The organism is Nocardia sp. NPDC058658, assembly GCF_042716665.1.
GTDB lineage: Bacteria > Actinomycetota > Actinomycetes > Mycobacteriales > Mycobacteriaceae > Nocardia.
This window is the reverse complement of sequence record NZ_JBHXRR010000009.1, coordinates 56,425-114,095: the sequence shown is the minus strand read 5'-3', so window position 1 is coordinate 114,095 and position 57,671 is coordinate 56,425. Positions and strand designations below refer to the sequence as shown.

Sequence of the window (57,671 nt, the reverse complement as noted above, 5' to 3'; positions counted from 1 at the left end):
GTCCATGTCGGGCAGTTCGGCGGAGGCGTACGCCGAGGCGGAGTACACCGAGGCGCCCGCCTCCGACACCACGATCTTGGTCGGCTTGTTCTCCGGGATCCGCGAGATCAGCTCCACCGCAAGGGCATCGGTCTCACGCGAGGCGGTGCCGTTGCCGATGGCGATGAGCTCCACGTTGAAGCGGGCGACGAGTGCGGCCAGCACGGCGAGAGACTTCTCGGTCTGCCCCTGTGGCTTGTGCGGGTAGATGACCTCGGTCGCGACGGCCTTACCGGTGGCATCGACGACGGCCACCTTCACGCCGGTGCGGTAGCCGGGGTCAAGGCCCATGGTGGTGCGGGTGCCCGCGGGCGCGGCGAGCAGCAGGTCGCGCAGGTTGGCGGCGAACACGTCGACCGCGTCCTTCTCCGCGGCCTGACGCAACCGCATCCTGGTGTCGATCCCCAGGCTCACCGCCAGCTTGGTGCGCCAGGCCCAGCGGACGGTGTCGAGCAGCCAGGAGTCAGCCTTACGGCCCTTGTCGGCGATGCCGAACGCGACCGCGATCCGGCCCTCGTAGATCGTGCGCTCGCCGGGCGCGGGCTCCTCGGTGTCGGCCTCGAGATGCAGCGTGAGCACCTCTTCCTTCTCCCCGCGCAGCAGCGCCAGGATCCGGTGCGAGGGCAGTTTGTGGAAGGGCTCGCTGAACTCGAAGTAGTCGGAGAACTTGGCCCCGGCCTCCTCCTTGCCCGCGCGCACCGTCGAGATGACCTGGCCGCGGTTCCACATCAGCTCGCGCAGCTCGCCGACCAGGTCGGCGTCTTCGGCGAAGCGTTCGACGAGGATCGAGCGGGCACCGTCGAGCTGTTCGGCGGTGTAGCCGGCCGGATCGGTGTTCGGGTCGCCGATCAGCGCGTCGGCCACCGGCTCGTGTCCGGCTTCGCGCGCGATCTGTGCCTTGGTGCGGCGCTTGGGCTTGTACGGCAGGTAGATGTCTTCCAGGCGCGCCTTGGTCTCGGCGAGCATGAGCTGCGAGTGCAGGGCGGGATCGAGTTTGCCCTGGCCGCGGATGGATTCGATGATCGCGCCGCGGCGCTCGTCGAGCTCACGCAGGTAGCCGAGGCGTTCCTCGAGCTGACGCAACTGGGCATCGTCGAGTCCGTCGGTGACCTCCTTGCGGTAGCGCGCGATGAACGGCACCGTCGAACCGCCATCGAGCAGTTCGACGGCGGCGCGGACCTGGGTCTCGCGCACCCCCAGTTCATCGGCGATCCGCCTGCCTACGCTGGCGATGGTGGTCGTGCTGTCGGCGATCTCAGGCGCTGTCGTCACAGCCGCAGAGACTACAGCTCCGCACCGACAGTCCGCTGGCACCCAGGTCAGCGGATCGTCGTCACCTCGGGTTCGGTGATCGGCCGATCCAACACCGTGTCGGTGTTTCCGCGCAGGAACTTGTCGAACATCGCCGCCACATAGCCCCGCACGAGCGCCGCGATGCGGTCCGGGTCGATGGTGCCGATGTAGGTCGACGCGGCGGGCCGGGCGACGGCAGGTACCAGCGACGGCATGTCGGTGAAGTCGTAATGCGCCGAATTCGCAATGGCCAGATGGCGTTTCCACCCCGTGGCCCGCTGCCAGAACGCATCGAAGGACGGATTGCCGTCACCGACTTCCTCGATCTGGCTGCTGGTCAAGACCAGTGTCGGCCGGTCGACGCCCTCGGTCACCGCCCGACCGAAGGCCTCGTCCACCCCGATCTGCCCGTCCATGTCGACGGCGGCGTCGATGCGACGATCCTCGTGCATCGCTTCGACGGCGGCGTACCCGCCGGACGAGTGCCCGACGGCACCGACTCGGTCCATGTCGAGTACCCGGCCCAGATCGGCAGGCAGGGCATCGGATTCGGCATCCGGGTTCGTCCCGGCAGCCAACCCGGTGAGCGAATCGAGCACGAAGCGGAAGTCGAGCAGCCGTGCGGCGATGTACTTTTCGCGGATGGCGGTGTCGAAGCCGTTCGGCGCCGCGGCGGGTCGCACGATCCGTCCGCCGGGGAACTCCACGGCCGGGCCCGACTCATAGGTGTGGTCGATCGTCACCACCACGTAGCCGCGCGAGGCCAGGTCTTCGGCGAGCCCGGTGCCGAGAATCCGCGAGACACCGGCGCCAGGTGTGTACAGCACGACCGGATAGGCGCTCGAGGCACGCGCGGGCGCTTCCCGGTGAGCGTGCGTCAGTGCGCCGGGCAGCTCGACACCAAGAGTCTTCTCCAGCCCGGGGATCAGTTCTGTCGACACGTAATGCGAACGCGGATAACGGTTCACGTCCGCCGCCGGATAGAAAACCGACACCATCAGTTCCCTCGAACGGTCCGGCTGGAACGGATCCGGCCGCTCAGCGTCGACCAGATGCAACGTCGTCGTGCCCACCGGCAGGGCGCCACTCTGACTCGGCAGCACGCCGACACCACCGGGACCGGCCTCCGCGACCCCCGAAGTCGCTGCCAACGCGCAGACCGACACAGCCATAACCACCGCCAGACGGAACACCGTCTCCCCCATCACTGTTCGCAACCGGACTGCAAACCGCCCGCCTGTCGCGAACACGCTAGCAAACTGCTCCAGCCCCTGTGATAGATCGAATCATGGCCTGCCCCAGGCACTCAGCCTGGTTGCGCCACCGATCCGATGTCCCAATTGTGCGATTCGTCACTTTCGACGGCTCGGCCGAGGCAGCGCAGCATCCAGCCCGCCTGCTTGCGATGCCACCTCCCGGCAGCGCAACCGAGTCAACGACGAAAGCGCCGAATCATCCAGTGGGACAACGGCTACGCAGGCAGATCGGCGCGCTCATCGTTCCCGCCCGCACCCGACCGGGCAGTCATCCCGACCAGAACCCGTTCCGGATGGAACCAGAAGTCCTCATTATGGACGTTCGCACAACGAATGACCCCTATGGATACCCAAATGTCTTTGGCACAAAACAATCTCGGGGCGCATCCGGCCCGGTACCGTCGGTCCGATGACGGAGCCTTTTCAACTGGCCGGCCTCTCACTGGACTGTGACGACCCCGAGTCGCTAGCCCGCTTCTACCTCGGGCTACTCGGTGGCCGTGTCCTGTGGAACGACGCGCACAGCGTCGGGATCCGTATCCCGTCGGGGCTCACGGTCGCCGCACAGCGCGTCGAGGACTATTCGACGCCGCAGTGGCCCGGCACGGCCGCGGTACATCTGGACCTCGCCGCCGACGCCGACCTGGATCTGTGCGAACAGCACGCGCTCGCGATCGGCGCGAAACCCGCACCGGTACAACCGGATCCGCGCTGGCGAGTGCTACTCGACCCCGCCGGGCATCCGTTCTGTATCACCACCCGGGTGATCCAGGGCTAGGGCAACAGATCGGGACGACGCTGCGCCGTCCGTTCCAATGACTGTTCGTGGCGCCACGCGGCGACTTTGGCGTGATCGCCCGAGAGCAGAATCGGGGGCACCTCGAGGCCACGCCACGACACCGGCCGGGTGTAGCTGGGGCCCTCGAGGAGTCCGTCGGAGAACGAATCCTCCTGGTGGGACTGCTGATTGCCGAGCACACCGGGGATCAGGCGCACCACGGCTTCGGTCATCACCAGCACCGCGGCCTCGCCTCCGATGAGCACATAGTCGCCGATGCTCACTTCTTCGACGCGCACGCGGCGGGCGGCGTCGTCGAACACGCGCTGGTCGATGCCCTCATAGCGTCCGCAGGCGAAGACGAGGTGCTTCTCGGTGGCCCAGCGTTGCGCGGTGGCCTGGGTGAACGGCACACCGGCCGGAGTGGGGACAACGAGTAGCGCGTCGTCCGGGCACACCTCATCGAGGGCGTCGCCCCAGACGGTGGGCTTCATGACCATGCCGGGACCACCGCCGTAGGGCGAATCGTCGACCGATTTGTGCACGTCGTGCGTCCAATTGCGCAAGTCGTGCACACCGATCGAGATCAGGCCCTTGTCGACGGCCTTGCCGAGCAGCGCGGTGCGCAGCGGCTCGAGATACTCCGGGAAGATCGTGACGACGTCGAGTTGCACGAATTACTCCGGATCGAGCAGGCCCTCGGGCGGGGTGATGACCACCAGTCCATCGGCGAGCGAAACCGTCGGCACGATGGCGGTGACAAAGGGAATGAGAATTTCGCGACCGTCGTCGGCGGCGCGCACCGACAGCAGTTCGCCCGCGGCCGAATGCAGCACCTCGGTGACCGTGCCGACGAGCGTGCCGTCGGTGAACTCGACGCGAAGGCCTTCGAGTTCGTGGTCGTAGAAGGCGTCGTCGTCCTGCGACGGCGGCAGCGAATCGCTGTCGACGATGAACAGCATGCCGCGCAGGGTGTCGGCCACGGTCTTGTCGTCGATACCGTCGACGGCGACCAGAAGCCGGCCCGAGTGTTCCCGGACCGACTTCACGGTGTAGTCGGTGATCGCCGAACTGCGCGGCATTCTGCCGTGCAGCACAACGCCCGGCGCGAACCGGACGTCCGGCTCGTCGGTGCGCACATCGACGACGAGTTCGCCGCGCACGCCGTGCGACTTGGCGACCCGACCTACGACGAGTTCCATCTAGGCGTCGGTATCGACCACGTCGACCCGGATCCCACGGCCGCCGATGCCGGCGACCAGGGTGCGCAGCGCGGTCGCGGTACGACCACCGCGCCCGATCACCTTGCCCAGGTCCTCAGGATGGACGTGCACCTCGACGGTGCGCCCACGACGTCCGGTGAGCAGCTCGACACGGACGTCGTCAGGGTTGGCGACGATGCCGCGAACCAGATGTTCGACGGCATCGGCAACAACAGCAGTCATTACTCGGCAGCCTCGGTGACGGCTTCCTCAGCGGCAGCCTCGTCCTTCTTGGCGGCCTTCTTCTTCGGGGTGACGGCCTCGGTGGTGGGCGCGTTGTCGGCGGCGGCGAGCGCGGCGTTGAACAGGTCCAGCTTGGAGGTCTTCGGGGCCTTCACCTTCAGGGTGCCCTCGGTGCCCGGCAGGCCCTTGAACTTCTGCCAGTCGCCGGTGATCTCCAGCAGACGCTGCACCGACTCGGTGGGCTGCGCGCCGACCGAGAGCCAGTACGCGACGCGCTCGGCGTCGATCTGGATCAGCGACGGCTCTTCCTTCGGGTGGTACAGGCCGATGGACTCGATCGCCCGGCCGTCACGACGCGAACGCGAGTCGGCGACGACGACGCGGTACTGCGGGTTACGGATCTTGCCGAGGCGAGTGAGCCGGATCTTGACAGACATGCTGTTCAGTCTTCTTTCAGTAGTTTGGTCACCACGCGATTCAGCGACCTACATGGTCTGCAGGTCCGGTTTCGCGCATGTGTGCGTGACCGCCGCGCGGTACGTAACCGGAGACGGGCTGACACTGTCCAGGAAGGACGAGGCTTCATTCTGCCAGACGACCCGCTGCGGCCGGAAATCGCCTCCGCCGGTCGCGCGCTATCTCACCGCAACTGCGAGGTGTCGACCACCACCGGCACCGGGCCGGGTGCCTTCACCGTCTCACCATCGGTAGCGAATACTTCCTGGCGGTAGCCGGACTCGCCCAGCGTGTAGCCCCAGAATCGTGCGGGCTTGCCAGCGGGGAGCTCAACGATCCACAAATACGGAACCCGCGCCGAGGCATAGGCCGCGATTTTTGTGTCTCGTTCCTCACGACTGTTGCCGGGTGACCAGACTTCCACAGCCAACACCAGGTCATCTGCGGCGAAGTTGACGCGGTCAGGCGGAACACTGACCACAGCGACGTCCGGGATTATGCCAATCCGAAACGGAGTACTGATCCGGACGCCAACAGCGGGAAGCGCCGTGAGGTCGGAGCGATCGGCAGCACGAACAGCGGCCCGTAGAACCACGAACAACTCACCTGCGGCGTACTGATGTGGACCACCCGGCGGCGGCGTCATGTGCAGGTACCCCCAGATGAGTTCGAGTCGAGATCCATCGACCGGCTGCTCTTCGGCAAGCCAGTCTTCCACAGTCTTGGGGCCCAACGGATGGATCATCGAAACCTCGGCGCTCATGGTCATCTCCAGCCAACCTCCCCGCCTACCCGCGATGGACCGCTCGACTAAGACCCAGGTCAATAGTTGCTTGACTCCGCACAACGGGTCGAGTCAAGTGTACCGATTTCCGGGAAACCATTTACGGTAACCCTAGTCACCCCTCGGCGAAGAACGGTGTCGGTACTGCGGCCTCAGCGGTGTCCGGTGACCGGGTCGGGGGTCTTCACGACCAGGCCACGCAACACCACCCATTGTGGGTCGGTGAGGGACTGGGGGTTTGTGCGGGGGTCGTGGGCGTAGACGACGAAGTCGGCGGGGGCGCCTTCTTCGACGCTGGGGCGGCCCAGCCAGGTGCGGGCGTTCCAGGAGGCGGCGCCGAGGGCTTCGTGGGGGGTCAGGCCTGCGCCGGACAGGGCGGTGATTTCGTCGGCTATGCGGCCGTGGCGGATGGAGCCGCCTGCGTCGGTGCCGGCATAGATGGGGACGCCTGCTTCGTGGGCTTTGCCTACGGTGTCGCGGACGCGGCGGTGGAGGTCGCGCATGTGGGCGGCGTAGACGGGGAACTTGGTGGCGCTGTCGGCGATGCCGGGGAAGGTGTCGATGTTGATGAGGGTGGGGACGAGGGCGGTGCCGTGGGCGATCATCAGTTCGATGGTGTCGTCGGTGATGCCGGTGCCGTGTTCGAGGCAGTCGATGCCGGCGTTGATCAGGCCGGGCAGCGCGTCCTCGCCGAACACGTGCGCGGTGACCCGAGCACCGTTCGCGTGGGCGGCGTCGATGGCCTGTTTCAGGATGTCGTCGCTCCACAGCGGGCGCAGGTCGCCGACTGAGCGGTCGATCCAGTCCCCCACGATCTTCACCCAGCCGTCGCCGAAGCGGGCCTGCTCGGCGACGATGTCGGGCAGGTCGCGTTCGTCGTCGAGTTCGATGCCGAGTTCGCGGATGTAGCGCTTGGGGCGGGCGATGTGTCGGCCGGCGCGGATGATGCGGGGCAACTCGGCATGGTCGTCGATGAAGCGGGTGTCGATCGGTGAGCCCGCGTCGCGCAGCAACAGCGCGCCCGCGTCACGTTCGGTTTCGGCCTGTTCGATCGCGCCGTCGTGGGTCTCGTCGCCGCCGCCGTAGCTGATGCCGACGTGGCAGTGCGCGTCGACCAGACCGGGCACTATCCAGCCTGCGCCGCACAGGGTTTCGGCACCGCGTACCGGTTCGAACGTCACGAGGCCGTCGACGACCCAGAGGTCGCGCTCCTCGTCACCGGGTAGAACCACACCACGCAGATGCACACGAACCTCCAGACGTCGGCTGAGTCCGAACCTACCGCGCCGGATCACCATCCAGAAAGACCCGCACTGCGGTGATGCGCGGTCGGTCGGGCGCGAAGTCGACGAACGCGACGCCCTGTGACGCGCCCACTCGCACGCTCACACTGACAGTGCGTCCGGCCGCGATCATCTTGTCCCACTGCATGTCTCGCGCGAGATCGGCGAATTCCGCCACCGAGACCGGATTGCCGGCGGGCATCTCGATCACCGCCCGCTCATCGAGCAGCGCGCGAACGCCGTCCGGGTCACCGGCGTCGAAGAGCCGACCGACGACACGTTTCCCCGCACCACCCACGCCGCCCAGCGCCCGCATCATCCCCATCGCACCACCCACCCCGAGCTCACCGACGAGTTGCGGCCCGAGCTTCACCCCCGCGAGCAGTCCGGCGGGAACCGTGCGCAACAGCCGCGCAACCATCACCCTCAACTCCCAGTGCGCGGCGAGCCGAGCGATCCGCCATCCATCGTCGGTGCCGACCAGGTCGTAGCGCAGATGCATCGGCACGCTGACGGTGGCGCCCGTCGACATCCTGGTCTCGATCAGCAGATCGCGCACCACCATGTGCCCGGCGACCAGATCGCGGTGGACGTGAAAGTCGATGGTGTTCGGCGCGATGAAGACGTTGTAGAAGCGCGAGATCGCCTCGACCCCGACGTGCGCACGCGAGCCGTACGGGTCGTGCACCTCGGCGTTCTCGGCGAACAACCCGACCCATGCGACCTTGTCGTGCGCGGCAACCGCACGCGGCGACTCCCGCACCGCAGCCAGCAGGTCCTCGTCGGTCCGATCCAACGACATGCGGGTCCTCCATCGTCATCCCCCGTGCGATCCATACTAGAACGTGTTTCATTTCCGCGTCAGCGATCGTACGAGACGGCGAAGGCGACGATGCCCGTCCTCTGATAGCGAGAAAGCCGTGGTGGGGGGTGGCAATAGTTCCCCCCCCACCCCGGTTGACCGCAACAGGAGCCCGTCAGTGGGGCCGGGCGCCGGGGGGGGGCGGTGCCCCCCCGCCCCCGCCGCTGCCAGCCACCCACCGGGCTCCGCCGCCCTGCCCCGTCCTCTTATACCCAAAAGCCCTGGGTGGGTAACCAAATTCAAACCCCCACCACGGCTTTTCACGGAAAGAGACTCAGTTCTTGGGGAACTTCAGCTGGGAGAGGTCGATCCCCTCGAGCCCCGGCGGCAACTGGTCGAGACCGGGCGGCATCTGCGACAGATCCATGCCCGGCGGCAGCCCCGGCATCCCGGCGGGCATCCCGGGGAACCCACCGCGCACCTTCGGCGGAGTGGGCCCGCGCCCACCCTTCTTGCCCTTCTTACCGCCCTTTTTGTTGTTCCCGCGACGAGCGCCGGGCATCCCCATCTGCCGGCCCATCATCGCCATCATCTTCTTGGCTTCGAAGAACCGATCGACGAGCTGGTTGACCTCCGACACCTGCACGCCGGAACCATTGGCGATGCGCAGTCGGCGAGACGCGTTGATGATCTTCGGGTTGTCGCGCTCGGCGCGAGTCATGCCCCGAATGATCGCCTGCACCCGATCGAGCTGCTTGTCATCGACCGCCGCTAGGGCTTCCTTCATCTGGCCCGCGCCGGGCAGCATGCCGAGCAGGTTGCCGATCGGGCCCATCTTGCGGATGGCCAGCATCTGGTCGAGGAAGTCCTCGAGGGTGAGCTCGCCGCTGCCGATCTTGCGCGCGGTCTCCTCGGCCTGCTCGGCGTCGTAGACCTGTTCGGCCTGCTCGATGAGGGTGAGCACGTCGCCCATGCCGAGGATGCGCGAGGCCATCCGGTCGGGGTGGAAGACGTCGAAGTCCTCGAGCTTCTCACCGGTGGAGGCGAACATGATCGGTGCACCGGTGACCTGGCGCACCGACAGCGCCGCACCACCGCGGGCGTCACCGTCGAGCTTGGTGAGCACGACACCGGTGAACCCGACGCCGTCGCGGAAGGCTTCGGCGGTGCTGACCGCGTCCTGACCGATCATCGCGTCGAGCACGAACAGCGTCTCGTCGGGCTGCACGGCGTCGCGGATGCCCGCGGCCTGGCGCATCAGCTCGGCGTCGATACCGAGGCGACCTGCGGTGTCGACGATGACCACGTCGTACTGCTTGGCCTTGGCCTCTTCGATACCGCCCGCGGCCACGGCGACCGGGTCGGCCGCGGTGATGCCGAGCGGGTTCTCGCCGCCGCCGATGGAGGTGCCGCCGTGCGGGGCGAACACGGGTACGCCCGCGCGCTCACCGACGACCTGCAGCTGGGTGACCGCGCCGGGACGCTGGAGGTCACAGGCGACGAGCAACGGCTGATGGCCCTGGCCCTTCAGCCATTTGGCCAGCTTGCCCGCGAGGGTGGTCTTACCCGCACCCTGCAGGCCGGCCAGCATGATGACCGTCGGCGGGTTCTTGGCGAGGTTGAGACGACGGGTCTCGCCACCGAGGATCGTGACGAGTTCCTCGTTGACGATCTTGACGACCTGCTGCGCGGGATTGAGCGCGCCGGAGACCTCAGCGCCCTTGGCGCGTTCTTTGACGTTGGCGATGAAACCGCGCACCACAGGCAGCGCGACGTCGGCTTCGAGGAGTGCGAGGCGGATCTCGCGGGCGGTGGCGTCGATGTCGGCCGGTGACAGACGCCCCTTACCGCGCAGATCCTGCAGTGCACCGGTAAGCCGGTCGGACAGGGATTCGAACACCGATCGCGCTCCTGATCTGAAAGGGTCAGATAATTCCCTCCCAGGGTAATGGAGGTTATTCGGTGTGCTGCACGTGCGGGGGCGCGGTGCGGCGTAACTCGTGGGATTCGATGTTCACCAGGTAGACCGCTTCTCGGCCGGTGAGGCCCAGTTCACGCGAGAGCGCCTCGATCCTGAGCCATTCAGAATCGGCACTGTCGACGTGGTGGGCGGCGGTGGAGGCGATGGTCATCGCGGCTAATGCCTGCGCACCGCTGAGGGTGCGACCCGGCAACCACGAAACCACCCACAGGTCACCACCGACGCAGCGCGCGATGTGCGCGGTCGCGTCGCTGGTCATCATTGATGCGGAAACGACTTCGATAGCCACGGATCAGCTCCCCTCGTACGAGTGACAGCCCGACCACGGAAATGCTATAGGTCCCATCTCGACTTATCAGGCCGCGAGAACACCGTGTAGCAACCTGATAGCAATCAGTGAGTAAACCGTGTCCTTACGAAATCAGGCCGCTCCGCCGTTCTCGGACGGTGGCGGCGCGGGCGCGGGCTGCGGAACCACGGTCAGGACCGCCTTTTCGACGCGCTCGCGCAGGGCGGGGCTGTCGGCGTCGCCCAGATCGAGGCAGAAGGCGTCGACCACGGCCGAGCCCATCGTGACCACCTTGGCCCACCGGACATTCACCCCCGACGCCGCGAAGGCACCGGCCAGCCTGCTCAGCAAACCGATCCGATCGTCGGCACGCAGCTCGAGAACGACCTGCCCCGGTGTGCTGGTCGGTGACCAGATCAGGCGCGGCGCGGCACGTGCGTAGCGCCCCGGCCCTGTCCCGACCGCTTCGGTTTCGCGTTTGGCCAGCACCGCGGACAGGTCGAGCGCGCCGGAAGTAGCCCGGATCAGTTCCTGACGCAGCAGGCCCGCGTCCGGCGGATCGCCGAATTTCGGCATCACCACGAAGGTGTTGATCGCCGAATCACCCGCTCCGCCCAGCGAAGCCGACAGCACCCGCAGCGAGTGCAGTGCCAGCACTCCTGCCGCGTCGGAGAGCAGGCCGGGCTCGTCGGGGGCGATCACCGTCACCACGAACGTGTGTTTGCCGTCGCCGGGCGCGAGTGTGACGTGCACGCCGCCCGCCTTGGCCTTGTCCACCAACTCCGGGTCGATCGGTTCCGGTTGCGGCAGCGGCTCGCCCGCCATGACCAGGCGGCAGCGGCGCACCAGTTCCCCGATCAGCGAGGCCTTCCACTCGCCCCACACGCCGGGGCCCGTCGCCATCGAATCGGCCTCTGCCAGCGCGTGCAGCAGTTCGAGCAGACCGATATCGCCGCCGAGCGCGTCGACCACCCGCTGCACCGTCGCCGGGTCGTCGAGGTCGCGTCGGGTCGCGGTGTCGGGCAGGAGCAGGTGGTAGCGCACGATCGCGCTGAGGGTGCGCACATCGGAGGGCCACATCCCGAGCCTGCGGCCGATGTGGGTGGCCAGTTCGGCGCCGACGACGCTGTGATCGCCGTTGCGGCCCTTACCGATGTCGTGCAGCAGGGCACCGAGGGCGAGCAGATCGGGGCGGGCGACCCTGGTGCTCAACCCGCTCGCGTAGGCGACGGTCTCCATCAGGTGCCGGTCCACGGTCCAGGTGTGCATCGCGTCGCGCGGTGGCAGATCGCGCACCGCACCCCATTCGGGAAACAGCCTGCCCCACAAACCCGTTCGATCGAGGGCCTCGACCGCATCGATACTGCCGCGGCCCGCGCCGAGCAGCACGAGCAGATCGTTGAGCGCGTCCTTGGGCCACGGTTCGCGCAGTTCGGGCGCGTCCTCGGACAGCCGGTTGAGCGTGGTCGCCGACATCGGCAGTCCGGTCTGCGCCGAGGCAGCAGCCACGCGCAGGATCAGGCCCGGATCACGTTGCGGGCGGGCGTCTCTGGCGAGTACGACCTCGCCGGAGTGCTCGACCACCCCCTCATCGAGTGGTCGGCGCACCGGCATCCGGCGCAGTCTGGCCAGGCCGCGTCGCGGGAGCGCATTGGCGGCCGTGCGCAGCCCGACGTCGCACGAATAGCTCACCGTACGCGCCGAATCGGTCAGTGTCCTGGCGAGATCGAAACGGTCGCCGATGCGTAGCGCGGCGCCGATTTCGTCGGCGTCCTGGGCGCGCAGTTGATCGCGGGCGCGACCAGCCACGCGATGGAGCTCGGTGCGCACGTCGAGGAGTCTGCGGTGGGCCTGTTTCAGGCCGCCACCGGGGACCTCGGGGCCCAATCCGGGCATGGCGTCGGTCAATTGGGCGATCGAGAGCGCGTCGAGAAGCTGGATGTCGCGCAGGCCGCCGCGACCGTTCTTGAGATCGGGTTCGGCGCGGTGGGCGATCTCGCCGCTGCGCTGCCAGCGGGCGGTGGTCTGGGCGATCAGGTCGTCGAAGCGGCCACGGATTCCGGTGCGCCATTCGCGACGCACGCCGCCGATGAGCAGATTGCTGAGGTCCTGGTCGCCGACGATGTGGCGGGCTTCCAGCAGGCCGAGCGCGGCGATCATGTCGTCGGAGGCCACCCGAAGGGCCTGCGGCACGGTGCGCACGCTGTGGTCGAGCTTGATATGGGCGTCCCAGAGCGGGTACCAGAGTTGATCGGCGACCTCGGAGACCACCTTCGGGTCTACGTCGTCGTGCAGCAGCACGAGGTCGAGATCGGAGTACGGGAGCATCTCGCGGCGGCCGAGTCCGCCGACCGCCACGACCGAGAGGCCGCTGTCGGCGGTGATGCCGAGTTCGTTGCCCTTGCCGGTGAGCCACAGTTCGAACAGATCGACCAGGGCCTCGCGCAGTGATTCCGGATCCAGGCGCGGATTGCGGGTGCCCGCCCCGTCGAGCAGTTGCGCCCTGGCCTTGACCAGATCGGCCGCTCCGTTGTTCTGAATACCACCGTTGCGCTGCACAGCCCACACCACCATTTCATGCGGGCGGCCCCGCCCCGACCGGATTCTCGCCGATGGGAGCGGGGCCGCCGCTGGATTGATTTCTCGTGCGTTCCCTACCGAATTACAGTGCGTCGCTTCCGCGTTCGCCGGTACGGACCCGGATGATGGTGTCCACCGGGGTCACCCACACCTTGCCGTCACCGATCTTGCCGGTCCGCGAGGCCTCGACGATCACCTCGACGACCTTCTCGACCGACGCATCGTCCACGACGACCTCGACCCGGACCTTGGGCACGAAATCCACCGAGTACTCGGCACCGCGGTAAACCTCGGTGTGGCCCTTCTGCCGGCCGTATCCCTGGACTTCGCTGACGGTCATACCGAGCACGCCTGCCTGTTCCAGCCCGGTCTTCACATCTTCGAGCGTGAACGGTTTGACGATTGCCGTAACCAGTTTCATGTTCGTCATGCCTCCTTGACGAGTGAGCGTGCCGTGCCACCCACAGCAGCGAAATCGTATGCGGTTTCCGCGTGCTCGGCCTCGTCCAGGCCTGCGGCCTCGGACTCTTCACTGGCGCGCAGGCCGATCGTGAACTTGATCGCGTACGCGATGATGGCCGTGGCGACCAGCGAGTAGGCCAAGACGACGAAGGCACCGACAGCCTGCAGCTTCAACTGCTCGACTCCACCACCGTAGAACAAGCCGGTGACGCCCGCGGGAGCTTCGCTGGTAGCGACCAGACCGACCATCAGGGTGCCGACCAGACCACCGACCAGGTGCACGCCGACCACGTCGAGCGAATCGTCGAAGCCGAAGCGGAACTTCAGGCCGACGGCCAGGGCGCACAGCGCACCGGCGACCACGCCGATGGCCAGGGCGCCGATCACGTTCACCGAGGAACAGGCCGGGGTGATCGCGACCAGACCGGCCACGATGCCCGAGGCGGCACCGAGCGAGGTCGGGTGACCGTCGCGGATCTTCTCCACGAGCAGCCACGCCATCATGGCGGCGGCGGTGGCGATCGTGGTGGTGAGGAAGGTGGCACCGGCGATGCCGTTGGCGCCGAGCGCCGAACCGGCGTTGAAGCCGTACCAGCCGAACCACAGCAGACCGGCGCCGAGCATCACGAACGGCAGGTTGTGCGGACGGAACGGGGTCTTCGGCCAGCCCTTGCGCTTGCCGAGGATCAGGCACAGCACCAGACCGGCGGCGCCCGCGTTGATGTGGACCGCGGTACCACCGGCGAAGTCGATCGCCTTGAGGTTGTTGGCGATCCAGCCACCCGCCTCAGCGGTGTAGCCGTCGAAGGCGAAGACCCAGTGCGCGACGGGGAAGTAGACGACCGTGGCCCAGATTCCGGCAAATACGAGCCACGAGCCGAACTTCATGCGGTCAGCGACCGCGCCCGAGATGAGGGCGACCGTGATGATCGCGAACATGAGCTGGAAGGCGACGAACACCGTCAGCGGGATGCCCGCGGTGATCGGGGCCGTCGGGTCCTCCGGGGTCGCGGTGAACAGCGGGATGCCCGGCGAATCGGCGGCGGTGCCACCGAAGATGCTCTTCAGACCGAAGTACTGGAGCGGGTCACCGATCAGGTTGCCCTTGTCCTCGCCGAAGGCCATCGAGAAGCCGTATAGAACCCACAGGATCGTGACCAAGCCCATCGCGGAGATGCTCATCATGATCATGTTCAGTACGTTCTTGCCGCGGACCATGCCGCCGTAGAAGAACGCCAAACCCGGCGTCATCAACAGCACGAGCGCTGCCGACGCCAGCATCCAAGCGGTATCACCGGTATCCGGTGTACCGATCAGTGGAAATGCCACCTTGTCTTCCTCCTCATCTCGGGCCTCGCCGATGACGGCAAAAGGACCTGTACAGAAGGGTCGCCACTCGGTGTTTCATCCGTTGAGCTGTGGTGTTTCACCTGAGTGAACGGATCGCGCTGTTGTGTTGCGTCTACGTTTCGTGGTGTCGGCCACAGCCTGTCAGCTCACGGTGAGGTTGGTACGCAGGTGCGATTCGCCGCGAGTTCGCACGGCGATTCGTCCCCGTGAATTCCGTGCCGAACAGCGATGTCAGCCCCGAAAACGACGAATGCCCGCCCGATCGCTGGATCGGACGGGCAGCGCGGGAAAGGCTACGCGGTACCCCCGAGCAGGGCGTCGACGAAGGCGCCGGGCTCGAACGGTGCCAGATCGTCGGCACCCTCGCCGAGACCGACCAGTTTCACCGGTACGCCGAGTTCGTGCTGGACCTGGAAGACGATGCCGCCCTTGGCGGTGCCGTCGAGTTTGGTGAGGACCACGCCGGTGATGTCGACGACGTCGGCGAAGACCCGCGCCTGCATCAGGCCGTTCTGGCCGACGGTCGCGTCGAGGACCAACAGCACTTCGTCGACCTCGCCCTTCTTCTCCACGACCCGCTTGACCTTGCCCAGCTCGTCCATCAGGCCGGTTTTGGTGTGCAAGCGACCCGCGGTGTCGATGAGCACCGCGTCGACGCCACGGTCGATGCCCGCGGTGACCGCGTCGAAGGCGACGGCGGCCGGGTCGGCGGCCTCCTTGCCGCGCACGGTCTCGGCGCCCACCCGTTCGCCCCAGGTCTGCAGCTGATCGGCGGCGGCGGCGCGGAAGGTGTCAGCGGCGCCGAGCAGCACGCGGCGACCGTCGGCGACGAGCACGCGGGCCAGCTTGCCGGTGGTGGTGGTCTTGCCGGTGCCGTTCACGCCGACCACCAGCAGGATCGCCGGCTTGTCGCCGTGCGGGAGGGCGTGGATGGAACGGTCGAGATCGGGGCGCAGGGCCTCGATCAGCACGTCACGCAGGGCCTCGCGGGCCTGTTCGGGCGTACGCACGCTGCGCGAGGCCATTTCCTCGCGCAGGCGTTCGACGATCTTCGCGGTGCTCGCGGTGCCGATATCGGCAAGCACGAGAGTGTCCTCGATCTCCTCCCACGAGTCCTCGTCGAGGTCGCCGCCGCCGAGCAGGCCGAGCAGGCTCTTGCCAACGGCGTTCTGGGAGCGGGCGAGGCGACCGCGCAGGCGGACGAGGCGGCCGGTGGTGGGGTCGATCTCTTCGATCGCGGCGGCGGTCTCGTCGACCTCGGCCGGGGCGGTTTCGGCGGGGGCCGGGGCGGGCTCGGTGACCGGTGCGGTGGTCGGCGCCGTGTCTGCGGGCTCGGCCTCGGTGGGCGCGGGCTTCGTCGTGGCCGTGTCAGCGGGCGCGGTCTCGGTCGGCAGCGTGTCTGCGGTGTCGGGCTCGGCCGGGGCGACGGTGTCGAGGGCGGAGGCGTCGTCGGGGACCACCACGGTCTCGTCGACGGCGACATCGCCCTCTGGCAGCGGCACATCGGTGATGCTGCGACGCGGTGCGTCACGCGGGACGGCGGCGTCGTCACCGACGTGCGGTTGCCCCTCGGTGTCGGTGCGTTCCGGGACGGGTTCGGGTCGCGGCAAGGTAGCCGTCGACCCGCCCTGGCTGAAGTTGAACCCACCGGAGGCGGTGTAACCACCGGAACGGTCCGTCAACTCCTTGTCCGGCTCGGGCGGGGCCAGCGAAATCTGGCGCCGCTTGTACAGGACGAAACCCGCGACGAGCGCCACCAACAGGACGGCGGCGATCGCGGCGATCAGGATCCACGCTTGCGAACTCACCCGGCGAGTCTATTCAGGCCCGGTGTTGCCGCACGTCGGCGGCGTCTGCGGGGCAGGTCGTGGAGCCGTCGCCGGGCGCGTCGCGGCGTGGCGGAAACACTACAGATTCGTTGTCCTGCGGAACTTCTGGCGCTGGACCCATAGGATCGGCGGAGTGACCGATCGAAACGTGCTTGGGGGGCCGCTGGATGAGTGCGGCGCCGATCCTCTCACGGGCTTCTACCGGGACGGCTGCTGCAGCACCGGTCCGGAGGATCTCGGCAGCCACACCGTGTGCACCGTGGTAACGGCGGAATTCCTGGAGCATCAGGCCTCCATCGGCAACGACCTCAGTACCCCCCGCCCTGAGAACAATTTCCCCGGCCTGCAACCGGGCGACCGCTGGTGCGTTGTCGCGGTTCGCTGGCTGCATGCCCACGAGGACGGTGTAGCCGCCCCCGTGGTGCTGGCCGCCACCCACGAGAACGCCCTGGAGGTCATCTCGATGGACATCCTGCGCAAATACGCCGTGGACGTCCCCGACGACGTCAGCGACCTGCTGTAGCGGCCCTGCTCCGCTGCCGGTGCGCTTTCTGACGGCAGGCCGCCGAGCAGTAGCGGGCGGGCCTGCCGGTGGTGGAGTGTCCGAGTCGACTGCCGCAGACGGGGCACGTCGGCGCAGTTTCGTCACCTTCCACTGTTTCGTTACGCTCGATCTCCGCGAGTTTCGTGACGGGAGACGGTCGGGTCCGCAGGGCGTCGAGGATCAATACGACGGCGGGCGCCAGTGGGTCGTTCGCCCGCCGATGCTGTTGGACGGCAACGCATCCCGTGAAGATGTCGAGCACGTCCGTGACCACCACATCGGGACGTACCGCGCCCTGACGTTGGGCTGAGACGAGCAGCGCACCGAGGGCGCGGTGGAAGCGGTTGCCCGCGCCGCGCAGCAGCGCTCGGGGCCACCCGTCGTCGGATTGCACCAGGTCACAGAGGTCCTTGTTACCGGGCGTGGTGGCGATCACGTGCGTGCACAGCGCGAAGAAGGCCGACCCCGGGTCCGGATCGGCGAGATGTCGATCGGCCAGCGCGGCCAGTCCATCGACGCGCTGGTGCATAACCGCTTCCAGCAGTGCGGTTTTCGTGGGGAAATGCCGGTGGACGGTACCCGCCCCGACCCCGGCGCGACGGGCCACTTCGGCCAGCGAAACGGTGGTGCCCCGCTCGGCGAGGGCACGCTGAGCGGCGGCCAGGATCAGCGCGCGGTTGCGTCGCGCGTCGGCCCGGATCGCGGGTTCCGCGCCATTGTCGACGGTCATTTCGTTACGCCTTCCCTGCACCGGACCTCGCCAACCGGGTGTGCTCGCCCGTAACGTCCGGCATACGGGTTGACCGACCCGATTGTAGACACACGATCGATCACGAACGGAACTTCTCCGCGATGACCTCAGCACTCCCCATCCTGATCACCGGCGCGACCGGCAAGCAGGGTGGCGTGACCGCCCGCCGCTTGCTCACCGATGGACACCCGGTCCGCGCCCTGGTGCGCGACCCCGACTCCCCCGCCGCCCGAACACTCGCTGCCGCCGGTGCGGAATTGGCTGTCGGCGACTTCGACGACCCCTCATCCCTGCGCGCCGCAGCATCCGGCACCCGAGCCGTATTCCTCGTTCCCCCAGCCGATTACAGCGCGAAAGGCTGGGGCGAAGGCACCGAAGCCCGGCGTGGCCTCGCCATGATCGACGCGGCCCGCGCTGCCGGTGTCGAACAGATCGTGTTCAGCGGCGTCGCCACGATGGGTCCCGCCGATTCCTGGGGACAGGACGGCAAGCGGCGGATCGAAGAAGCCCTCGCCGCATCTGGTCTGCGCTACACCGTCCTACGCCCTGTCCGATTCATGGAGAACTACCTGCTCCAAGGCTCACCCGTCGACGGCATCCGCGCGGACGGCGAGCACCGCCACCTGTTCCCCGCCGACCGGTCACTACAGATGATCGCTGTCGACGACATCGGCGCCTTCGCCACCCTGGCCTTCGCCGACCCCGACATCTGGCACACCCGCACCCTCGAACTGGCCGGCGAGGCAATCACTCCCGTCGACGCGGCCGCCACGATCAGCGCTGCCACCGGCCGCCCCGTCCACTACCGCGAGGTCACCGAGGCAGAAGCCGATGCCATCGGTCCGCAACTGGGCAACACCTGGCGCCTGATCCGCGAAACCGGCGGCTGGCAGGCGGATATCCCCGCCCTGCGCACTCTGCATCCAGGGCTGCTGTCTCTGCGTGACTGGCTCGCTCGCGGCGGCACAGCGCGGATCGCCGACCGGATCGCCGTCGCTGGTGCGCCGACCCGAGTCGGCTGAGCCGCACCCCGCCGACCACGGCAGCTACCTCGCCGACCTGACCGACAACCACTGCTGTGCGCGGGCGCCGTCAGGCCGAGGCCGACACCGGGTCGGGGTCAGTGGCCTCGGCTCGGTTCAGGCGCTGGGAAATCACCTGGGTGATGCCGTCGCCGCGCATGCTCACGCCGTAGAGGGCGTCGGCGATTTCCATCGTGGGCTTCTGGTGGGTGATGACGATCAGCTGGCTCTTCTCGCGCAGCTGCTCGAACAGGCCGATGAGGCGGCGCAGGTTGGTGTCGTCCAGGGCTGCTTCGACCTCGTCCATCACGTAGAACGGGGAGGGTCGGGCGCGGAAGATGGCGACGAGCAAAGCGACTGCGGTGAGGGACTTTTCGCCGCCGGACAGCAGGGAAAGTCGCTTGACCTTCTTGCCGGGTGGGCGGGCCTCGACCTCGATGCCGGTGGTGAGCATGTCCGACGGGTCGGTGAGGACCAGTCGACCTTCGCCGCCGGGGAACAGTTTGCCGAAGACGCCGACGAATTCGCGTTCCACATCGGCGTAGGCCTCGGTGAACACCTGCAGGATGCGGGCGTCGACTTCGGCGACCACGTCGAGGAGGTCCTTGCGCGCGTTCTTCACGTCCTCGAGCTGGGTGGCGAGGAAGGTGTAGCGCTCTTCGAGGGCCGCGAACTCTTCCAGCGCAAGGGGATTCACCTTGCCCAGGGTGGTGAGGTCCTTCTCGGCGCGTTTGGCGCGGCGTTCCTGGGTGGGACGGTCGTAGGGCATCGGCTGCGGTGCGCTGACCTGTTCGCCGCGCTCTTTGGCTTCCTCGTACTCGTGCAGCTCGAGTGCGGAGGGCGGCAACGGCACGTCGGGCCCGTATTCGGCGACGAGGTCGGCCAGTGCGATACCGAACTGTTCGGAGATCGTCGTCTCCAACTGCTCGATGCGCAGTGCCGCTTGGGCTTTGGCGACTTCGTCGCGGTGTACAGCGTCGGTGAGCTGGGCCAGCTGGGTGTTCAGCGCACGTGCGCGTTCCTTCACCTGTTCCAGCGCGGCGGCGCATTCCCCACGGCGGCGGACCAATTCGTCACGCCGGGCCGCGGCGGCGGTCACGACCTGTTCGAGCTCGTGCTTGATCTTGGTGCCCGACTCGGCGACCGCCGCGGCCACTGCAGCAGCCTGACGCCGTGCTGCCTGCGCACGTTCCGCGCGTGCCCTGGCTTCCCGCTCACCGCGAGCAGCCCGGCGCAGCGAATCCGCTTTGCCGCGAACAGATTCCGCCCGCTCCTCGGAGGTACGCACCGACAGTCGCGCTTCGACCTCCATGGTCCGCGCTTCGGCGAGCGCGGCGGCAGCTTCCTCCCGCGCGTAGCCTGCGGTCTCCGTACTCGCGGCCCCGAAACTGTCATCGCTGCCGTCGTGTTCGATCTCCGCGTGCCGCAACCGGTCCTCGAGTTCGGCGAGGGAAGCGAGTGACTTCTCCCGTGCCGCTTCAGCTTCCGTGCGCTGTGTAGCCAGCCGTTCACCTTCGGTCTGCGCGGCGCGAGCGGTCTGCCCGACGCGCGCGAGCCGGTCGTAGATCGCCAGCAGTGCCTGATCGGATTCGTGCAGTGCCATCAACGCGTGGTCGGCGGCTTCCTTGCGGTCGGTCTGTTCGGCCAGCGCACCCGACAGCGCCGCTTCCAGCTCTTCGGCCCGCCGTTGCGCGGCCGCCAATTCGGCTGTGGCGGTGTCGATGTCGGCCTGGACCTCGAGCTGGCTCGGCATCCGTTCCGAACCACCGACGACCCAGCCGGCACCGGCCAGATCACCGTCACGGGTGACCACTCGCAGTTCCGGGCGCAGGGTGACGAGTTCGGTGGCGCTCGCCAGATCATCGACAACCACGACACCGGCGGTGAGAGCCGCCAGCGCGGGGCGCACCTGCACGTCACCGTCGAGAACGTCCGCGAGCCACTGCGCACCAGCGGGCAGCGAACCTCGCTCGTTCGGGATCGTGCCGTCGGTCGCGAAAACGAACGCCACCCGTCCACCATCGCCACTGCGCAGTTCGCGCACGGCGGCATCGGCGGTGGTCGCGGTGTCGGCGGTGATGGCGTCGGCGAGCGGACCGAGCAGCGCTGCGACCGCGGCCTCGAATCCCGACTGCACGCGCAACAACCCGGACAACCGCCCCCCGAGCCCACTCACCCCGTGCTCGAGCAGCCAGGCCGCGCCGTCTTTGCGCGCCAGATTCATGCCGAGCGCTTCGATGCGGGCGCCGAGCCTGGCGACCAGTTTGCTTGCCTCACGGTCCAATTCGCGCAGTTCCCGTACCCGCTCGTCGGCGAGTTCCTGGGCGGCGACGGCGTGCTCGTGCTGGGCGTCGAGGCCCTTCTCCCCCGCGTCGAGTTCGCCGAGTTCGTCCTGCACCGCGTCGTATTCGACCTGCGCGGCCTCGCCTCGGTGGCGGGCATCGGCAATGGCCACGGACAGTCGCGCGATCTCGGCGTCGACGGATTGCGCGCGGGTGCGCAGGTTGTCGACCTGACCGGACAGCCGGGCCAACCCTTCGCGACGGTCGGCGATCGCGCGCACGGCAGCGAGATGCGCCTGCTCGGCGGCCTTGGCGGCGTGCTCACGCTCGGCGAGGGCTTCGCGGGCGGCCTCGAGGGTTTCGGTGGCCATGTCGACCGCGTACCGCAGTTCGGCTTCCTCGGCTTCGACCCGGTCGGCTTCGGCCTCGAGCTGGTCGGGGTCGCGGCCGGTGCCGACCGGCGCCTCGGTGTGCAGGTGCCTGGCCCGGTCGCTGGCGATGCGGATGGTGGCGTTGACCCGTTCGGTCAGGGCCGAGAGCTGGAACCAGGTCTGCGCGGCGGCCTCGGCGCTGGGGCTCAGCCGTGACAGCTGGAATTCCTGTTGCGCGAGTGCGGCATTGGCGGCATCGAGTTCGGATTGCACATTGATCTGCTGTTCGCGGGCGTAGGCCTCTTTGCTGAGCTGGGATTCCAGCTCGCCGCGCCGGGTCACCAGGTCGTCGGCAGCCAGCCGCAGCCGGGCGTCACGCAGGTCGGCCTGCACGGTCTGCGCGCGCCGCGCCACCTCGGCCTGGCGACTGAGCGGCTTGAGCTGGCGGCGCAGTTCGGTGGTGAGGTCGGTGAGCCGGGCGAGGTTGGCCTGCATCGCATCGAGCTTGCGGACGGCCTTTTCCTTGCGCCTGCGGTGCTTGAGCACGCCCGCGGCTTCTTCGACGAACGCGCGCCGATCCTCCGGCCGCGATTCCAGGATCGCCGACAGCCTGCCCTGCCCCACGATGACGTGCATCTCACGCCCGATACCGGAGTCCGACAGCAGTTCCTGCACATCCATCAACCGGCACGTACTGCCGTTGATCTCGTACTCGCCCGCGCCGTCGCGGAACATGCGCCGGGTGATCGACACCTCGGCGTAGTCGATGGGCAGCGCGCCGTCGGAGTTGTCGATGGTCAGCGTCACCTCGGCGCGCCCGAGCGGTGCGCGCCCGATGGTCCCGGCGAAGATGACGTCCTGCATCTTCCCGCCCCGCAACGCCTTGGCACCCTGCTCGCCCATCACCCACGAGAGCGCGTCCACGACATTGGACTTACCGGACCCATTGGGCCCGACAACGCAGGTGATGCCCGGTTCGAAACGCAGAGTGGTCGCAGACGCGAAGGACTTGAACCCCTTCAACGTCAGACTCTTCAAATGCAAAAGAGCGACCCTTTCTGCGCGCGAGCAACCATGCTAACGCGACGCACCGTCAGGTCGGTGGTCGACGCCCGGCGTCAGTGCGGGTTGATGTGCTTCATCTGCGTCTGCAGCTGACGCAGATGAGTCTGGGTGCCGGGAGCCGCTTCCCAGCCGGTGATCACGCGGAAGACCAGCACCGCACCCCACGGGCCGATGACCCACATCGGCCAAAAATACGTGAGCTCGCCCGCAGACAGCGAGATCAGACCCCAGATGACCAGCACGATCACGCTGACACCGAGCCAGCTGCCCGCCTCGATGCGCTGCCAGATCGGGAAGCGCGAACCTGGCTTGCGTTCGGCGGGGGCGGCCTGCTGCTTTTTCGTCAGAGCAGGCAGGTCCGACAGGACGACGGCGAGTTCGTCACGCGTGGTGGTCGCGTAGACCTTGGCCACGCGCAGGTCGTATTCGCTGAGGTCGAGTCGGCCGTCGGCCATGTGCGTACCCAACTGGTCGACGATCGCCTGGCGTTCGGCGTCGGACGCGCGCGTACCCGGGGTGATTTCCATGCCGACGTCCTCTCGGTCACATCCACAGTGGAGTGCTGAATTCCAGCGTCCACCCTCCACAGTGCAATGTCAACCGCTCGCAGGTCAGAGAATCGCGAAGGCCACCACGAGACCGAGAGCGAAGTGCGCGGCGGCGACGAGCAGCACCTCGGGGGTGTAGGCGTCGGCGTGCATCGTGCGACCGATGTCGATGCCGGTGACCTTCTCGATCACCCGCACCGAGATCACCTGCGCGACGATGCCGACCAGGCCGTACACGATCGCCGCGATCAGCCCCTGCGACAGCTTGCCGCTGCCGCCGGTGGCCAGCACCGCGAACACGACGATGAACGCCATGCTGATCATCCCGGCCGCCGAGACGATGATCGCGTTCGGCTTGCCCGCGATCACCAGGTCACGCAGCTTGCCCGGCGTGGTGAGGTCGATGGCGAAGAAGCCGATCAGCATGAGGACGAGGCCGATCAGGCAGTACAGGATGATGGCGCCGACGCCTTCACCGAGCGCACTCCAATAACCCGATTCCAGGGCGAGGGCGGTCATCGTGGTCCTTTCGAACAATGTTGTGAGGTCAAGGGGTGTCAGTCGACGATGCGGTGCGGCACGAACGCGGCGCCGTCATCGGTGATCAGGCCGGCGGTCTCGCGAATGCCGAGCCCCGCCGCGGTGTCACCGACCACCCAGGCGCCGAGCACCGGGCGCATGCCGTCGAATTCCGGTAGCGGGTCGAGCATTTGGTAGACGAAACCCTCGGCGCCGTAGACGCCGCCGGTCGCGGTCTCCATGCCGGGGCCGACGATGGTCATGTTCGCGCCTTCGCGGCCGAGCTTGGGTTTGCGGATGTATTCGGTGAGTTCGTGCGGGTTGTCCAGGTAGGCGGGCAGCAGGTTCGGGTGCCCGGGGTACATCTCCCACAGGATGGCCAGGATCGCCTTGTTGCTCAGCAGCGTGGTCCACAGCGGTTCGATCCACGCGGTCGCGGGCAGGCTGGCGACGACGCGCTTGCCGAAGTCGTCGTCGAGGATCCACTCCCACGGATACAGCTTGAACATCGCCTCGATCGGCGCCTCGGCCAGATCGACGAACCGGTTCAGTTCGGTGTCGAACCCGACTTCCTCGATCGGCAGCGCGACCGTGTCGAAGCCGGCTTCGGCCGCGGTTTCCTGCATGTAGGCGGTGGTGACGTTGTCCTCGCCGGTGGCGTCGGCGCCCGACCAGGTGAAGTGCAGTTCGGTGCCCGGCAGCACGCCGCGCAGTTCGGTCCAGCGCTCCACCAGTTTCTCGTGCAGCGAATTCCATTGGTCGCCACCGGGATACACCTGCTGCAGCCAGTGCCACTGGATGATCGCGGCCTCGAGCAGCGAGGTGGGGGTGTCGGCGTTGTACTCGAGGAGCTTGGCAGGGCGGCGGGCGTCGTAGCGCAGATCGAAGCGGCCGTACACGTAAGGGTCACTGCGACGCCACGATTCGGCGATCGGGCCCCAAGTCCATTCCGGCAGACCGAAATCGGCGAACCGCTCGGTGAGTACCACGTGCTCGGCCGCGTGCAGGCACATCGACTGCAGCAGTTCCACATCGGCTTCCAGCGCGAGGATCTCGTCCATCGAGAACTCGTAGTGCACCGACTCGTCCCAGTACGGCCGCGGCTGTCCGCTGGCGTCGCGCCCCGGTGCGCCGTAGACCAGCCCCTGCTTTTCGACGATCTGCTGCCAGTCCTTGCGTGGCGTGCTCTTGGTGCGCCGCATCTACGATCCACTCCCGCCGGTCGACTTGCTGCCGAGTCCGCCGCGCTGCACCGTGGTGCCGCTCTTGGTCGTGATCGAGGCATTGCGCGGTTTCACCGAGGTGCCGCCCGTGGGTGGCTTGCCGATCGTCGGGGTGCCGCCGTAGTGGTAGCGGTACTGCGGCCAGCCGAGGATCAGCAGTCCGCCGCCGTGGCCGCCGCTGGAGCCCTCGCTGCGGAAATTGGTTTTGCCGTCACCGCATTTGTCATCGGGGACAACGACTTCCTGCCCGTTCTCGTCGACCTGCACACACGAGGCGGTCACCTGGTCGGGTGCGGTGATCGCACGGTAGGCGAGGTAGCCGCCGCCGACCAGGGCGGCTACACCGACGATGGCGACGCCGCCGATCATCACGCGTTTGCGGTTGCGCTTCTTCTCCTCGGCCGCCGCGACCGCGGCACGCTCGGCCTCTTCTGCCTGCCTGCGGGCCTTGTCCCTGGCACGCGCCTCGCCGACGGTGGGTGGGCGCGGCTGGGTGACGCCGGGCTCCTGCCTGGCCATCCGACCGGGACGCGGCTCGCCGACGGGATGCCCGCCCGACCCGAAAACGGGCGGGTTCGCACCAGCGTTCGAATCGAACGGCGTCGCACCGGGACCTGGTTCGGATGGCGTCGAACCCTCGGCCGGTGGAGTCCAGCCCGCACCGGTGTCCGGTGGCGTCCACGGGGACCTGTCCGGCTCGCCATTGGGTCGATCGGGCGGGCCGGGGTTCTGTGTGCTCACCGCTGCCGTACCCCCGAAGTCACCACTAGCGCTCCTCGAATCCCGTCATGTCGCCCCGCGCGGGCTCCCAGCTTTCCACAACCAGGTCTACCCGCCCTGGTGCACGCCCGGCCAGACCATGTGTCGCGTGCCCGACGGCCTGCGAGCCATCGAGCGCTTCGCCGGACCGTAGCAGTTCCAGCAATTTCTCGCCCGCCGTTCGCGGCCCTTCGGCCACCACGTGCACGCGGCCGTCGCGGTGATTGCGCGCGTACCCGACGAGGCCGAGTTCCAGTGCGCGCGACCGCGTCCACCAGCGAAATCCCACGCCTTGGACGTAGCCGTGCACCCACGCGCTCAGCCGGACCGGCTCCTCGCTCATGCCGATTCCGTGCGATCGGGCCGCCGGGCGCGCCCGCTCATGCGTCGATGGTGAACGTCAGCGTCACCTTCGTGCCCGCCTTGAGCGTGCGCCCGACGGTGCAGGCCTTGTCGACGGCACGCTGCACGGTGACCAGTAGTCGTTCGCGTCCGGCCTCGTCGAGTTCGGACAGATCGAGTTCGAGGACCTCGTCGAGCTGCGGGTACAGCTCGTTCTCGCGGTCGGCGTCGCCGGAGACGCGGATGGTGGCGTCGAAGTCGTCGCCGAGGCGGCGCGAGAGCGGGAAGTCCGAGCTGAGCCCGGTGCACCCGGCGAGCGCGATCTTCAGCAGCTCACCGGGGGTGAAGGCGCCGGGAACGCCCTGCGAGGCGATCAACACCTCGGCGCCACGGTTGCTGCGCCCGGTGTAGGCACGGGTTCCGGTGCGCTCGACCCACAGTTCGGTGGGGGCGTTGGTCACGGGTGCGGTCTGCTCAGCCATAGGGGTCATCCTGCCATTCACGTCGGACACGTTTCCTCACCGGCAACGCCTACGGACCGACCGGGATTCCGGCACAGTGACCTGGTCCACGCTCATTCCTGAAAGCGATACCCCATCCCCGCCTCGGTGAGCAGGTGGCGCGGGTTGGCCGGATCGTCTTCGAGTTTGCGACGCAACTGGGCGAGGTAGACGCGCAGGTAGTGGGTTTCGGTGGCATACGCAGGACCCCACACTTCACGCAGTAATTCCTTGCGCCCCACCAGTTTTCCGCGATGCCGCACCAGCATCTCGAGCATCCCCCACTCGGTCGGCGTCAGATGCACGGCCACGCCCTCCTTGGTGACCTGTTTGGCGGCCAGATCCACGGTGAACGACGCGGTCACCACCACCGGATCACCGGTCCCCGCCTCGGCGGCCCCCCGCCGGACCGCCGCGCGCAATCGCGCCAGCAGCTCGTCCATCCCGAACGGCTTGGTCACGTAGTCGTCGGCGCCCGCGTCGAGCGCCTCGACCTTGTCGGCCGAATCCGTGCGCGCAGAGAGCACGATCACCGGCGCGGTGCTCCAACCACGAAGCCCCGCAAGCACTTCGATGCCGTCCATATCCGGCAGCCCGAGGTCGAGGATCACCACATCGGGATGCTTTTCGGCCGCGGCACGCAAAGCTGCCGCTCCGTTGCCCGCGGTGATCACGTCGTACCCCCGCACCGACAGATTGATCCGCAACGCCCGCACGATCTGCGGCTCGTCATCGACAACGAGCACTCGCGGGCCTGTCCCGCCGCTTGTCCCGCCGCTTGTCCCGCCGCTTGTCCCGCCTCCCCGAGTCTTCAGGCCAGGTTCATGTGCGTCGTCCCGCACCGTCGGCGGTCGGCGGTCGCGTCCGTCGGCCTGTTCGCCCGTCCCCGGTGAGTTACCCATGTGCTCACTTTCCTCGGGGGTCAACTGGTGACGCTGTGGTGGGTGTGCCGGAAGGTAGGTCGATCAGCATGGTCAGGCCGCCGCCCGGGGTCGGTTCGGCGTGGACGGTGCCGCCCATCGCCTCGACGAAACCGCGCACGACCGAGAGCCCGAGGCCGACGCCGGTGGTGTTGTCGCGGTCGCCGAGGCGTTGGAACGGTTCGAAGAGGTCCTCCTCGGTGCCTTCCGGAACGCCGCGGCCGGTGTCGACGACCGCGATCGACACGCGGTCGCCGGCCTGTTCGGCGATCACGCGCACGGGTGCCTCACGGCCGGAGTGGTGCAGGGCGTTGTCCAGGAGGTTAGCCAGCACGCGTTCGAGTAGGCCGCTGTCGGCGAGCACGGAAACCTCGCCCACCTCCACTTTCACCCGGTCCATCGCCGCGCGCCGCAGCCCCCGCGCACCCATCCCGACGCTCACCAGTGCGCGGTGTACCGCTTCGTCCAGGTAGACCTGCCGCAACTGCGGGCTCACCACCCCGACGGCGAGCCGCGACGAATCCAGCAGGTTGCCCACCAGCGCGGTCAGTTGGTCGACGGATTCCTCGATCGCTTCCAGGAGTTCCCCGGTGTCCTCGGCGGAGAACTCGATATCGTCGCTGCGCAGACTCGACACCGCCGCCTTGGCGCCGGCCAGCGGCGTGCGTAGGTCGTGGCTGACGGCCGAGAGCAGCGCGCGGCGCAACCGATCGGCTTCTAGCAGAGCCGCTGCGGCACTGGCTTCTTCGGTCAACCGTTCCTGGCGAACCAGCGCTGCCGCCTGATTGGCGACCGCGGTGAGCACCGGCCGCTCCCCCGGGTCGAGCGGATGGCCGGCGAGCAACAGCAGACTCGTCGTGTCACCGGCCTCGATGACGGTGCCCGCATCGTCGGCGCGCTGTGGCGGCTCCGCACCCACCTCGGCGACCACCACGTCACCACACACCAGGCTCACCGCCCGCTGACCATAGACTTCCCGCACCTGTTCGAGCAGCTTCGGCAGATCCGCGCCGTGCAGTACCGCGCCCGCGAACAGGGTGAGCAGTTCGGCCTCGCGAGATGCCTTGCGTGCCTGTCGAGTTCGCTTGGCCGCCACATCGACCAGCGCGGCGACCGCCACCGCGACGATCAGCAGCACCACCACCGTCACGAAGTTGTCGGGTTCGGCGACGGTGAGGCTGTAGCGCGGCGAAGTGAAGAACCAGTTGAGCAGCAGCCCCGACAGCAGCGCCGACACCGCGGCGGGCACGATACCGCCCAGCAGCGCGACCGCGACGACACCGACGAAGAACATCGCGCTGAGCCCGCCGAGTTCGAGAAATCCGTCGAGGGTGGCCCAGCAGATCACGCTCACCAGTGCGGGCACCAGCAGCGCCGCGATCCAGGCGAACACCGGTTGACGTGCGCGCAGCGGGTTGCGCCGCACCCCTTGGTTGGCGTGCTCGTGGGTCACCATGTGGACGTCGATCTTGCCCGACCGCTGCACCACGGTGGCGCCGATGCCCTCGTCGATCACCCGCGCCCACCGTGAACGCCGCGATGTCCCGAGCACCAGCTGTGTCGCGTTGACCTCGCGCGCGAATTCCAGGAGCGCGCCCGGCACGTCCTCGCCGGTCACCGTGTGCAGCGAGGCGCCGAGCCCACCTGCGAGTGCCCGCAGCCGGGCCAACCGCTGCGTCGACACTCCGGCCAGACCGTCCCCGCGCACCACGTGCACCACCACCAGATCGGCGCTGGACTTGGACGCGATCCGCCCCGCCCTGCGCACAACCGTCTCCGATTCCGCCCCGCCGGTCACCGCGACGACCACCCGTTCGCGCGCCTCCCACAGCTCGGTGATCTTGTGGTCGGCCCGGTACTTGGCAAGCGCGGCATCGACCTGATCCGCCAACCACAGCAGCGCGAGTTCCCTTAGCGCGGTGAGGTTTCCGGGCCGGAAGTAGTTGCGCAGCGCCGCATCGACCCTGTCCGCCGCATACACATTTCCGTGGGAAATCCTGCGCCGCAACGCCTCCGGTGTGAGATCGACGAGTTCCACCTGATCGGCCCCGCGCACCACCGCGTCGGGCACGGTCTCGCGCTGCTCGATTCCGGTGATCTGCGCGACCACGTCGTTGAGGCTCTCGAGGTGCTGCACGTTCACCGTCGAGATGACATCAATGCCCGCACTCAGGAGCTGTTCCACATCCTGCCAACGCTTTTCGTGCACGCTGCCCGGTGCGTTGGTGTGCGCGAGCTCGTCGACCAACACCACCGCGGGCCGCCGCGCGAGCACCGCGTCGACGTCGAGTTCGGGCAGTTCGGTCCCCCGGTAGCCGACGAGCTTCGTCGGGATCTGCTCGATCCCGTCCAGCAGCTGCGCGGTCTTGGCCCGCCCGTGCGTTTCCACCACAGCGGCGACCACATCGCGCCCACGTTCGAGCCGTCGATGGGCCTCCCCGAGCATGGCGTAGGTCTTGCCGACCCCGGGCGCCGCGCCGAGGTAGATGCGTAGTCGCCCGCGTTTCACCAGCCCATCATCGCTGGTCGACCCGTCAACAATCCGCAAAGGCAGGGCGCGGGGCCGTCAAGGATTCGTAAGGAAGCCTTGCCGCGCCCATCCGGGGGCTTTGACTGGCTCAGCACCTCACCGCGGGGTGCGAGGAGGTCGGAAATGTCTGTCGTGGTGTTCACGGTGCTGACCGTGGCGATCTTCGCGGCGCTGGGCTTGATCCAGCGCGGGGTGGAGAAGCTGTGATCGCGAATCTGGTCGGGCTGGTCCTGGCCGTTGCCGTCGCGGTCTTCATGGTCGCGGCGCTGCTCTTTCCGGAGAGGTTCTAGGTGACTACGACTACGGCGGGGATCGTCTTCGTGGCGGCCCTGGTTCTCGCGCTCGTCCTTGTCCATGTGCCGCTCGGTGACTACATGTTCCGGGTGTACAACGGCGACAAGCACTCTCGGGTCGAACGGCTGATCTACCGGGTGATCGGCGCGAAGCCCGAGGTCGAGCAGACCTGGCCGATCTACGCCCGCAGCGTGCTGGCGTTCGCGGCGGTCAGCGTGTTGTTCCTGTTCTTCTTCCAGCTGGTGCAGGGCGCGTTGCCGTTGCATCTCGACGATCCAGGCACCGAGATGACCCCGGCGCTGGCGTGGAACACCGCGGTCAGCTTCGTCACCAACACCAACTGGCAGAACTACTCCGGCGAGTCCACCCAGGGTCACCTGGTGCAGATGGCCGGGTTGGCGGTGCAGAACTTCGTCTCCGCGGCCGTCGGCATGGCGGTGGCGGTGGCGCTGGTGCGCGGCTTCGCGCGTCGGCACACCGGTGAGCTGGGCAATTTCTGGGTCGACCTGGTGCGCGGCACGTTGCGCATCCTGCTGCCGATGGCGTTCGTGTTCGCGATCGTGCTGATCGCCGGTGGCGTCATCCAGAACTTCCACCTGCACGATCAGATCGCGCAGACCGTCGGCGGTGCCCAGCAGACGATCACCGGTGGCCCGGTGGCAAGCCAGGAGGTCATCAAGGAACTCGGCACCAACGGCGGCGGCTTCTACAACGCCAACTCCGCGCACCCGTTCGAGAATCCCGCGACCTGGACGAACTTCCTGGAGATCTTCCTGCTGCTGGTGATCTCGTTCTCGCTGCCGCGCACGTTCGGCCGGATGGTCGGGTCGGTGAAGCAGGGTTACGCGATCGTCGCGGTGATGGGCACGATCGCCCTCACCAGCATCGCGCTCATCAACCTGTTCCAGCTCCAGCACCACGGCACGGTGCCGACCGCGATCGGCGCGTCGATGGAAGGCGTGGAAACCCGCTTCGGCGTAGCTGATTCGGCCACCTTCGCCGGCGCGAGCACCCTCACCTCCACCGGCGCGGTGAACTCGTTCCACGATTCCTACACCAGCCTCGGCGGCATGATGACGATGTTCAACATGCAGCTCGGCGAGGTGGCGCCCGGCGGTGTCGGCTCCGGCCTGTACGGCATGCTGATCCTCGCCGTGATCACGGTGTTCGTAGCCGGGCTGATGGTAGGGCGCACGCCCGAGTACCTCGGCAAGAAGATCACCCCGCGCGAAATCAAACTGGCCGCCGCCTACTTCCTGGTGAGCCCGCTGATCGTGCTGATCGGCACCGCCGTCGCGATGGCACTGCCCGGCGAACGGGCGAGCATGCTCAACGCCGGCCCACACGGTCTCTCGGAAGTGTTGTACGCCTTCACTTCCGCGGCCAACAACAACGGTTCCGCCTTCACCGGTCTCACCGGCAACACCGAGTGGTTCAACACCGCCCTCGGCCTGGCGATGGTGTTCGGGCGGTTCCTGCCGATCATCTTCGTGCTGGCCCTGGCCGGATCACTGGCCCAGCAGGGCACCACTCCCGCGTCGATCGGCACCTTGCCCACGCACCGGCCGCAGTTCGTCGGCATGGTCGTCGGGGTGACGGTGATCCTGGTCGCGCTCACCTTCCTGCCCGCTCTGGCGCTCGGGCCGCTCGCCGAAGGAATCCACTGACATGACCAGTTCCACACTCGATTCCACGCCGACGCTGCGGACCAAGGGCGTGCACAAGGGCGTCCTCGACCCGAAGCTGCTGCTCACCTCGCTTCCCGACGCGGTACGCAAGCTCGACCCACGCACGCTGTGGAAGAACCCCGTCATGCTGATCGTCGAGATCGGCGCGGTGTGGGCCACCGTGCTGGCGATCGTCGACCCGAGCTTCTTCGCGTGGTCGATCGTCGTCTGGCTGTGGCTCACCGTCGTCTTCGCCAACCTGGCCGAAGCCGTCGCCGAAGGGCGCGGCAAAGCCCAGGCAGACACCTTGCGAAAAGCCAAGACCGACACCGTCGCTCGTCGTCTGATCGACTGGACCGCAGGCGGCCGCATCGTCGAAGAACGGGTCGCCGCGCCGGAACTGCGTCGAGGTGACTTCGTGATCGTGGCGGCCGGACAGGTCATCCCCGGTGACGGCGACGTCGTCGAAGGTATCGCGTCGGTGGACGAATCGGCCATCACCGGCGAATCGGCACCGGTGATCCGCGAATCCGGTGGCGACCGTTCGGCGGTCACCGGCGGCACCACCGTGCTCTCGGACCGGATCGTCGTGAAGATCACCCAGGAACCCGGCGCCAGCTTCATCGACAAGATGATCGCGCTGGTCGAGGGTGCGAGCAGGCAGAAGACGCCCAATGAGATCGCACTCAATATTCTCCTGGCCGCCCTCACGATCATCTTCGTGTTCGCCGTGGCGACCCTGCAACCACTGGCGATCTTCGCCAAGTCGAACAACCCTGGTGTGCCGGACACTTCGGCACTGGACGCCCACGGCATCACCGGGATCGTGATGGTGTCGCTGCTGGTCTGCCTCATCCCGACGACCATCGGCGCGCTGCTCTCGGCCATCGGCATCGCGGGCATGGACCGCCTCGTGCAACGCAATGTGCTGGCCATGTCCGGTCGTGCGGTGGAGGCCGCGGGCGATGTGAACACGCTGCTGCTCGACAAGACCGGAACCATCACCCTCGGCAATCGCCAAGCCGCCGAATTCGTCCCCGTGCCAGGGGTTCTCGACGACGAAATGGCCGACGCCGCGCAACTGTCGAGTCTCGCCGACGAGACCCCGGAGGGCCGTTCGATCGTCGTATTCGCCAAGGAGGTGTTCGACAAACGCGAACGCAGCGCGGGCGAACTGCCCGGCGCCACCTGGGTGGAGTTCACCGCGCAGACCCGCATGTCGGGTGTCGACCTCGCGGACGGCCACCAATTGCGCAAGGGTGCGGCCGGTGCTGTCACCGAATGGGTTCGCGCCCAAGGTGGTTCGGTGCCAGCAGAAGCCGCGGCAATCGTCGACGGCATCTCCGCATCCGGAGGCACCCCGCTCATGGTCGGTGAGGTCCGCGACGGAACACCGCGCCTGCTCGGCGTCATCCATCTCAAAGATGTTGTGAAGCAAGGCATGCGGGAACGCTTCGACGAAATGCGACGCATGGGCATCCGCACCGTGATGATCACCGGCGACAATCCGCTGACCGCCAAGGCCATCGCCGAGGAAGCGGGCGTGGACGACTTCCTCGCCGAAGCCACCCCAGAGGACAAACTCGCCCTGATCAAGTCCGAACAGGACGGCGGGCGCCTGGTCGCGATGACCGGCGACGGCACCAACGACGCCCCCGCGCTGGCCCAGGCCGACGTCGGCGTCGCGATGAACACCGGCACCTCCGCCGCCAAAGAAGCGGGCAACATGGTCGACCTGGACTCGGACCCGACCAAGTTGATCGAGATCGTGGAGATCGGCAAACAGCTGCTGATCACCCGTGGCGCGCTCACCACGTTCTCCATCGCCAATGACATCGCCAAGTACTTCGCGATCATTCCCGCGCTGTTCGTGGCCCTGTTCCCCGGCCTGGACGCCCTGAACATCATGCGCCTGGCCAGCCCGCAGTCGGCGATCCTGTCGGCGGTCATCTTCAACGCGATCATCATCGTGGCGCTCATTCCACTCGCCCTGCGCGGCGTGAAGTACCGGGCGAGCAATGCCTCGAAACTGTTGAGCCGCAACCTGACCGTCTACGGCCTCGGCGGCATCATCGCGCCGTTCGTCGGCATCAAACTCATCGACCTGCTCGTCCAACTGCTCCCCGGGATGGCCTGATATGCGCACGTCCACCTGGATCCGCCAGCACCTGGCCGCCCTGCGCGCCCTGCTCGTGCTGACCGTGATCACCGGAATCGTCTACCCCGTTGCCGTTTTCGCGATCGGCCAGCTTCCCGGACTCCGGGAGAACGCGGAGGGCTCGCTCATCGAACGTGACGGAAAGCTGGTGGGCTCCAGCCTGATCGGGCAGTCGTTCACCTCTGCCGATGGCCGTGCGATGGCGCAGTACTTCCAGAGCCGCCCGTCGGTCGCCGGGTACGACCCGCTGTCCACGGGCGCGAGCAACCTAGGCCCGGAAGACATCGTCGACACCACCGCCCGCACCAGCCTGCTCACCACCGTGTGCACCCGCTCCAAGGAGGTCGGCGACCGTGAGGGGGTCGACGGTTCCCGGCAGTTCTGCACGAAAGACGGTGTGGGCGCGGTGCTCTCGGTGATCGGCCCGCGTGATGCCGATGGTGATGTCTCGCGGCCGGTGCGGGTGGTCAGCGTCAACGAACTCTGCCCCGCGCAACCCTTTCTGACCACGTTCCGCGGTGTCGCGGTGGAGTGCGCGAAGGCGGGCGAGGACTACTCCGTCGGCCGGATCATCCCGATCCTCGGCGACGCACCGGTTGTCCCCGCCGTTCCCGCCGACGCGGTCACCGCGAGCGGCAGCGGCCTCGACCCGCACATCTCCCCCGAATACGCGACCATCCAGGTCGAGCGGGTGGCAAGGGCGCGCGGCATCACCGCCGCCGAAGTGCGCGAACTCGTCGCCGCGCACACCGACGGACGCACCCTCGGATTCCTCGGCGAGCCACGGGTGAACGTCGTCGAACTCAACCTCGACTTGGACGCCCGCTACCCGCTCAGGAGCTGAGACAGAAATCGGGGCCGGAACCACCATAGTTCCGGCCCCGATTGCGTGTTCCTCGTGAGTGACCAGTACAAGAAACGGGTCAGCCCCCGGGCTGGTGCACTATTCCTCGTCTGTGACCAGAGCGAGAAACAGGGTCAGACCCGGGGCGGTGCTCTATTCCTCGTCGGTGACCAGAGCCCAACCTTCGGGCAGACCGGTGACGGTCACCGCCGATCCACACACTTCGAGGTCCACCGTCACCCCTTCACCCAACCGGAACTCCGACATCCGCACGCTCCCCCACGCCGGCGGCACCTGCGGCCGCAACGTCAACGTCTTGGCGGGCACATCGGGATCGAGTCCCAGGAACGACCGAACCAGCAACAACGGCGCCGCACTAGCCCACGCCTGCGGCGAACACGACGTCGGATAAGGCACGGGCGCAGCGAATCTCGACCGCGGGAAACCGCAGAACAACTCGGGCAACCGGCCGTCGAAAGCCGCCGCCGCATCGAGCAATCCACCCGAGAGTTTGGTCGCCAACTCCACCGCACCCGGCACGTGCTGATACCGCATCAGCCCGGCGACCGCGATCGCCGTGTCGTGCGGCCAGATCGACCCGCTGTGATAACTCATCGGGTTGTAGGCACCCATGTCCGAAGCGAGTGTCCGCAGCCCGAAGCCCGAATCCATCTCTGCCCGAGACAGATTCCGGATCAGGATCTCGGCGTGCTCGTCGGTCGCGATACCCGACCACAGGCAGTGCGCCGCATTGCTGGTGAGCGCGTCGACCTGCCGCTTGCGGCCGTCGAGGGCCACCGCGTACCACCCGTAATGCGGTAGCCAGAACTGCTCGGCGAACTTGGTGCGCAACTCGTCGGCCCGCTCCCGCATCCGCACGGCCAGCTCGGGGTCGTCGAACTGATCGGCCAGTTCCGCGCGGGCCAGGAACGCCGCGTACACATACCCCTGCACCTCGGCCAGCGCGATCGGCGCTTCGGCGATATGTCCTGCGGCATCGTTGATTCCGTCGAAGCTGTCCTTCCAGCCCTGGTTGATCAGGCCGCGATCGGTGGCGCGCACGTACTCGACGAAACCGTCGTCGTCGCGGTCGCCGAAGTCGGTGATCCAGCTGATCGCGGCGTCGGCCGCGGGCAGCAGGGTGGCGATAGAGGCCGGATCGGCGCCCCACCGTAGACATTCCGCGAGCAGCATCACGAAAAGCGGTGTGGCATCGACGGTTCCGTAGTAGATCTGCCCACCGAGCACCTGCCCGACCGAGGGCCCGCGCCGCATCTCGTGCATGATCCGGCCCGGCTCTTCTTCGACGAGCGGGTCGATCGTCTGGCCCTGCAGTTCGGCCAGTTGCTGCAGAGTGCCCAGTGCCAGATCGGTTTCCAGCGGCAGCGACATCCAGGCTGTGAGCAGCGAGTCGCGACCGAACAGCGTCATGAACCAGGGCGCACCGGCCGCGACGAACGGCCGGTTGGTGCCCGAATCGGTGTGGATCTGCAACGCGCCCAGATCGCTTTCGCTGCGGCGCAGGATCTGGTTGAGCAGCCCCGAATCGGCCGAGATATCGGTGGCGGTGGCCCGCCAGGCCTGGATCTTGCGCACCGGCTCGCTGGCCCGGTACCGCTCACCCACCGAACCGGAGGTTTGCGGGCGTTGCGCGGCGCCCGCGGGCTGCGCGGTGATCTCGGTCTGCCAGCGCCCGCCCGCGGGGACGATCGCCCGCCAGATCATGGTGCCGGGCAACACCATCGGCTCCACGGTGGAGGTGAGCGCGAGCCCACGGGACAGATCGGCGCGGTCGTGCAGCAGCAGTTCACCGTCGGCGGTCGTCATCTCCGCCCTTCGCCCGTGCGTGCGGCCTTCCTTCACCGCGAACAGATCCACGAAATCGGCGTCGACGTGCAGTTCCAGGACCACCGCCGTCGCCTCGCGGCTCATGTTCTCGAGGGTGATCACCTCGTGCATCCCCTCGGCGACGAGCCGATCCCGCACCACGAGCAGGGTGCTGTCGGCCCGACCCTGCTGCGGAGGCCTGCGCAGCACGAACCGTGCCGCGAAGGCCTCCGGGCTCAGCACCGACAGCGCCTCGGGCCGTTTGCCGTCGATCATCAGCTCCCAGCGCGAAATCACCCTGGCGTCACGGAAGAACAGGCCCTGCGGCTTGCCCGGCTCGATATCGCCGAGCCGGTCGGACAGGCAGAACGTGCCGCCTTCGACAAGGGTGATGTTGCCGCCACCGCCACCGAGCCCCGCGGGTTCCCCCGCGTTGAGGGGGCTCGGCGCCGAGGCGCTGTCGGTGCTCATGCGCGCCCGTTGACTGCCGCCCCGACGGGCATCGACATCGCGTAGGCGGCGTCGATACCGATCGTGGTGCGTGCGAGCAGTTCCCGGTACACCTGTTCGTAGCCGCGGCCGAGGGTGTCGGCGCCGAAGTTGTCGACCACGTGCTTGCGGCAGGCCGCCGGATCGTAGGTCTGCACTTCGGCGATGGCGGCGGGCAGTTCGGCCGGATCGTCACAGATCCGCCCGGTGACCCCGTCGACCACCACTTCGCTCACCGCACCGCCACGCAACGCGACCACCGGCGTTCCGCAGATCATCGCCTCGATCATCACCATGCCGAACGGCTCCTCCCATCGAATGGGGAACAGCAGACACTTAGCTCCGGAGAGGAGTTTACGCTTGGCGGCCGCGTCGGCGAGACCGAACATCTGATCCTGATCGGTCATCCGTGGCCGCACGAACTCCTCGAAATAGGCCTTCTCCGGCGGCTCACTGCACTTGCCCGCCAGGATCAGCGGCATGCCGGCGGCGTGGGCGGCGTCGAGCGCCAGGTGCGGGCCCTTGTCGTCGCTGAAACGGCCGAGGAACAGTGCGTAGTCCTGCTTCTCGGTCTGGAACGGCCACTGCTCGGGACGCAGCGCGTTGTGCACCCGGCCCGCCCACTGCAGGTCTGGTGCCAGCGCGCGCTGCCGGTCGCTGATCGCGACGAGCGAGCATTCCTCGCCCAGTTCCTTGTAGTAGCGGTAGCAGTCGTCCTGCACCGGACCGTGCACGGTGACCACCGTCGGCAACCCGAGATTGGCGTAGGCGGGCGCGTTCAGCGGACCCGCGAACGTGTGGTCGTGGACCAGGTCGATGCCTTCGGTATCGGCCAGCCGCTCGATGGCGCGGCGCACCCGCAGCGCGTGCACGACTTCGGGGAACGGGTCGCCCAGCCGTTCGGGCTGGATCCGGTCCCACAGTGGGACGAAATTCGCCGCGGTGCCGTCGATACCGGCACCGAACAGGGTGACGTGATGGCCACGCTCACACAGTGAGTCGACCAGATCGGCGACCACGGCCTCGACGCCGCCGTAGGCCTTGGGTGGAACATCGAAATACGGTGGAACGACCATGGCGATCCGCAGCGGACCACCGTGGGGGTCGATCGAATAGAGATCGGACGCGGACAAACCGGTCGGCGACATTGCCGACGTGTCTGTACTCATGACCTTCCTTCCAGGGACGCAACCTCGCAACACTTGCGCGAACAAGAGGTGGCCGCCTCGGCGGAGGTGGAGACGAGAGCTTCACCGCCGTCCATGGGGCATGGTTGGCCTGGCCAGACACGGTGCGCACCCGTCTCGGGTGCCCGTCTGATCAGAGGGGCCGTCAAGGAACGTACCCCGCTACCGCAGAGTAAACCAGCGTGTTGCTGGAAATGTTCGGTATCGATTCCCCACCGGGGCAGGTGATTACACGGTCAGAGGCGCTCTACACCGTACAGATTTCAAGATCACCGGGTCATCGCGGTGAATATTGCGAAGGCCGACGATGGGCAGCCTGGCCTTACCGCACGTTTGCCGCGCGCGAAACGGGGAAACCAGCGAATCGCCCGCGATCTATCGGCCGTCAGGGTGTGCAGTCCGCCCGAACATCCCAATCCACACAGGCGATGGCCCCGAACTCGGCAACGATCAGCCTGCCCTGACCATGTGTGAGGTAGTCGATGAACTTCGCCGCCAGCGATTCCGCCGGAAGCTGGCCACCGGGATAGTCATTGAACGCGAACTCGACCGAGTAGAAGGGGTAGGCCTTGGCCCCGACGTTGTCCATGGTCGCCTCGACGCCGTCGATCCGCACCGCCTTGACGGCGGCGCCGCGAACGGCCGCGGATTCGAGATAGCCCACCGCACCGGGGTTCTTGGCGACGACATCGGCCATCGCACTGGTCGTGCGCACCTCGCAGTGCACGAGTCGTGGCCGACCGGCGCAGGGTTCCGGTTGATACAACGGCCGGTTCCAGTTCAGCAGGCGGTGCTCGAGGGCGAATCTCGAACCCGAGCCGTAGATCCGATCCACCACCACGACAGGCAGATCCGGCCCGCCGACTTCGCGCCAGTTACTGATCTGCCCCCGGAACAGGCGCTGAATCTGCTCGGTGGTCAGATCGGAGACCGCCAGATCGGGGTGCACGACTACCGAATACGGTGCCACCGCGAAGGCATCTTCGGACAGGTCAGGAAAGGTTTCGTGCTTGGGGCCCTCACCGATGGCGACGGTGTTCGGCGCGGCTTCCGGTCTGGCCAGGTACTCGAGGCCGTCGGTCGTGCCCGTGAAGTCGAAGGCGAATTTCGCTCCGGAACAGCTCTTCTGGAAAGACTCGGCGACCTTGCGAACCGTGGTCTCCATCGCAGTCGAGCCGACAAGCCTGAGTTCGCCACTGGCACAATAATCGGGCGGCGGCTCGGGGCGCAGAACAGCGAGGACCAATTGGACCGCCAGCACCACTGCCAGGAACGAACTGAGCCCCAGCAGTACCGGCTCGCGCCTGGACCGACTGGTGGTCATGCCGATTGTGCCGCTCTTGAGGATGCCGCGATGTTTCACGATCTCGCGATCGTCGGTAATCGGCGCCGCGGCTCCCTGCGCTTGCAGCACCGCCAGCACTTTGTAGTGCTCACCGCGCTGCAGAATCTCCTTCGGCAGCACGATCTCGCCGACACCCTGCGGACTCGTACTGTGCGCGATGGCGCGGAGTTCGCTGCTGAGTTGATCGAGCGCCCACCGTTCGCCGGACCGGGTGACGCGCTCGGTGACCTCCGTCGCCTGCACACTGTGTCCAGGGAAGATCAACCTCGGGCGATTGGCATCTCGATAGTCGCCCTCATCGATCTCGGTGCTGCCGTTGTTCTCGATGCGGATCAGTACCACTGTCACGTCCGCGCCGTTCGATACCGTCAGCGGTATCCGGCTCACCGGCGTGTTCATCTGCACGCGGTAGCCGAGTCGCTTACGTCCGACGAAGACGAACTCCCGCAGGAAAGCGACGAGGGTTACCAAGATACCGATCACCGACAGCGCGATGTCGATCGGAAAGTCGCTCACCAATTCCCCCACTCACGGCCCCGAACAACGAGTTGATTTCTACCAGCTCGCAACCGGCATTCCGCGTTTCGAAATCAGCTGTTGGGCAAGACTTCACCCATTCGATTCCCTGGACCACGCGAGCAACTCATCGACCGGCCAGGTGTCGATCACCTTCTCGGCGGTGACGCCGTGTGCCAAGGCCCGCTCGCATCCGTAACCCTGCCAGGCCAACTGGCCCGGGGCGTGCGCGTCGGTGTCGATCGAGAAGAAGCAGTCCATCTCGACGGCGAGTTCGATCAAGCGTCCGGGTGGGTCGCGGCGTTCGGGGCGGCTGTTGATTTCCACGGCCGTGCCGTAGCGGCGGCAGGCTTCGAAGACGAGTTCGGCGTCGAAGGACGACTCCGGGCGGGTGCCGCGAGACCCTTCGACGAGGCGGCCGGTGCAATGGCCGAGGATGTCGACGTTGGGGTTGGCGACGGCGTAGACCATGCGTTTGGTCATGGTGTCGCTGTCGTCGCGCAGGTGCCAATGCACGCTGGCGACAACGACATCCAGGCGTTCGAGGAGATCGGCTCGCTGGTCGAGGGTGCCGTCGTCGAGGATGTCGACCTCGATGCCGGTGAGGATGCGGAACGGCGCCATCTGTTCGTTGAGTTCGGCGATCACGTCGAGTTGGCGCAGCAGCCGGTCCGCGGACAGGCCGTTGGCGACCTTGAGGCGCGGAGAATGGTCTGTCAGAGCGCAGTATTCGTGCCCCAGCGCCGCCGCTACGCCCATCATCTCGGCGATCGGGCTTCCACCGTCGGACCAGTCGGAGTGGGTGTGCAGATCGCCACGCAGCAGGCCGCGCAACTCGTCACCGGCGGGCGCGATCGGTTTGGCGTCCTTGCGGAGCTCGGCCAGATAGTCGGGAACCTCGCCGGCACTGGTCTGTTCGATGATGGCCGCCGTCTTGGGTCCGATCCCGGCGAGCTCACGCCAACTGTGTTCGTTTGCGCGAGTGGAGAATTCGTCCGAGGAGAGACCTTCGACGACATCGGCGGCGCGGCGGTAAGCCTTCACCCGGTGGGTTTCCGCGCGGCTGCGTTCGAGCCAGAACCCGACCTCACGAAGCGCCGCCACCGGACCCGGACTCGCCGCCGATGCCATCGCGGCTACTTGATCCGGCCGTACTTGATGAACGCGACGCCGTCGGCGTAGACCCGGCTGGTGATCACCCGGAACCGTTCGGGCGCGGGAAGTTTCGCTCCACCACCGAACAGCGGGCGGCCGGTACCGAGTACCACCGGGTGCAGTTTCAGGAACACCTGGTCGATCTCGGGCAGCAGCGCCTGGGCCAGTTCACCGCCGCCACACAGCCAGATCCCCAGTCCGTCTTCGCGTTTGAGTTCGCGCACCGCGGTGGTCGGGTCCTCGGTGATCAGTTCCACCCCCGGCGCGGGCGATTCGGGCAGCGTCGTGGACACCACGTACTGACGCAGGTGCTCGTACGGGCTTGCGGTGCCGGTGCGGACGCCGAAGTCGTGGGTCTTGCGGCCCATGATCACGGTGTCGAAGTAGATGTTGCCCGCCGCGATCCCGCGCGCCTCACGCACCTTGGTCGGCAGCGTTTCCGGGTACTGCGAAATGATCGCGGGCCCGTGGTCCCCGCCTACCGGGAAGAAATCCAGTGTCCCGTCCTCGGCGGCGATGAAGCCGTCGATCGTCGATGCCACGAAATAGGTCAGCTTGCGCATAGCGTCCTCCCTGCACGGACCCGGCCTTTGACATCCTCCCGGCCGTGAACAGCCGAGATCCCTACCAGCGACCGACGGTCGCTCTCGGCGGGTTCCTGTTTCACCGGGGCTCGCTTCCTGCTAGACGGAAGGCTAACAGCCCCTCCACAAGCGTTTAACCTCTCGGCCTGCCCGGCCGCGAGAATGTTCATTGCCGCGTTCATATCGCGGTCGTGAGCAGTACCGCACACGCATGTCCACGCCCGCACATGCAGAGGCTTCTTCTCCGAGATCACCCCACACGCCGAACATAGTCGTGTAGAGGGGAACCAGCGGTCGACCTTGGCGAAGAACCGCCCATATCGAGTGGCTTTGTCCTCCAACATGCGAATGAACATGCCCCACCCGGCGTCGTGAACCGACTTCGCCAGTCTCGTGCGCGCGAGACCTCGGATGCACAAGTCCTCGACGAACACCGCTTGGTTGTCGCGGATGATTGTCGTGGAGTTTTTGTGCAACCAATCCCGGCGTGTGTCGGCCACCTTCGTGTGAGCCTTGGCGACCTTGACACGAGCCTTCGCCCGATTGTTGCTTCCCTTGCTCTTGCGGGACAAAGACTGTTGAGCTTTTCGTAACCGGCGCTCGGCGTGCCGCAGAAAGCGTGGTGACGCGACCGACTTGCCGTCCGAAAGCACCGCGAAGCTCGCCAAACCCAGGTCGATACCCACCTCGGTCTGTACTGCGGGCAACGGCTCGCTCGCGATCTCCACCACAAACGATGCGTGATACCTGCCCGCCGCGTCACGGATAATCGTGACCGACGACGGCTGCGATGGCAACTCCCTCGACCACACCACCTTCAACTCCCCGATCTTCGCCGCGTACAAGCGCCCGTTCGATCGGAGACTGAACCCATTGCGCGTGAACCGGATCGAATGCTGGTTGTCCTTGCGTGACCGAAACCGTGGCGGACAGACCTTGCTACCTCGCCGTTTTCCGGCGACCGAGGAGAAGAAGTTGCGGTAGGCGGTGTGTAGATCAGCGAGGGCTTGCACCAACACCACCGACGACACCTCGCTCAACCAGGCGCGTTCGGGGGTGCGCTTGGCCATGGTGATCACCCGGGTTTGTAGCACCGAATCCTTGATGTACGGCTCGCCCGCCGTTCGCGCGGCGTGACGAGCCGCGAGGCCGTCGTTGAACACCACCCGTGCGCACCCGAACGCCTTCGCCAGCGCGATTTGCTGACCAGGCGTTGGATAGATGCGGAAGTTGTACCGGAGTTGCACAAATCACAGCGTACCCTATTGGCCTATGGTTTCTGAAGAGAGCTATCGCCGTGGGCGCAGCGTGGTTTCGGCGATGCGCGTTCACTTGGTCTTTGTCACAAAACATCGATACGGGATGCTCACCGACGAACTCTTGACAACCTGCGAGAAATCGATGCGTGCGGTCTGTCGCGACTTCGAGGCCACGCTGGCCGAGTTCAACGGCGAACGTGACCATGTACACCTGGTGGTGCAGTACCCGCCCAAGGTCGCGGTATCGAAGCTGGTGAACAGCCTCAAAGGTGTGTCAGCGCGGCGGTTGCGCGACCAGTACCCTTCCTGGGTGGATCAGCACAGCCTCAACGGGCAGTTGTGGTCGCCGAGCTACTTCGCCGCGTCCTGCGGCGACGCGCCAACCTCGATCGTTGCCGAGTACATCGAACAACAACGGCGCTCACCCCGCAGACCGGGACGTCCGCGGTCGATGCCCTGACCAACCTCTAAGGGATCAGTCTCAGTTCTCGGATAGTCTCTGAAGCATGGCTGCAGCACTGTGCCCCGGCTCCTTCGACCCTGTCACCAACGGTCACCTCGACGTGTTCACCCGCGCCGCCGCGCAGTTCGACGAGGTGATCATCACTGTGAACGTGAATCCCAAGAAGCAGGGCATGTTCACTGTCGAGGAACGCATGGAACTGCTGCGCGAATCCGTCGCGCACCTGCCGAACGTGCGCGTCGCCTCCTGGCAGGGCCTCACGGTCGACTTCGCCAAGCAGGAGGGCGTGAGCGCGATCGTGAAGGGCCTGCGCGACGCGGGCGACTTCGGCTACGAACTGCAGATGGCCCAGATGAACCACAAACTGGCCGGCGTCGACACCTTCTTCATCGCCACCAACCCGTCCCTGAGCTTCCTGTCCAGCTCACTGGTCAAGGAAGTGGCGGCCCTGGGTGGCGACGTGAGCGACATGCTCCCGCCCGCCGTCCACAAACGCCTTCTCGACCGCCTTGCGGAACGAAGAGGCTAGTCGAGTTTCTTGCGGGTGATAGTTCGCGATCATGGGCGAGTAATTATGAGTGGATCGTTCTCCATGCCGTCAATGGCCGAGTCAGGCATGCACGGGGAATGACCCGTCAGGCTCATGAATCGATAGTCTGGACCTGCGTTAAGCGTGAGCCCGAAGCCGTCGGGAAGTTCAACTTCAGTTACGCGGATCATCTTCTCCGAGGTATTCCAACCCTTATTCTTCCAGGTCTCTGAAAGCTGATCGAAATACTCTTTCCCGGCTGATGGCGGAACTCCGACAATCCAATAGGCGGAGGTGATGTAATGAGGCCCCTCAGATTGTAAATTTCCATCCCAGCAAGGGACCGACAGCGGTGGTCCTGCGCTATGACTAGCCAGATTGGGCACATCGGCGAGCTTTGCTAGAGAAGTCGAGACCGGGAGGCCAGTAAGCGCCTCGGACATGTACGCGTAGATTTTTCGTTGCGCTTCTGGGGCGGTGAGAGATTCGTCCACGTTGGGTCCTCCTGATGATCCACACCCTGCCACGATGAACATTAGGCAGAACGCCGGTAGCAGTATTGTCCGTAGGACGGGGTTCATTGGTAGACCACCGACCTATGATCCCCGGCAATGATTCTTCCCATATTGATCAGCGACGCGCTTTTCTGTTTCCAGTACTCACCGTGCGAGTCACCGCTGTAACCGTCTGTATACCAGGGGCCCTCGGTGCCGGGATCGGAGGTGAATACTTGGCCGCCGAACTCTGGCTCAGTAGGATCCTCACCGTGGCGGTCTACTCCGGGTACCCAGCCGGGAAGGTTCTCGTATAGCGGAGTCGGGTCGTTTTCCGCCCGAGTCGAGAAGACGTGCTTGTACTCCTCGCCGTCGGGCACACCCGTGAGGCTGAGATCGCGAGCGGAGTCCACCCCTGCACCGGGGCTCGCCACAAGGACCACGTTGTCAGCGTCCAGTGTCCGCCCCTCGGCTGCGGATAGCCCAACGACGGTGGTGCCGTAGCTGTGACCGAGAACCGTGTTCTTCGACGGGTCACCTTCGTGAGTTACGCGCAACCCATCCTGGAACGAATTCAATGCGGGCGCACCTGCCCGCGCATAATCAGCTTGAGTCGCGTCATTGAGGACTTCGGGCGGCGCATCGTAGCCCTGCCATACGACCGTCACCGGTTTCGGTGCACCGGCGTTGAGGGCTTCCCTTGTCATCGTATCGACGCGGCCCATATCACCGTCGACTAGTTTGGAAGGTTGTGAACCTGTTCCTGGCACGTATGTGGTCACATGTGAAGCGGTATCGGGGTTACCGTCGGCGATGATCGCCTTGACACGATCGCCGGACGCGTCGTCCATTCCGAGCAACATGCGCGGAATCTTCTCACCGGTCGTAGGATCGGTCGTCTTGGGTTCCAGCGCTGCTTTAGTGCCGTTGAGGTCCTCGAGATGGCGGGATTCGTCCATTTTGGCTTTCCATTGGGTATACCCCGGCTGAGTCTGTAGCCATTTGTCCGCCTCAGCAGAGGTTCCGGTGTACTTCAGCCACCGGTCATGGTTGGCACCGGCGATCGACTTTGCGTCGTCGCGGGCGGTCTGCGCGGCCGTGACCTGGTCATCGAGGGTGAGGCGGTTGTAATGGTCGCGGTCGAGCGCGGGCATGCCGTCAGTATTTCCGAGGTACGGGTTCTGCTCCCAGAGCGCATCCTTGTCCGCGTCGGACAGGCCGCTCCAGAAGTTCTCGAACTCTTGGTTGCCTTCGGGCACTTGGCTTTTGCCATCGAGGATGTCCTGGACTTGTTGGCTCCGTTCACCCAGGCTGACCGCGATCGATGCGGCGACGGGTTTGATATCGCCAACGTTGTGGAAGGCATTTTCGATTGCGACGGTAGTGGATTCGATGACCTGGCCGAGTTGGGTCAGCGCAGCTTTGATCGGTGGCTCGTAGACGTTCTTTGCGGTGGCGTCGAGCGCGGCCTGGGCTGCGGTGATGTCAGTGGATTTGGCATCGGCCGGTAGCGAGAGCTTCGCATCAGGGGCGGTTACAGTGCCGTCCTCTGCAACGGAGTACTTGTTGTCCGTGGCCAGGGTTATCGCCGCAGTAGCTGTGGACTTTGCGCCCGCGATCTCTACCTGGCCGGTCGAGCCAGCTGTGAGCGCGTTATGGAGGGCAGTGGTGATCTTGCGACCCTCGGTAATGGTAGTGGTTGTAGCGTTTCGGGCGCGGTCGCCAGCGGTGCCGGTCCAGTAGACGGTCGAGGCACCGTAATCACGTTGGGCGAGGTCGAGATTGGTTTGCAACCGGTCGTGTAGGTTTCGCCACTCGGTGATCTGCGCTTCCAGGGCCGTCGGCTGGATGCCGAAGGCCTGGGTTTTCGTAGCTGGCCCGGTCATGAGCCGGTCTGCCAGGTAGTGAGGCCGGCGATCTTCAATCGGGTGGCGTGGTCGGTGTCGTGGAACGCGTCCACGCACTTGACGGTGTTGTCACCGATCGCCTGAAGCGCGTCGCTCAACGATCGGTTCGCGGACGCTGTATCAGCGGACTTGGCCGAGCAGACGCCACCGAGTCGGAAACCCGGGAAACCGGAAGTGACGCTGTTCGACGCGGTCCCGAAAGTGCTCGGCGCGACCGTGCCGTAGGCAGCGTCGGCCGCGTAGCCGCGCATGCCGTTGGCCAGTGCGAGTGCGTCGTCGATATTGATGTTCAATGAGTCACCAAGGCCGCTGCCCATGTTTACCTCCCCCGGTTTCGGCGCAGAAACTCATCGTTCTCGCGCGCGAGTTCTTCGTACTCCAGCCGCCGGGCGAGGTCGTCGCCGGGGTCGCTGGTCGCATGGTGTGGTCGCGTGTTCGTCGTCGGTACCGGCGGTGGGATCGGCCGGCTCATCGCGTCGACCGTATTCGCTACTGCTTCGGCGACTCGACGGTCGGACCGGAACTCTGCCAGCGCGTTCGCCGCGTTCGAGCGCGCCTCACGCAGTGCGTGGGCAGCGAGCTCGGTGAGAAGTTTGCTGAGGCCGTCGCCGCCGAGTACCAAGACCTTGTTGTCGATGTGGATGCTTATCTCGCCGTCAGCGCACGCGTCGATCCTGACGAGTCCGTTCGCGGCGGTGACGGTGGTTCGGGCCGTGGTCAGCGCGTGCGCGAGGTTTGTTGTGCGCTGAGTGAGTGGATCCAGGTTGCCGGTCATTCTTCCCCTCCGTTCCTACTGGTCAGGCAGTGTTGCTTCAACCGCTTCGGCGGCCTCGCGAATGTGGTCGCAGGCGCGCCAGTCGGTTTGCGGCGAGTTTGATATACGGATTTGAATCACACCATCCGGCCCTTCCATGGCGATGTAGCACGCACTAGCGGACTTCGAGGTATACGAAACGGCCGGTCGACTATGAACGGTGGTGTCCTGGGAACCCTCAAACTTCTTCGCCTGAACCTCGCCGAGGGTGATGCCCGACGACCACACGGTCATGCTCCCTACGCGGTCCATCCGATCACTGAATCGAGCCTTCTCGAGACGCTCGAATTCACAGCCGATAAAGGCGTAGTCCTCGAAGACGTAGTCGTTGCGTTCGCGACTCGTTGTCGCGAAGCCGAGACGTTCAGGTACTGAATCCGGGACGGTGAAACAAGGGTCGTAGTCTACGCTGATCCCGGCACGGGAAGGCTGATGCGGCGCGGGCGCTACGGTCACCTGCATAGACACTGTAGTTGTCAACTGGGCCCCGGACGGACTAGTTGGCGGCGAGTCGTCGGTTCCACAGCCGACGAGAACGGCTAGCGCGCAACTTGCCCAACCAGCACCGATCAGTTTGCGCAGGCTCATGATTGGCCGCCCAGCGTGCCGGCCTGGTGTTGTAGTCGTCGCTGGTTCAAGTCGTCGACCTCGGTGGTCATTTTTCCTGCGATCAGGAATCCTTCCTGGATGTCGTAGATACCGTCGATAAGCTGGTTCAGAACATGCTTGCCCTCGGTGGCCTTCCAGATGAACCCAGCGCGTAGTTCCTTGGCCGAGTCGAAACCGCCGAAACTTCCAGCTGCCTCGGCCTCGTCGAGCGAGTCCCTTATCGCAGCCAATTCGCTGATTACCTGGTCATACCAGTCAATAATCGCGCGTACGCCATCCGGGTTGTACTCGAAGGTGCCGCTCGCGGCGACTTCACGGAAAGCACCGATCTGGGCCTGCCCGTAGTCAATCTTCGGTAGCTGCCCGCTCATGACACACTCCTTCGCAGATTGTCGGATCGCAGACCAGCATGCCGACGGAGCTCCTGCGCGATCCGGGCAGGCGAGGCCGCCGTGACGATGGTTTCGTGGTTGCGCACCTCGACCAGATAACGACCGGACGCGAACTGACCGGATGGGATATCGATCCAGGACAGGTAGTGAGGCGGCCATGGTCGGGCGCTCGTCAGGTCGCGTTCGATGATGAGTTGACCTTCAGCACTGCGGGGTAGCCGGGCAAGCTTGCGGATTCGTTCATCCACCGGTAGGCGGCCATCCTCGGTCTTGCCCCAACTGGTGGGTGGCTCATCGCCACGAACTCGCGGTGTGTAGCCGAGCATCGACCCGGCGCCCCCGGGTTCGGCGGATGGCATCGTCGCGACCACGTGCGCGGCAGCGGCGAACGGGTCTGCCAAGACGAGACGAATGGGTCCGCTGTGCTCGCGGGCTCCTGGCTGCTGGTGCAGGATCACCGCTACCCGCTCGCTGATGGCGGCATGGGTCCTTATCTCGTAGCCGTTGGATGTAGTGCCAAAGCAGCGAATCCGGCTGATCGGGTGGGCGAGTGCTTCGAAGACGGGTCGCAGTGCCACGACGGCAAGGGCAGGGAAACGTTGTTCGAACGCGCGGGTTTGCCGGGCATACTCCTCGACGGTCGTCGCGGTTTCCTGGATCCGTAACGGGTCAGGGAATCCGAACTCGTCACCGCGGGCGACAGTGCGCCACAACCAGGCGAATTCGTCTGCGGTGAGATCGATCGATGTACGTGCCGTCACCGCGTACCCTGCTCAGGTTCAGCGATACCAGCGGCGGGGCTGGTATCGGTGGTGCCCCAATCATATTGGCTGAGCAGTGCCGCGACCTCCGCGGACATCGCAGGCTCGACTGCGGCGGTGGATTCGGCCTCCGCCACGGTCTCCGTATGCGTCGGCTGGGCTGCCGGACGGTCTTCGTGATCTCGCGCCGCGTGCGCTACGTCGTTTACCCGTGTCGGTTCTGGGTCATTCGGTGCCGGTTCAGGCGAGATCGAGGCTGATTGGAGCGGGGCCGGCGTCGACGGTGGCGTAGTTGGCGCATACTCCATGGGAATTACTGGAGCTGGATTCACTTCGGCTGCAATAGTTTCGCCACCGAGGACCGCATCGTAGGTGGTAATTCCCTCGAGCCAGTCGGGCTGAACCCTGCGTAGATACTCCGGGGCGGTATGTTCCTCGTCTGGTTCGCCTTGTCGCTGACCCGCTCGGGCGCCTCCCATGGGGCCCATCATCGGCGACCCGGACGGGCGTGCGGCCGGGCCTCCGCCGGCGGCGGTCGATGCCGCACCGCTGGGCACGGGTTGTCCAAGTGCCGGAGCCCCCGGCGCGCCGGTACCCAGCGGTCCTCCCGCGCCCGGCACCGAGCCCGGAGATCCACTGCTGAGCGGCGTTGCCCCCGGGCCACCTTGAGGGGCCGAGTTGGTCGGCAGTGTTGCCGGTGCCGTGCCTGCTGGTGCGGTCTGCGCCGGTTCCGCTGGTGCGGCGCCGTCAGATCCCGCGCTGGCCTGGTCTGAAGTGCTATTCGACGAATCGCCTTCGTCGGCCTGCTCACCGGCGTCGGCGGGCGTGCCACCTTCGGTGGCGGGGTGGCGGGCGACCCATTTTCTGGCGAATCAGTCGAAGGGGTACCGCCAACCCCAGGGTCGCCTGCGCTACCCGGACCATTCGAATTTCCTTGTGCGCCCCCATCTCCCGCCAGTTCGGCGGGTACGAGGCTATATGCGGGAACGCCAGAACCCGCCGGCGGATATCCGGGCTTGTAGATCGAATTCATCGCGGCCACGTTTGCGGCTTTGACTTGATTTTCGGCTTCCCGATCCATGGTGACGGTCGCGGGATTCGGTATGCCGGGAATCAGAGACTGTGCGGGGTTGTTCGGGTCGACGGTGACTGTCGGCGTCGGTGGTTTCTGCACGGCGGTGCGCACGGCTTCGGCTGTGTAATAGAGCTGTTCGGCGCGACCGGTGACGGCGGAAAACACTTCCGCGATCTGGTTGGCGACCTGGCCGAGTCGAGCCGCGGCCGCTGCCGCCGCATCCCCGGCTTGCCCAGTGAGCGCGCCGTCGTTGAGCAGTGCGTGGACGCGGGTCTGCATACCGAGCGATACCGTCCCGAGGTCGGATGCCGCTGAGTTCCACACCGTGCGGATGGTTTCCAGGCCCGTGACATCCATACCGCCCGGCCCGCGCACCGAGTCGTACAACTGTTGTGCTGGCATGCCTTCGAATCGTTCATCGGTGAGCGCGTAATCCGAATCCGTGCCCGCGCCCTTGCCCACTAGAGCTTCGGTGGCAGCTTTCACTCGCCGCTGAGTCGCTCCGAGCTGCTCGACAATCTGCTGCCCTGCGCCGCTCGGCGCCGCCCCGATATCGAGAATGATCGGCAGGACACCGCCGCCCCCACTGGAATCCCCGCCCATCAGATTTCCCCCACTGCATTTAGACAATCCGCATGACCATTGAGCAGCTTAGTGCATGCCTAAACGACGTGGTCAACGGTGCATCGACCCGAGTAAAGCGAGGGCCAAGCAGGCGGTCCAGTTCAGTCGATCTCGGCAAATTCAGACCGAACGGTCTTCGCTTTGCGTGAATTGGGCTCCTGGTACAGGTGCTATGCCGCAGGTAGGCGAAAGAGCCCGCGTAGGGCCAGGAAGCGCATGCCGCCGACTGCCGCTGTGATGGCGAGGACGGTCAGTGCCTGCGTGATGTCACCCAAACCGGGCGCCCAGAAATCAAGTCCGGCCAGGCACGCGGTGGTGATCGCGAGCCCGATCAGCGCGATCCCGCCGCCCTCCCACTGCGCGGTGAACCAGGTGACCCGGTCCGTGGCGTGGAAGGTGAGCTGGCGGTGGAACTCGTTGGCGATAACCGTGCTGACCACCGACCCGGCCACATTCGCGACCAGCGGGCCGACGCTGTGCACCGCGAAGAACAACAGCACATAGGCAATATTGCTCGACCCGCCGACGAGGGCGAATCGGAAGAGCTGGGGAAGGGCACGGTCGCCGCGCAGGTAGGTGAGTGCACCCTCGAACTGCGGACGCAGCGCGGGTGCGACTTCACTCGGCGTCACCACGGGGAACGGACCGGTCCAGGGAGTGAACATGCCCGCGACGTGCGACACCGGACTCCTAGGGGTTTCCAGGAGGGTCATTTCGACTCCGATCCCATGAACAGACGTCGAGGAGTACAACAGCGAAAAGGTTGTGGTGCTTCCCGGCGGACGGCGTTGTCGTGCTTACCGATGGTAGCCGAAGTGGAGGGCTGCACTCCACTTGATATTTGTGCGATCTTGGACACTGTCGCGACACACCGCGACGACATTCGGCACACGCGCCCCAGAAGGGCACACTGGGCGTCGGCGGTAGTGGTTTCGCCGGGATCGAAGCAGGAGGGTTGTGAGCATGTATCGCGTATTCGAAGCACTCGACGAACTGGTCGCCATCGTCGAAGAGGCGCGCGGCATTCCGCCGACCCGCAGCTGCATAGTGCCGCGCGGCGATGTCCTCGAGCTCCTCGACGACGTCCGCGACGCGCTACCCGGTGAACTCGACGACGCCCAGGACGTCCTCGATCACCGCGACAAGATCGTCGGCGACGCCCGCACCGGCGCGGAAACCACGGTCACCGCGGCCAACGAGCAGGCGCGCACCACCATCGACTCCGCGCGCGCCGAGGCCGACCGCATCCTCGCCGACGCCAAGGACCACGCCGACCGGATGGTCGCCGAGGCCACCGCGCACGCCGATCGCCTGGTCACCGCCGCCCAGGCAGAGGCCGACCAGGTCGTCGCCGACGGCAATGCCGAATACGACGAGCTCACCAGCCGCGCCCAGATCGACGCCGACCGGGCCATCGAGTCGGGCAAGGCCTCCTACGAGCGCTCGGTCGCCGACGGCAAGGCTGAACAGGCCCGCCTGGTCGCCCAGACCGAGGTGGTGCGGGTGGCGCACGCCGAATCCGCCCGCCTGATCGACGAGGCCCAGGCCGAGTCCGACCGGGTGCGCACCGAATGCGACGACTACGTCGACGAGCAGATGGCCGATTTCGGCAACCGGCTCGCCGCGATGGAGGAGACGCTCAACACCACCCGGCGCTCGATCACCCGCGGCCGCCAGCAGATGCGCGGCGCGCCGGGCGCCGAATACCCCGAATACGCCGCCGACCACCGCCGCTGACCGATCCGGGCGTTTTGAATTCCGGCGGGGTCCTGCCGTACTGTGGAGTGGTTGCCCATTGTCCCCTCAACGGTAAGTGAGATCAGTGATGTCCGCCGGTTCCGGTTCGCCCGCGCGTCCACGCAAGACCAATGGTCCTGTGTCGGAGGCCGGTTTTGTGCTGGACGTCCGCAATCTCGGCCGTCGGCCGGGGACCATGCGGGAGTTGCGTCGCACTGTCACCGACCACGAGCGGCTGGGTCTCGACCTGATCGCCATCCCGGCCGACGCCGAGGTGGAACTCGACCTGCAACTGCAGGCCGTCTCGGAGGGTGTGCTGATCACCGGCACGGCGTCCGGGCCGACGGTCGGGGAGTGCTCGCGCTGCCTCGAACCGTTCGACGACCAAGTGGAGATTCGTCTGACGGAGCTGTTCGCCTACCCGGACAGCAACACCGAGAAGACGACCGAGGACGCCGAGGTCTACCGCATGGAAGACGACCTCGTCGATCTCGAACCGGTGATCCTCGACGCCATCGGGCTGGAGCTTCCGCTGCAGCCGCTGTGCTCCCCGGACTGCGCGGGCCTGTGCCCCGAGTGCGGTGTGCGGATGGCGATTGCGGGTCCTGATCATGGGCATGAGATACTGGACCCTCGCTGGGCGAAGTTGGCGAATTTCGCGACTGAAGAGCCCGGTACCGGCGACCCCGCCTGAGGGTTCCACCACCAAGACCAAACCGCTGCCGCGGCATTCCGATGCCGGTGTAGTCAGCGAAAACCAAGAGGAGAAGTAGCCGTGGCTGTTCCCAAGCGTCGGATGTCGCGTTCCAACACCCGGTCGCGGCGCAGCCAGTGGAAGGCCACCGCGCCGACCCTGGTCACCTGCCCGAACCGCGCGTGTGGTGAGAAGACCCTCCCGCACATCGCGTGCCCGTCCTGCGGTACCTACAAGGGCCGCCAGGTCACCTCTGCAGTCTGATCGTTGTAGATCATTCCTAGCAACGTGACAGCCAGTAAAGACAATGTGGGCGCGGCCGATGAAGCCAGCCTGCTCACCGCCCTCGGTGTCGACGTACGACCGGAGCTTCTGCGCCTCGCGCTGACGCACCGGTCGTACGCGTACGAGAACGGCGGTTTGCCGACCAACGAGCGCCTCGAGTTCCTCGGCGACTCGGTACTCGGCCTCAGCATCACCGAGCGCCTGTATACCGAGCATCCGGAGAAGTCCGAGGGTGAGCTCGCGAAACTGCGCGCCAGCGTGGTGAACATGCACGCGCTCGCCGAGGTGGCGCGTGGTCTCGGCGACGGCGGACTCGGCCAGTACCTGCTGCTCGGTAAGGGCGAAGAGCTCACCGGCGGCCGTGACAAGCCGAGCATCCTCGCCGACGGTATGGAGTCGCTGCTCGGTGCGGTGCACCTCGAGCACGGCATCGAAACCGCGCGTGAAGTGGTGCTGCGCCTGTTCGCCGATCTGCTCGAGCGTGGTCCCCGCATGGGCGCGGGCCTCGACTGGAAGACCAGCCTGCAGGAGCTCACCGCCGAGCGCGGTCTCGGCGTGCCCGCCTACGAGATCACCTCCACCGGGCCCGACCACAACAAGGAGTTCACCGCCACCACGGTGATCGCCGGTCATCCCTACGGTTCGGGTGTGGGGCGCTCCAAGAAGGAAGCCGAGCAGAAGGCAGCCGGTACCGCCTACAAGGCGCTCACCGACGAATCCTCTTCTGATAAAGCCTGATCCGTGCCCGAACTGCCCGAGGTAGAGGTTGTTCGGCGCGGTCTCGCCGATCATGCGGTCGGCCGGGCCATCGATGCTGTCACCGTCACCCACCCGCGAGCTGTGCGCAGGCACGTCGCGGGTGGTGCTGATCTGGCGGCCCGGCTCACCGGCTTGCGGATCGACTCGGCGCAGCGGCGCGGAAAATATCTCTGGCTCACGTTCGATGAGCCCGATACCGCGCTGGTCGTGCATCTGGGCATGAGTGGTCAGATGCTCGTCCAACCCGCCGACGCGCCCGTCGAGAAGCACGCGCACATCCGGGCCGTGCTCGGTGACGGCGCCGAACTGCGCTTCGTCGACCAGCGCACCTTCGGCGGCTGGGCGCTCGGTGAACTCGTCGAGGTCAACGGCACCGTGGTGCCCGATTCGGTGGCCCATATCGCGCGCGACCCGCTCGATCCACTCTTCGACCGCGAAGCCGTGGTCGCGGCCATCCGCGCCAAGAACACCGAGATCAAACGCGTCCTCCTGGACCAGACGGTGATCTCGGGCATCGGCAACATCTACGCCGACGAGGCACTGTGGCGGGCCGGTCTGCACGGCACCCGCATCGCCGCCGACCTCACCCGCCCGGTCGTGCGCACCCTGCTCGACGGGGTCACCGCGGTCATGACCGAAGCGCTGGCAGTCGGCGGCACCTCCTTCGACGCGCTCTACGTGAATGTGAACGGTGAATCCGGCTATTTCTCCCGGTCACTGGCCGCTTACGGGCGCGAAGACGAACCCTGTGATCGGTGCGCGACGCTGCTGATTCGAGAGCAATTCATGAACAGATCGTCGTTTTCCTGTCCGAAGTGTCAACGGAAGCCGCGCCGCCGCTGAACCGGGCAGGCGAGGAAGTGTCAGTGGTGTGCGTCGCAGGTCGATCATGAGTCGCCATACAACGTTCCGGTACTGCGTCGGCCCTCCGTCGAGCAGTCCGACATGCGCGTAAGGTATGCAGGTGGGACCCGATTCGCATCAGCCATAGTCTCAACATCGTGAAAACCGCTCTCGCCCAACGCCAAATCCACACCATGTCCCGTCTCGGACGGCAGCGCTGTCGCTACCGTCCCAGTCACGGATGAACTTGCCCGTCTGTAGCATCGAGGCAATCAGCGGTGTCGAGGCGACCTGACCTTCGCGCCCGCCGATGGCGACTGCCTGGCCGTAATAGCTTAAAAATGTTGTACGCCTGCCTTAATACCCCACGCTCCCATCCGGGCCTATCAGGAAAATCAGTCTTCTTTGCTTAGAACTCGATCTAAGTCGGCGCGATCGTAACAGTCATCATTGCAGAATCCGATATATCCGTAATTGTAAGAACCGTACTCGCCGCCATCCGTGCGCGGAATTGGTAGTTCACAGTAGCGGCATTCAGCCTCAGGCTTGAGTAGCTCATTTGCGCGCCAGATATTTCCAAGCTCATCAACTGTGACTGGAAAATAAGCACCGCCAATACGCGTGTCCAGCGTATCGCCGATCAGAAGGGGAGAATCTACGTCCTCAAGGTCTTGGTTGGTAAGCTGTCCAGTTGAGATAGCCTCCCATTTATTGCCACGCTTTATCCATTGCTTTACACCCCATGCTCGAACAACCCGCCCACCCTCTGCAATTATGAGCGGATTCGATTGGTCTCTCACCTGAGCTCCGACAATCCAATACCTAAGGTCTACGGCTTCGAGATCCTCACCACTAAGATGGGCGTAACTTGCTCTACGTGAAATCGTTGGAAAGTAGTGTACCGCCGCGGAGCGTGCGGCATCATAGATTCTGTCACGCGCTTCATCGTCCAAGTCGGGAAACGACTGAGCAAACTGAGTCGAATCGACGAAAGTAATTTTGCATCCACTCTCGGCTTCGAACTCTAAGAGAAGCTCCATCCGACCGTGGACAGGCTGCTTATTTTGAAAATGCCACCAGTCCTCCTTTTTGTCGTCTGAGACGAAGACGATATCCGAATTACTATTCTTGGCATAGTCGATCATCTGTCGCCAGATCAAGTAATCGCCTGCGGCCAGTTCTCTAAGCTGCATTGTGTCGCTTACGTCGATTGGTTTCAGATTTTTCTTCGACTTATCTTTGAATCCCGGAGCTTCATTGCGACCTACGCGCCTGTTCCCTTCATTTACATGCTTGTCCCAATCAGAGTCAGAGAACTGCGGGCCGATTCTTCCGTCTATTACGTCAAGTATCGACCCCAAGATATAGTCATCCTCCGGGCGGACCGCGGGGCCCAATTCATCCAACCCGAGTTTTAGCCTGTCGATTTCTTCACGTATCACAGCATTAATGGTATTAGTGAACTCAGAATGGTCAGCTTGGGGAATACCGAGCCTCTCGTGCAGTCTCCTAAATGTTTCAAGTAGGCCACTCTTGGCCTCGTCTATATCCTTCTCTCGCTGCGCGATGTCATGTGCACGACCCGAAATTGCACCAACGCGCGAGCGATATAGCTCAGTGACTACCTGATGTGGAACGAAAAGTCTATCTTTTACGCTCACGAAAAGCTTCACATAGGCCTCTCGCGAACTGCGAGTGAAGCGGTACATATTGTTGAACACGTTCGTGTCAAACACTACCGTGGCGTTGCTTATTGCGGTCTCTACGTCATGATCGGTTGGACGTGTGTAGAATCGTTCGAATCCCGTCGGAATATTTTCGGTCACACTAGGCCCCCCGTCTCGTTGCGAATCGTCCATAAAGATGGTAGCAGGATCTCATGCGCCGGGTCGACTTCACCATAGATGTCGAAGTTAAGGAGTCCTAAGCGTCCGTTCTCTTGCGTCCTTATCCAACTTATTGGTGGAAACATCACTATCCACCCTTGCGACCAAGCATGTCTTCAGTACATCTGTCACGGCGGGATTCGATCGGGTGCAGGGCTAGACGCCTGTTGCCCCGTTCGGGGCCGAATTTGCGAGGTCCGGAAGTATCCGAAGGCAGTCCGATTTCGTGAATGTCATCTGTTGCCGAAGTCCGGTCATTTCGGCGGGTCCTCGGGGACCACGTGTCGCTCCGCCCTCAACGGGTGGACAGTACGATTGTCCATCGCCTCGGCGATTGCAGCCCGGATTTCCCGGCGCTCGGTCTCTGATCTCAGCAGCTCGACGTCGTTCCGCGTCTTCCTTCGGTTCATCCCGCTCCGCACGCCGACGATCTGCAAGCTCGTCTCTGCGTGGCCTGGTGGCTGTGTCCAT

General features: G+C 65.9%; 54 protein-coding genes (1 of these 54 running past the window's edge). 14 read left to right on the top strand and 40 right to left on the bottom strand.

From position 1 onward, the window contains the following. On the bottom strand, positions 1-1,311 hold the 5' portion of the coding sequence (locus ACFWUP_RS15815; protein WP_379234786.1) for a Tex family protein. Its footprint begins 1,065 nt before the window's first position; only the first 1,311 of its 2,376 coding nucleotides appear in the window; the start codon lies at positions 1,309-1,311; its stop codon lies beyond the left edge, outside the window. 47 nt (positions 1,312-1,358) lie between these two features. Next, a complete protein-coding gene (locus ACFWUP_RS15810; protein WP_379234784.1) occupies positions 1,359-2,504 on the bottom strand; it encodes an alpha/beta hydrolase family protein in 1,146 nt (381 codons plus the stop codon). Positions 2,505-2,997: 493 nt separating this feature from the next. Between ACFWUP_RS15810 and ACFWUP_RS15805 the strand changes: the two genes are divergently transcribed. Beyond that, the gene (locus ACFWUP_RS15805; RefSeq protein ID WP_379234782.1) at positions 2,998-3,366 is read left to right on the top strand and encodes a VOC family protein; all 369 of its coding nucleotides are present in this window, start codon (positions 2,998-3,000) and stop codon (positions 3,364-3,366) included. Here ACFWUP_RS15805 and trmD read toward each other — a convergent pair. From trmD to ftsY, 13 genes are all read right to left on the bottom strand, one after another. Next, positions 3,363-4,040 carry a tRNA (guanosine(37)-N1)-methyltransferase TrmD gene (gene trmD / locus ACFWUP_RS15800; protein ID WP_379234780.1) on the bottom strand — a complete coding sequence of 226 codons (678 nt, stop codon included), beginning with the start codon at positions 4,038-4,040 and terminating at the stop codon, positions 3,363-3,365. The genes ACFWUP_RS15805 and trmD overlap by 4 nt on opposite strands. Before the next feature lie 3 nt (positions 4,041-4,043). Then, on the bottom strand, positions 4,044-4,568 hold the full coding sequence (rimM, locus tag ACFWUP_RS15795) for a ribosome maturation factor RimM (protein WP_379234778.1): 525 nt from the start codon (positions 4,566-4,568) through the stop codon (positions 4,044-4,046). Next, positions 4,569-4,811: an RNA-binding protein gene (locus tag ACFWUP_RS15790; RefSeq protein ID WP_056811833.1), complete on the bottom strand. Its 243-nt coding sequence runs from the start codon at positions 4,809-4,811 to the stop codon at positions 4,569-4,571. It abuts the gene before it with no gap. Further along, positions 4,811-5,248 carry a 30S ribosomal protein S16 gene (gene rpsP / locus ACFWUP_RS15785; RefSeq protein WP_379234776.1) on the bottom strand — a complete coding sequence of 146 codons (438 nt, stop codon included), beginning with the start codon at positions 5,246-5,248 and terminating at the stop codon, positions 4,811-4,813. The genes ACFWUP_RS15790 and rpsP overlap by 1 nt, the downstream gene beginning before the upstream one ends. 203 nt (positions 5,249-5,451) lie before the next feature. Next, positions 5,452-6,036: a Uma2 family endonuclease gene (locus tag ACFWUP_RS15780; RefSeq protein ID WP_379234774.1), complete on the bottom strand. Its 585-nt coding sequence runs from the start codon at positions 6,034-6,036 to the stop codon at positions 5,452-5,454. A gap of 167 nt (positions 6,037-6,203) precedes the next feature. Next, on the bottom strand, positions 6,204-7,349 hold the full coding sequence (locus ACFWUP_RS15775; RefSeq protein WP_379234772.1) for an amidohydrolase family protein: 1,146 nt from the start codon (positions 7,347-7,349) through the stop codon (positions 6,204-6,206). Then, positions 7,330-8,136, bottom strand: coding sequence for a nuclear transport factor 2 family protein (locus ACFWUP_RS15770; protein ID WP_379234770.1), 807 nt, complete (start codon positions 8,134-8,136; stop codon positions 7,330-7,332). The genes ACFWUP_RS15775 and ACFWUP_RS15770 overlap by 20 nt, the downstream gene beginning before the upstream one ends. 334 nt (positions 8,137-8,470) lie before the next feature. Continuing rightward, on the bottom strand, positions 8,471-10,036 hold the full coding sequence (gene ffh, locus ACFWUP_RS15765; protein WP_379234768.1) for a signal recognition particle protein: 1,566 nt from the start codon (positions 10,034-10,036) through the stop codon (positions 8,471-8,473). Between the two features lie 55 nt (positions 10,037-10,091). Beyond that, the gene (locus ACFWUP_RS15760) at positions 10,092-10,406 is read right to left on the bottom strand and encodes a hypothetical protein (protein ID WP_379234766.1); all 315 of its coding nucleotides are present in this window, start codon (positions 10,404-10,406) and stop codon (positions 10,092-10,094) included. A gap of 132 nt (positions 10,407-10,538) precedes the next feature. Beyond that, the gene (locus tag ACFWUP_RS15755) at positions 10,539-12,980 is read right to left on the bottom strand and encodes a [protein-PII] uridylyltransferase (protein ID WP_379234764.1); all 2,442 of its coding nucleotides are present in this window, start codon (positions 12,978-12,980) and stop codon (positions 10,539-10,541) included. An 88-nt stretch (positions 12,981-13,068) separates the two neighbouring features. After that, entirely contained in the window at positions 13,069-13,407 is a 339-nt protein-coding gene (locus ACFWUP_RS15750) for a P-II family nitrogen regulator (protein WP_110036141.1), read from the bottom strand. Positions 13,408-13,412: 5 nt separating this feature from the next. After that, entirely contained in the window at positions 13,413-14,777 is a 1,365-nt protein-coding gene (locus ACFWUP_RS15745; RefSeq protein WP_379234762.1) for an ammonium transporter, read from the bottom strand. 314 nt (positions 14,778-15,091) lie between these two features. Further along, positions 15,092-16,606, bottom strand: a complete 1,515-nt coding sequence (gene ftsY, locus ACFWUP_RS15740; protein WP_379234760.1) for a signal recognition particle-docking protein FtsY — start codon at positions 16,604-16,606, stop codon at positions 15,092-15,094. A gap of 154 nt (positions 16,607-16,760) precedes the next feature. On the opposite strand from ftsY, the gene ACFWUP_RS15735 reads away from it, so the two are divergent. After that, positions 16,761-17,150, top strand: a complete 390-nt coding sequence (locus ACFWUP_RS15735; RefSeq protein ID WP_379234758.1) for a DUF2237 family protein — start codon at positions 16,761-16,763, stop codon at positions 17,148-17,150. On the opposite strand, the gene ACFWUP_RS15730 is transcribed toward ACFWUP_RS15735, so the two are convergent. Beyond that, the gene (locus tag ACFWUP_RS15730) at positions 17,134-17,901 is read right to left on the bottom strand and encodes a TetR/AcrR family transcriptional regulator (RefSeq protein WP_379234756.1); all 768 of its coding nucleotides are present in this window, start codon (positions 17,899-17,901) and stop codon (positions 17,134-17,136) included. The two genes, ACFWUP_RS15735 and ACFWUP_RS15730, sit on opposite strands and share 17 nt — an antisense overlap. A gap of 122 nt (positions 17,902-18,023) precedes the next feature. Here ACFWUP_RS15730 and ACFWUP_RS15725 point away from each other — a divergent pair, with 122 nt between their 5' ends. Then, on the top strand, positions 18,024-18,944 hold the full coding sequence (locus tag ACFWUP_RS15725) for an NmrA/HSCARG family protein (protein ID WP_379234754.1): 921 nt from the start codon (positions 18,024-18,026) through the stop codon (positions 18,942-18,944). Positions 18,945-19,014: 70 nt separating this feature from the next. On the opposite strand, the gene smc is transcribed toward ACFWUP_RS15725, so the two are convergent. The 9 genes from smc to ACFWUP_RS15680 all read right to left on the bottom strand — a co-directional run bounded on the left by smc (position 19,015) and on the right by ACFWUP_RS15680 (position 29,982). Next, on the bottom strand, positions 19,015-22,641 hold the full coding sequence (gene smc / locus ACFWUP_RS15720) for a chromosome segregation protein SMC (protein WP_379234752.1): 3,627 nt from the start codon (positions 22,639-22,641) through the stop codon (positions 19,015-19,017). 74 nt (positions 22,642-22,715) lie between these two features. Then, complete coding sequence (locus ACFWUP_RS15715) at positions 22,716-23,189, bottom strand: DUF1707 domain-containing protein (RefSeq protein ID WP_379234750.1); 474 nt, start codon at positions 23,187-23,189, stop codon at positions 22,716-22,718. Positions 23,190-23,273: 84 nt separating this feature from the next. Beyond that, positions 23,274-23,729 carry a DUF350 domain-containing protein gene (locus ACFWUP_RS15710; protein WP_379234748.1) on the bottom strand — a complete coding sequence of 152 codons (456 nt, stop codon included), beginning with the start codon at positions 23,727-23,729 and terminating at the stop codon, positions 23,274-23,276. Positions 23,730-23,767: 38 nt separating this feature from the next. After that, entirely contained in the window at positions 23,768-24,931 is a 1,164-nt protein-coding gene (locus tag ACFWUP_RS15705) for a glutathionylspermidine synthase family protein (RefSeq protein ID WP_379234746.1), read from the bottom strand. After that, the gene (locus ACFWUP_RS15700; protein WP_379234744.1) at positions 24,932-25,693 is read right to left on the bottom strand and encodes a hypothetical protein; all 762 of its coding nucleotides are present in this window, start codon (positions 25,691-25,693) and stop codon (positions 24,932-24,934) included. It abuts the gene before it with no gap. Positions 25,694-25,718: 25 nt separating this feature from the next. Further along, positions 25,719-26,054 (bottom strand): acylphosphatase, encoded by a 336-nt coding sequence (locus ACFWUP_RS15695; RefSeq protein ID WP_379234742.1) that lies wholly within the window; start codon positions 26,052-26,054, stop codon positions 25,719-25,721. A 37-nt stretch (positions 26,055-26,091) separates the two neighbouring features. Beyond that, positions 26,092-26,535 (bottom strand): OsmC family protein, encoded by a 444-nt coding sequence (locus tag ACFWUP_RS15690; RefSeq protein WP_379234740.1) that lies wholly within the window; start codon positions 26,533-26,535, stop codon positions 26,092-26,094. A 92-nt stretch (positions 26,536-26,627) separates the two neighbouring features. Then, positions 26,628-27,299, bottom strand: a complete 672-nt coding sequence (locus tag ACFWUP_RS15685) for a response regulator (RefSeq protein WP_379234738.1) — start codon at positions 27,297-27,299, stop codon at positions 26,628-26,630. Positions 27,300-27,459: 160 nt separating this feature from the next. Continuing rightward, positions 27,460-29,982: a DUF4118 domain-containing protein gene (locus ACFWUP_RS15680; protein ID WP_379234736.1), complete on the bottom strand. Its 2,523-nt coding sequence runs from the start codon at positions 29,980-29,982 to the stop codon at positions 27,460-27,462. 224 nt (positions 29,983-30,206) lie between these two features. Between ACFWUP_RS15680 and ACFWUP_RS15675 the strand changes: the two genes are divergently transcribed. From ACFWUP_RS15675 to ACFWUP_RS15660, 4 genes are read left to right on the top strand one after another with little or no spacing between them, the layout of a single operon-like run. Beyond that, positions 30,207-30,293, top strand: coding sequence for a potassium-transporting ATPase subunit F (locus ACFWUP_RS15675; protein WP_379234998.1), 87 nt, complete (start codon positions 30,207-30,209; stop codon positions 30,291-30,293). Continuing rightward, positions 30,294-31,964, top strand: coding sequence for a potassium-transporting ATPase subunit KdpA (gene kdpA / locus ACFWUP_RS15670; protein WP_379234734.1), 1,671 nt, complete (start codon positions 30,294-30,296; stop codon positions 31,962-31,964). A 1-nt stretch (position 31,965) separates the two neighbouring features. Beyond that, a complete protein-coding gene (gene kdpB / locus ACFWUP_RS15665) occupies positions 31,966-34,101 on the top strand; it encodes a potassium-transporting ATPase subunit KdpB (RefSeq protein WP_379234732.1) in 2,136 nt (711 codons plus the stop codon). Position 34,102: 1 nt separating this feature from the next. Continuing rightward, positions 34,103-34,966: a potassium-transporting ATPase subunit C gene (locus ACFWUP_RS15660; RefSeq protein WP_379234730.1), complete on the top strand. Its 864-nt coding sequence runs from the start codon at positions 34,103-34,105 to the stop codon at positions 34,964-34,966. Positions 34,967-35,119: 153 nt separating this feature from the next. Here ACFWUP_RS15660 and ACFWUP_RS15655 read toward each other — a convergent pair whose 3' ends face one another. The 6 genes from ACFWUP_RS15655 to ACFWUP_RS15630 all read right to left on the bottom strand — a co-directional run bounded on the left by ACFWUP_RS15655 (position 35,120) and on the right by ACFWUP_RS15630 (position 43,316). Then, the gene (locus ACFWUP_RS15655) at positions 35,120-37,264 is read right to left on the bottom strand and encodes a glycogen debranching N-terminal domain-containing protein (protein WP_379234728.1); all 2,145 of its coding nucleotides are present in this window, start codon (positions 37,262-37,264) and stop codon (positions 35,120-35,122) included. Next, entirely contained in the window at positions 37,261-38,430 is a 1,170-nt protein-coding gene (locus ACFWUP_RS15650; protein WP_379234997.1) for a glycosyltransferase family 4 protein, read from the bottom strand. Before ACFWUP_RS15650 ends, ACFWUP_RS15655 begins: the two co-directional genes overlap by 4 nt. Positions 38,431-38,854: 424 nt before the next feature. Next, on the bottom strand, positions 38,855-40,330 hold the full coding sequence (locus ACFWUP_RS15645; protein WP_379234726.1) for a substrate-binding domain-containing protein: 1,476 nt from the start codon (positions 40,328-40,330) through the stop codon (positions 38,855-38,857). Between the two features lie 93 nt (positions 40,331-40,423). Then, the gene (locus ACFWUP_RS15640; protein WP_379234724.1) at positions 40,424-41,461 is read right to left on the bottom strand and encodes a PHP domain-containing protein; all 1,038 of its coding nucleotides are present in this window, start codon (positions 41,459-41,461) and stop codon (positions 40,424-40,426) included. Positions 41,462-41,466: 5 nt separating this feature from the next. Beyond that, positions 41,467-42,048, bottom strand: coding sequence for a dihydrofolate reductase family protein (locus ACFWUP_RS15635; RefSeq protein WP_379234722.1), 582 nt, complete (start codon positions 42,046-42,048; stop codon positions 41,467-41,469). Next, on the bottom strand, positions 42,036-43,316 hold the full coding sequence (locus ACFWUP_RS15630; protein WP_379234720.1) for an RNA-guided endonuclease InsQ/TnpB family protein: 1,281 nt from the start codon (positions 43,314-43,316) through the stop codon (positions 42,036-42,038). The genes ACFWUP_RS15635 and ACFWUP_RS15630 overlap by 13 nt, the downstream gene beginning before the upstream one ends. Positions 43,317-43,341: 25 nt before the next feature. Between ACFWUP_RS15630 and tnpA the strand changes: the two genes are divergently transcribed. Next, the gene (gene tnpA / locus ACFWUP_RS15625) at positions 43,342-43,788 is read left to right on the top strand and encodes an IS200/IS605 family transposase (RefSeq protein ID WP_379234718.1); all 447 of its coding nucleotides are present in this window, start codon (positions 43,342-43,344) and stop codon (positions 43,786-43,788) included. Positions 43,789-43,834: 46 nt separating this feature from the next. Continuing rightward, positions 43,835-44,320: a pantetheine-phosphate adenylyltransferase gene (coaD, locus tag ACFWUP_RS15620; protein WP_379234716.1), complete on the top strand. Its 486-nt coding sequence runs from the start codon at positions 43,835-43,837 to the stop codon at positions 44,318-44,320. Between the two features lie 29 nt (positions 44,321-44,349). Here the strand turns inward: coaD and ACFWUP_RS15615 are convergent, their stop codons facing one another. The 8 genes from ACFWUP_RS15615 to ACFWUP_RS15580 form a co-directional block, all read right to left on the bottom strand. After that, positions 44,350-44,814, bottom strand: a complete 465-nt coding sequence (locus ACFWUP_RS15615) for a hypothetical protein (protein ID WP_379234714.1) — start codon at positions 44,812-44,814, stop codon at positions 44,350-44,352. An 83-nt stretch (positions 44,815-44,897) separates the two neighbouring features. Continuing rightward, a complete protein-coding gene (locus ACFWUP_RS15610; RefSeq protein ID WP_379234712.1) occupies positions 44,898-46,700 on the bottom strand; it encodes an alpha/beta hydrolase in 1,803 nt (600 codons plus the stop codon). Then, complete coding sequence (locus tag ACFWUP_RS15605) at positions 46,697-47,038, bottom strand: hypothetical protein (protein WP_379234710.1); 342 nt, start codon at positions 47,036-47,038, stop codon at positions 46,697-46,699. Before ACFWUP_RS15605 ends, ACFWUP_RS15610 begins: the two co-directional genes overlap by 4 nt. 2 nt (positions 47,039-47,040) lie before the next feature. Beyond that, the gene (locus ACFWUP_RS15600; protein ID WP_379234708.1) at positions 47,041-47,496 is read right to left on the bottom strand and encodes a hypothetical protein; all 456 of its coding nucleotides are present in this window, start codon (positions 47,494-47,496) and stop codon (positions 47,041-47,043) included. 15 nt (positions 47,497-47,511) lie between these two features. Further along, positions 47,512-48,123: a DUF3558 domain-containing protein gene (locus ACFWUP_RS15595; protein WP_379234707.1), complete on the bottom strand. Its 612-nt coding sequence runs from the start codon at positions 48,121-48,123 to the stop codon at positions 47,512-47,514. Then, positions 48,120-48,515 carry a hypothetical protein gene (locus ACFWUP_RS15590; RefSeq protein WP_379234705.1) on the bottom strand — a complete coding sequence of 132 codons (396 nt, stop codon included), beginning with the start codon at positions 48,513-48,515 and terminating at the stop codon, positions 48,120-48,122. The genes ACFWUP_RS15595 and ACFWUP_RS15590 overlap by 4 nt, the downstream gene beginning before the upstream one ends. Next, a complete protein-coding gene (locus ACFWUP_RS15585) occupies positions 48,512-49,297 on the bottom strand; it encodes an ESX secretion-associated protein EspG (protein WP_379234703.1) in 786 nt (261 codons plus the stop codon). Before ACFWUP_RS15585 ends, ACFWUP_RS15590 begins: the two co-directional genes overlap by 4 nt. Positions 49,298-51,166: 1,869 nt before the next feature. Beyond that, the gene (locus tag ACFWUP_RS15580) at positions 51,167-51,709 is read right to left on the bottom strand and encodes a GtrA family protein (protein WP_379234700.1); all 543 of its coding nucleotides are present in this window, start codon (positions 51,707-51,709) and stop codon (positions 51,167-51,169) included. Between the two features lie 250 nt (positions 51,710-51,959). Between ACFWUP_RS15580 and ACFWUP_RS15575 the strand changes: the two genes are divergently transcribed. The 5 genes from ACFWUP_RS15575 to mutM all read left to right on the top strand — a co-directional run bounded on the left by ACFWUP_RS15575 (position 51,960) and on the right by mutM (position 55,314). Then, entirely contained in the window at positions 51,960-52,733 is a 774-nt protein-coding gene (locus ACFWUP_RS15575; protein ID WP_379234698.1) for a DivIVA domain-containing protein, read from the top strand. A gap of 88 nt (positions 52,734-52,821) precedes the next feature. Next, positions 52,822-53,427 carry a YceD family protein gene (locus tag ACFWUP_RS15570; RefSeq protein ID WP_379234696.1) on the top strand — a complete coding sequence of 202 codons (606 nt, stop codon included), beginning with the start codon at positions 52,822-52,824 and terminating at the stop codon, positions 53,425-53,427. A gap of 81 nt (positions 53,428-53,508) precedes the next feature. Continuing rightward, a complete protein-coding gene (gene rpmF, locus ACFWUP_RS15565; protein WP_040708879.1) occupies positions 53,509-53,691 on the top strand; it encodes a 50S ribosomal protein L32 in 183 nt (60 codons plus the stop codon). Positions 53,692-53,715: 24 nt separating this feature from the next. Next, on the top strand, positions 53,716-54,450 hold the full coding sequence (rnc, locus tag ACFWUP_RS15560) for a ribonuclease III (protein WP_379234694.1): 735 nt from the start codon (positions 53,716-53,718) through the stop codon (positions 54,448-54,450). Positions 54,451-54,453: 3 nt separating this feature from the next. Beyond that, the gene (gene mutM, locus ACFWUP_RS15555; protein ID WP_379234692.1) at positions 54,454-55,314 is read left to right on the top strand and encodes a bifunctional DNA-formamidopyrimidine glycosylase/DNA-(apurinic or apyrimidinic site) lyase; all 861 of its coding nucleotides are present in this window, start codon (positions 54,454-54,456) and stop codon (positions 55,312-55,314) included. Positions 55,315-55,709: 395 nt separating this feature from the next. Here mutM and ACFWUP_RS15550 read toward each other — a convergent pair whose 3' ends face one another. Next, on the bottom strand, positions 55,710-57,140 hold the full coding sequence (locus ACFWUP_RS15550; RefSeq protein WP_379234690.1) for a PIN-like domain-containing protein: 1,431 nt from the start codon (positions 57,138-57,140) through the stop codon (positions 55,710-55,712). Positions 57,141-57,671: the final 531 nt, after the last annotated feature.

Excerpts from the sequence above, each read along its gene's own strand:
- ACFWUP_RS15810 (WP_379234784.1), bottom strand. The coding sequence starts at position 2,504 with ATGGCTGTGTCGGTCTGCGCGTTGGCAGCGACTTCGGGGGTCGCGGAG.
- ACFWUP_RS15805 (WP_379234782.1), top strand. The coding sequence starts at position 2,998 with ATGACGGAGCCTTTTCAACTGGCCGGCCTCTCACTGGACTGTGACGAC.
- rimM (WP_379234778.1), bottom strand. The coding sequence starts at position 4,568 with ATGGAACTCGTCGTAGGTCGGGTCGCCAAGTCGCACGGCGTGCGCGGC.
- ACFWUP_RS15790 (WP_056811833.1), bottom strand. The coding sequence starts at position 4,811 with ATGACTGCTGTTGTTGCCGATGCCGTCGAACATCTGGTTCGCGGCATC.
- rpsP (WP_379234776.1), bottom strand. The coding sequence starts at position 5,248 with ATGTCTGTCAAGATCCGGCTCACTCGCCTCGGCAAGATCCGTAACCCG.
- ACFWUP_RS15780 (WP_379234774.1), bottom strand. The coding sequence starts at position 6,036 with ATGACCATGAGCGCCGAGGTTTCGATGATCCATCCGTTGGGCCCCAAG.
- ACFWUP_RS15775 (WP_379234772.1), bottom strand. The coding sequence starts at position 7,349 with ATGGTGATCCGGCGCGGTAGGTTCGGACTCAGCCGACGTCTGGAGGTT.
- ACFWUP_RS15770 (WP_379234770.1), bottom strand. The coding sequence starts at position 8,136 with ATGTCGTTGGATCGGACCGACGAGGACCTGCTGGCTGCGGTGCGGGAG.
- ACFWUP_RS15755 (WP_379234764.1), bottom strand. The coding sequence starts at position 12,980 with ATGGTGGTGTGGGCTGTGCAGCGCAACGGTGGTATTCAGAACAACGGA.
- ACFWUP_RS15750 (WP_110036141.1), bottom strand. The coding sequence starts at position 13,407 with ATGAAACTGGTTACGGCAATCGTCAAACCGTTCACGCTCGAAGATGTG.
- ACFWUP_RS15730 (WP_379234756.1), bottom strand. The coding sequence starts at position 17,901 with ATGACCGTCGACAATGGCGCGGAACCCGCGATCCGGGCCGACGCGCGA.
- ACFWUP_RS15725 (WP_379234754.1), top strand. The coding sequence starts at position 18,024 with ATGACCTCAGCACTCCCCATCCTGATCACCGGCGCGACCGGCAAGCAG.
- ACFWUP_RS15715 (WP_379234750.1), bottom strand. The coding sequence starts at position 23,189 with ATGGAAATCACCCCGGGTACGCGCGCGTCCGACGCCGAACGCCAGGCG.
- ACFWUP_RS15710 (WP_379234748.1), bottom strand. The coding sequence starts at position 23,729 with ATGACCGCCCTCGCCCTGGAATCGGGTTATTGGAGTGCGCTCGGTGAA.
- ACFWUP_RS15705 (WP_379234746.1), bottom strand. The coding sequence starts at position 24,931 with ATGCGGCGCACCAAGAGCACGCCACGCAAGGACTGGCAGCAGATCGTC.
- ACFWUP_RS15695 (WP_379234742.1), bottom strand. The coding sequence starts at position 26,054 with ATGAGCGAGGAGCCGGTCCGGCTGAGCGCGTGGGTGCACGGCTACGTC.
- ACFWUP_RS15690 (WP_379234740.1), bottom strand. The coding sequence starts at position 26,535 with ATGGCTGAGCAGACCGCACCCGTGACCAACGCCCCCACCGAACTGTGG.
- kdpB (WP_379234732.1), top strand. The coding sequence starts at position 31,966 with ATGACCAGTTCCACACTCGATTCCACGCCGACGCTGCGGACCAAGGGC.
- ACFWUP_RS15660 (WP_379234730.1), top strand. The coding sequence starts at position 34,103 with ATGCGCACGTCCACCTGGATCCGCCAGCACCTGGCCGCCCTGCGCGCC.
- ACFWUP_RS15655 (WP_379234728.1), bottom strand. The coding sequence starts at position 37,264 with ATGAGCACCGACAGCGCCTCGGCGCCGAGCCCCCTCAACGCGGGGGAA.
- ACFWUP_RS15650 (WP_379234997.1), bottom strand. The coding sequence starts at position 38,430 with ATGTCGCCGACCGGTTTGTCCGCGTCCGATCTCTATTCGATCGACCCC.
- ACFWUP_RS15640 (WP_379234724.1), bottom strand. The coding sequence starts at position 41,461 with ATGGCATCGGCGGCGAGTCCGGGTCCGGTGGCGGCGCTTCGTGAGGTC.
- ACFWUP_RS15635 (WP_379234722.1), bottom strand. The coding sequence starts at position 42,048 with ATGCGCAAGCTGACCTATTTCGTGGCATCGACGATCGACGGCTTCATC.
- tnpA (WP_379234718.1), top strand. The coding sequence starts at position 43,342 with ATGGTTTCTGAAGAGAGCTATCGCCGTGGGCGCAGCGTGGTTTCGGCG.
- coaD (WP_379234716.1), top strand. The coding sequence starts at position 43,835 with ATGGCTGCAGCACTGTGCCCCGGCTCCTTCGACCCTGTCACCAACGGT.
- ACFWUP_RS15610 (WP_379234712.1), bottom strand. The coding sequence starts at position 46,700 with ATGACCGGGCCAGCTACGAAAACCCAGGCCTTCGGCATCCAGCCGACG.
- ACFWUP_RS15605 (WP_379234710.1), bottom strand. The coding sequence starts at position 47,038 with ATGGGCAGCGGCCTTGGTGACTCATTGAACATCAATATCGACGACGCA.
- ACFWUP_RS15600 (WP_379234708.1), bottom strand. The coding sequence starts at position 47,496 with ATGACCGGCAACCTGGATCCACTCACTCAGCGCACAACAAACCTCGCG.
- ACFWUP_RS15595 (WP_379234707.1), bottom strand. The coding sequence starts at position 48,123 with ATGAGCCTGCGCAAACTGATCGGTGCTGGTTGGGCAAGTTGCGCGCTA.
- ACFWUP_RS15590 (WP_379234705.1), bottom strand. The coding sequence starts at position 48,515 with ATGAGCGGGCAGCTACCGAAGATTGACTACGGGCAGGCCCAGATCGGT.
- ACFWUP_RS15580 (WP_379234700.1), bottom strand. The coding sequence starts at position 51,709 with ATGACCCTCCTGGAAACCCCTAGGAGTCCGGTGTCGCACGTCGCGGGC.
- ACFWUP_RS15575 (WP_379234698.1), top strand. The coding sequence starts at position 51,960 with ATGTATCGCGTATTCGAAGCACTCGACGAACTGGTCGCCATCGTCGAA.
- ACFWUP_RS15570 (WP_379234696.1), top strand. The coding sequence starts at position 52,822 with ATGTCCGCCGGTTCCGGTTCGCCCGCGCGTCCACGCAAGACCAATGGT.